This is a genomic window from Algibacter sp. L1A34, from assembly GCF_009796805.1.
Classification (GTDB): Bacteria; Bacteroidota; Bacteroidia; order Flavobacteriales; family Flavobacteriaceae; genus Algibacter.
In genome coordinates this window covers 4,143,430-4,201,100 of sequence record NZ_CP047029.1, presented here as the reverse complement: position 1 = coordinate 4,201,100, position 57,671 = coordinate 4,143,430, and the positions used below count along the sequence as shown (strand labels likewise).

Below are 57,671 nucleotides of genomic sequence, written 5' to 3'. Positions count from 1 at the left end.
AGGTATCATATTTAGTATTTGCATCTTATCAACAACGGGGTTTTTATCTGTTTTATTTGTAGCCGCTTTAGGTGTTGCTAATGCTCTAGTTTGGCCGGCGGTATGGCCATTAACATTGGAAGGTTTAGGGAAATTTACAAAAACAGGTTCTGCGCTATTAATTATGGCCATTTCAGGTGGCGCCATTATTCCTCCGTTATACGGAAGAATTGTGGATGCAAATAAACTGGAATTAATCACTAGCGGTGTTAATGAGGTTGAAGCTTTAGCAACAGCAGCAACGCATAGCTATTGGATATTAATACCGTGTTACGCTTTAATCTTGTTTTTTGCCATGTGGGGACACAAATATAAAAGTTGGTCAAAAAAATAAGTTCTACAAAAAACAATATATAATTAAGAAAACATAAAATAAATACCATGTTACAAAGTAGTATAGATAAATCAACAGATTTTGAAAAAAGGTTTGAAAGTGCGGGTTCTATAGTTTTTGAAAATTCAGACACAGCGTCTAAAGCTGTAGCGAAAGAAATTGCAGATCTCATACGTGTTAAACAAGCCCAAAAGCAACCATGTATTTTAGGTTTAGCTACAGGCTCGTCACCCAAAGGATTGTATGCCGAATTAGTGAGTTTACATAAAGAAGAAGGATTAAGCTTTAAAAACGTTATATCGTTCAATTTAGATGAATACTACCCGATGGAACCCGACTCTATAAACAGTTACGTGCGGTTTATGAAGGAGTTACTCTTTAATCATGTGGATATTTTACCTGAAAATTATCATATACCAGATGGGACTTTGTCAAAAGATGATATTGCTGCTTATTGTAGTCAATATGAAGCAAAAATAGAAGCTTTAGGCGGTATTGACTTACAAATATTGGGTATTGGAGGTAATGGACATATCGGATTTAACGAATCGGGGTCATTACAAAATTCAAAAACACGCCTAGTTGCTTTAGACCATATAACTAGAGTAGCGGCCAGTGGTGATTTTTCAGGATTAAACAATACACCAAGAACTGCTATTACCTTAGGCGTGAAAAAGATAATGGAAGCCAAGAGAGTGGTACTTATGGCTTGGGGAGAAGGCAAATCGAATATTGCAAAACAATCTATAGAAGGACCTGTAACCAATTTAGTGCCTGCTTCATTTTTACAAGAGCATAACAATGCGACTTTCGTTTTAGATAAAGAAGCCGCATCTAAGCTTACACGTATTAATACGCCTTGGCTTGTAGAAAAAATTACATGGACCGATAAGCTGATACGTAAAGCGGTATTAGGTTTAGCGCTTCATTTAAAGAAACCTATTTTAATGCTTACCGATGCCGATTATATTGAAAACGGTATGAGTGATTTATTGGCAGACTCAGGACCTGCTTACGATATAAACATTAAAATTTTCAATAAACTACAAAATACCATTACGGGTTGGCCTGGAGGTAAACCCAATGCAGATGATAGTAAACGCCCAGAACGCGCCGAACCAGCAAAAAAACGGGTGCTTATATTTAGTCCGCATCCCGATGATGATATCATTAGTATGGGAGGTACTTTTAAGCGTTTACACGAACAAGGTCACGAAGTGCATATTGGATACCAAACATCTGGAAATATAGCTGTGGCCGATGATGAAGCCTTACGTTTCGCAAGTTTTGTATGCGATTATAATGATAAATTCGGCATAAAAAGTCCAGAGGCCGAAAACATCTACAAAAAAGCGGTAGCCTTTCTTAAAAACAAAAAAGCAAGTGAAATAGATATTCCTGAGGTACGATACATTAAAGGCTTAATTAGAAAAGGAGAAGCCGAATCTACATCGTATTTTATTGGTCTTAACGATGCTCAAATTCATTTTATGGAATTACCATTTTATGAAACGGGTACTATAGAAAAAAATCCTTTAGGTGAAGAAGATATTCAAATAACCATGGATTTAATTGAAAAAATTAAGCCGCATCAAATATTTGCAGCGGGAGATTTAGCCGATCCACATGGCACGCACAAAGTATGTTTAGATGCTATTTTTAAAGCCGTAAAACAACTAAAACCTAAGAAGTTTATGAACGACTGTTGGGTTTGGTTATACCGTGGAGCATGGCAAGAATGGGGTATTGATGAAATTGAAATGGCGATACCTATGAGTCCAGATCAAGTTCTTGAAAAACGTAAAGGAATCTTTAAACATCAATCTCAAAAAGATGGAGTGGTGTTTCAAGGAACCGATAGTAGAGAGTTTTGGCAACGTGCAGAAGATAGAAACAGAGAAACTGCCGATTTATACCATCAATTAGGTTTATCGCACTACGCAGCTATGGAAGCTTTTGTGAGATGGGAATTCTAGTATAATTATATCTGTTTTGAATATCTATAACTAGAAACAACCTTTTAATAATTAAAAAATTAAGTATTGAATAATATATAACCACCATAAAAATCAATAAATATGAAGAGAACATTATTTTTAACTTGTCTAATAGTATTAACATTTGCTTTTGAAGCAAGTGCACTTCGATCCATGTACGTTAATGGTTTTGCATCTATTTTGGGAGATGAAACCGCCGAGAACAATTTATTGTCTTACGCACAAACTAATGGAATAGAAAAATTATTATTGTATGATCTTCATATTGTAAATAGTAGCCATAACTTATCAAATGTTTCATCAAATCAGATTTTAGCAGACTTTATATCTAAGGCTAAAACAAATTATGGCGTGCTTTCGGTTGGTGCTGTAGCAGAAAACGCTTGGTTTTTTACCAATGTAATAAACACTTATAATAATAGTAGAACCAATGCTACTGATAAATTTGATGTTTATAATTTAGAATTTGAATATTGGGGAGATAGTGCAGTTGGTCCAGGAGGATATTACTGTAGTACGTATTTGGGATCAACGGAATACCCTTGTTCTAACGATGGTGCCTTTAAGTTTGTACTTTCAATTTTAGATGATATGAGAAGCTTGGCGCATAATAACTCTCATCCTATTACTACAGAAGCTTATTTAGGGTGGCCAACAACAGCTCAAGCAGAAGAATTAGGTGATCATTTAGATGAATTACTTTTACATGCCTATGTTGCTAATCCTAATACGAGTTTTAGTTATGCGAAAGACAGACTGATTGATTTTGCTAATGGTACACCAGGTTTAGATGTGTCGATTATTTTTTCATCAGAGCCAAATTTTATGCAAAATTGGCTGCTTAGTAACTCTATGAGTGCTGCGGAAGATATTTTTACAACAGATTGGATGAATGCATCGTCGGCATGGACTAATAACATAAATTTAACCGGATTCACTTATTTTGCTTATAGTTTTAATGAAAATGTAACGCTGTCAACAGGTGTACAAGATGTTGCAGATAATGTGATGGTTTATCCTAATCCTGTTAAAAACACGCTTTATATTGAAAATCTTAACAATGTAAAAAGTATAATGGTTTACAATAATATGGGGCAATTGGTTATGGAAACTAAGGCTGAAGAAATTGATTTTACTCAGTTTAATAAGGGACTGTATTTTTTGAAAATGGATACAGGTAAAGGAGTAGAAACAAAAAAAATATTAAAAAATTAGATTAAAGTAAGTTGCTAACTAAGAGCTGTTTAATTTTGAGTTTAGTCATTGGTTTTTCTACTTAATGCTCTTTAAATGTTATGTAAATTATTTTATAAAGCCGGTAAAATTTTTATCGGCTTTTTTTTTGTTTTCAGGAAGCTATTTAATTTCGAGTACTAGATTCGCGTACAATCAATTCTGTTTTCAGGGTGATAATTTCAGATGTTATAGAGTCATCTTTTTCCTCAATTTGACGAATTAATAATTTTGTTGCGGCTTCTCCCATTTGAAAAGCGCGGTCATTAATGGTTGTTAAATGAGGTTCTATAATTTTAGAAATAGGATAATTACTAAAGCCCACAATAGCAACATCTTCAGGGATCTTTATTTCAGCTTTTCTAAATACTTGAATGACACTTACGGCTGTATAATCGTTAGCACAAAAAATGCCGTCTGGTTTTAGGTCGCTTTTCAAGTATTTTTCGGCACATTTTACACCTTCGTCATAGCTCAGGTTATTCGTAAATAATATTAAAGACTCTTCTATAGGAACATGATGTTTTTTAAGAGCAGCTTTGAATCCTTCTAAACGAGCTTTAAAAATAGTGGTGGTTTGGCTGCCAGAAATGTGTCCAATACGTTTACATCCACTTTTTATGAGATGTTCAGTAGCTAAATACGCCGATTCAAAATCGTTTATAATTATTTTGTTCGCATCAAAATCAGTTGGTACGCGGTCATAAAATACAAGCGGAATACCAAGTTTATTTATTTTTTTAAAATGATCGCAAGTTTTGGTTTCTATACCTAAACATACAATAACGCCATCGACCATTTTGTTTTGAAGAATTTTTACAATTTCCTTTTCTCTTTTAAGGGAATCTTTAGATTGAAATATGGTAACATTATAACCATTATTGTATGCGAATTCTTCAATGCCACTAATCACTAACGAATGAAAATGAATATCAATTCGAGGCACTATAACGCCAATGGTTTGCGTTTTTTTCTTTCTAAAACTCGAAGCAATAGAGTTAGGTATAAAGCCTAATTCTTCAGCCCGTTTTTGGACCTTCTTTTTTGTAGAATCACTAATGGCAGGATTGTTAGCTAAAGCTCTAGATATGGTAGAGGGCGATAGGTTTAATTCTTTAGCTAAATCTTTTAAGGTTATTCTAGTGTTCTTCATATTAAATACAACAAACGTTTGCTGTTAAAGTTGTTCTGTATTTTACTGTTAAAATAAAAACTTACATTATGTTGAGGTTTTTATTGAAAAGTAATACAAATTAAATGAATTTAATTTATAAATATCTTTAATAGCTAAAAATAATTATGCAAACGTTTGCATAAATTGAAAAATATGCTAAATTTGTTATTCATTCTTAATGCGAACAAAATTATACGTTGTTTTTCCAAAGAAAAAGCAAAGAGAAATAATTTTATCGCTAAAACTCAAGCCTAAATTCATTATGAAAACGTTTAAAATACTTAATATTTTTCTTCTTTTTTTTATCGCTTTAAGCCATGCTCAAGTTAACATTATACCGCGACCTATGGAGGTATCTATTGGAGATGGTTTTTACGAATTGAATAATAAAACGGCTATTGTCTCCGATGAAATATCTAGAAATCAAGCGGATTATTTAGCTGCTATTTTGGATGATGCTTTTGGGACTAAAACAAAGATTAAGCAAAAAGGAAGAGGTATTGTATTAAAAATAAATCCTGAAATGAAAACTTCTTTAGGAAATGAAGGGTACTATCTTAAATCTTCTAAAAAGCAGGTTTTAATTGAGGCATCATCAAATACAGGTTTGTTTTATGGCATTCAATCTTTGAGGCAATTATTACCTAGTGATTTTGAGTTTTCTAAGCAATTGCACAAAAAAGTATTAATTCCGCAAGTAGAAATTACAGATAAACCACGTTTTGGATGGCGTTCTTTTATGCTCGATGAGTCTCGACATTTTAAAGGTTCGCAAGTGGTTAAAAATTTATTAGACCAAATGGCGTTGCTTAAAATGAACGTGTTTCATTGGCATCTCACAGATGATCAAGGTTGGAGAATTAAGATTAAAAAATATCCTAATTTAACTAAAGTAGGCGGTTACAGAGAAGACACGCAATCTCTTAGAAAAAGTGATGAACGCTATGGATATCCGCATCAAGGTTTTTATACACAAGAAGAGATAAAAGATATTATTGCTTATGCTGAAGAAAGGCAAATTTTAATAGTTCCCGAGATAGAAATGCCAGGTCATGCCATGGCTGCGATTGCATCTTACCCTTGGTTAGGGATTTTGGGCGCGAATACTAAGGTTCCTGAGTTTTTTGGTAAGTTGGATGATTCTTTCAATATAGCCGATCCAAAAGTGTATCAATTTCTTACAGATGTTCTTGAAGAGGTATTTGAGCTTTTTCCTGGTAATGTTGTCCATATTGGTGGAGATGAGGTGATGTTTGATGTTTGGAAAAATTCAGAGATGATACAAAATAAAATAAAAGAAGAAGGTTTGTCTTCTCCTGCAGATCTTCAAATATTTTTCACCAACCAAATGTCAAGTTTTATGGAAAGTAAAAACCACAGAATGATGGGGTGGAATGAAATACTAGGCGCTAATGTACACGAATGGCAAGAAGATGCAGATGTGGAAGTGGAACAGAAATTAGCTAAATCTGCTATTGTGCACTTTTGGAAGGGAAATGTAGACCTTATTAATGAAGCGGTTACTAATGGTTACGATATTGTGAATTCATTACATTCCATGACTTATTTAGATTATAATTATAAGAATTTACCGCTTTCTAAAGCTTATTCTTTCGATCCTATTCCGGAAGGTGTAGATGAAAAATATCATGATAAAATTTTAGGTTCGGGTTGCCAAATGTGGAGTGAATGGATTCCTACGGTACAGCAAATGAACAACCATGTATTTCCTAGAATTGCTGCTTATGCAGAAGTAGGTTGGACTTCTAAAGTTAATAAAGATTATGAAATTTTTACAAAATCTCTCGAAGATTACAAAAAACGTTGGGAGATTTTAGGTATTGAATATTATAGTGATTTTAAATAATTCAAAAAAAATTACATCTTAAATTTAATTATATGTGTTGTATAGCTAATAGATCTTATAAATTGAATTTTGAGTTATTAATAAATAATAAAGCCAATAAATATTGATATAATTTGTATCTTAATAACATAAAAAACAAATCAATTTCATTTTTAAATAGTTCTTTTAATTTTAGTGTGCAATTCGGTGTACATTAATTGATAAATGATAATAACAGTAATGGATATGGGTGGTTAAGAGATTCTAATTAATCCTGCCACCCCGACTTAATAAAAACCTTGTAAATTTAATTTACAAGGTTTTTTGCGTTTCACGAAGTGCTAATAAGAGTTGAGGATGCTTTTATTTTTTATAATTAGATACAATTGTATTTAATTATAAAAAAAGATAAGATTTTTAGAATACTCCCAATTATTAAAATTCTACCAAACCACATTATTTACTTTAAGAAGGAAGTTACAAGTTTAACAAAGTAAGGTGTATGCTTTTAATTTATAATGGATATATTATTGAGTAATCAACAAAATTAATTCTAATGCCGATTCAAAATCACAATCTTTCAATCTGATAGCTGAGATAATAAAATAATTACATCAAAACACCGATAAAAAGCTTTTATATCGGATAAAATGTTTATTTTAGCAATATTAACCTATGGTTTATTTACTTTATGTCTTATATTTTAGATGTAATTTAAGTGAATGCTAAATAAAATATAGTCCCAAATGATATCAAATAAAAGCGTTGTACTCGCACTCTTTTCGCATCCTTTTCTGCCATTAATTCAGGTTGAATAAAATATTTCTATAATAGTTAGCAAAGCCTCACTAATTGGTGAATTAAATAGTTATTCTGTTTGATGGGGTTTAATGGATAGTTTAGTTAAAAAGAGCCAAATATTTTTTTATTACTATCAATCCATCACTTTAGCCTTTGACTGTTATGTAAATGAATAAATTTTATAACTTGATAAAAGTCATAAAACATTGAAAATAAATCAACTAATTTCGCAGAAATATTGATTTAAAGTTAAATTGAAACCTACTAAATGATTAACTTAAATTACCCCAAAAATAAAATCTTCTTGGCTAAGGGGCTGTTTTTTGTTTTCATATTTCTCTGTTGGGGTAATTCAGTTTTTTCACAAAATATACCTGTGCCCGAAAGAATACAAGCAGCACTCTTAACTAAAGTGTTAAAATACGATTCACAAATTCCACAAAATATAAAAATTAAAATACTAGTTGTATTTGATGATAATTCAGAATTAAATAAGGATGAATTTATTACAGGGCTAGGTAATTCAATGATGGTTAAGGCTATTCGTGAAAATGAATTAGAACAAAATATTTCGAATTATAGTGTTGTTTATTTTATGCCTGGAATTCAAGATTATTCAGAAATATGCAAGAACAATAGGGTGTTATCGGTAACTGGTATATCTCAATATGTTGAGCAAGGTAAAATTTCACTCGGATTTGGAATACAGAATAATAAGCCAAAAATATTGGTTAATTTAACTTCTTTAGATAAAGAGGGGCAGTCATTCTCCTCTGATATTTTAAGGATAGCAAAAATTTTTAATTAACTGGTTATGAATATAAAAAGAAAAATATTCGTTTTTATTTGGTTACTAAATGCTACTTTATGTGTAGAGGTTTATGCGCAGCAGACGGATAAAATTTATAGTGAAATGACCTTAGAGGAATTATTGGATATTGATGTGGTTGTTACAGCATCTAAAAAACCAGAAGATCTATTCGAAACGCCTTTATCTACTACAATTATTAGTAAGGAAGAAATAGAAAACTCAGGCGTTACTAGTATTCCAGAGGCACTACGTTTATCACAGGGGTTAATTGTTAGAGAAATGACACCAGGTAATTATGATATTCATATTAGAGGGTATGATGATATTACAAAAAATGTATATGTAACGCTTCCTTATAATACTACTATACTTGTTATGATTGATAATCGAGTTGTATATAGTTATTTTAGTGGTGGAACATTTTGGGAAACTTTGCCTGTTGATTTAAATGATGTTGAAAGAATTGAAGTTGTTAGAGGTTCGGCTTCCGCACTATATGGAGCAAATGCCGTTACAGGAGTCATTAATATTATTACATCGCATGCAAATAAAAAAGGAAAAAATGTATCTGTTAGATCTAGTATTGGTACTAATGAAGCTAGAAATACTAGTATAAATATTGGTTATAATTGGGATGATAAAACAAAACTTTCATTTTCTGGTAACTTTACAGAGCGATATCGTTTTGATGATACATACTATGATTTTAATAAAAAAGGATATACGGAAATAGAGGATCTTACTATGTTTGTTTCACCAATGAAAGGTGAAAATAGTAACGAGGTTTGGACGTATAATGAATATAAAAATGCTCTTGGTGCCGATTATGATACAGACTTGAGTTTAAGAAAATTAGGTGCAAATATCTTTTTATCACATAATTTCACAGAACAATCAAATATAGACATTGCTGTGGGAGTTCAAAAATCTCAAAGCCAAAAAACGGGAGGACTAAATCTATCAACACCATTGTCTCAAACAGAATCGGAAAGCTATTATGTAAATGCAAGAATAAATCATAATAATTTAAGTGGACAATTCAATATTAATTCAGGGCATGATAATAACAACTACAAATTCAACTCTTATAAGTTCACCAATATAGAAGGTAATCTAGAATATTTTAAACAGTTTAAATCTTTTAGTATTCGTCCAGGAATTAGTTATAAATACTTATCATATAATAGCCCGCTTACATATAGTGAACCATTCAGTTTTAACACACTTAATTATAAATATAAGGATGAAGCTAGAGTTACTTCTTCTTATTCTGCCTTTTTGTTAACAGAATGGAAACCGACTTCAAAGCTTAGATTAATAGGAGCTATTCGTCATGATAAATTTGAGTTTAATAAAAATAGTTTTACTAATTATGAAGCTGCTTTAACTTATCGTATAAATAAAAACAATTTAATTCGAGGCGTGTATTCAAAAGCAAGCAAATCGCCTTTCTTTTTCGATTCCTATTTAAATAGTAACATTTTTGTAATATACGAGCAGCCCACAGGTGTTTCAGGCACTACTTTAACTGTTCCTATAAGCTTAGATATAAGAGGTCAAGAAGATTTGAAGTACCCAACTATTATAAATCATGAAATTGGTTGGAGAACTAAAATAAATTCAAATTTGAAATTAGATGTTGAATTGTTTTACTCAAAAGTAAATAATTTTGTGAATGCTAATATTTATCGTAGTACTAATATAGGGCAGCAATTAAATGCCTTTGGGGAACCACAGTCTGTAATTTCTGCAAGTGCAAATGGGGATGCTTTATTTGAAAATTACGATTTAAAAGCAAACCAGTTTGGTGCTGGGTTTACTTTAGATTATAGTTTTTCTGATAAGTTTGGAGCTAAAATATATGGAACTTACCAAAACACTAGTGTTTCAGGAAAAAAAGATGTTAGTATTGAAACTACTAATATTAGCTTTGATGATATTACTTCAGATAATGTGCTTAATACTAAAATTAGCACATTAACTAATCCTGTGCAATGGACTAACGAGACAACACCCTCATTTTTTGGAGGCTTTTTGTTGAATTATAAGCCAAATAAAAAATGGAATTTTAGTACAGATGCTTATGTATATACTAATCAGAAATTCACAAACTATAATTATTACAAAATAATAGACGAAGCCAGTATTGATGAAGCTTTGATAGAAATAGACATTAAAACAAATATAATTTTAAACACAAAAGCATCTTTTAAATTAAATAAAAACACATCATTAGATTTAACAATAAAAAATATTTTAGGAAATCATCTTGAGTATGGTTTTACTGATCAGATACAGAGACAATTGCTAATTGGCTTAAAATGGGAATTATAACATATAGTTATTTAAAATTTAATGAAAAATAGGCTAAGCATATTCATTTTAAACCTACTGCTTGTTTTGCTTAGTGGCCACTTATTCGCTCAGGATACAAGTGTTTATGAAAACATGTCTTTAGATGAAATTTTAAATATTGATGTTGTAATTACGGCATCTAAACAACCTGAAGATCTTTTTGAAACCCCTTTATCTGTTACAATTATTAGTAGAGAAGATATCGATAACGCCGGGGCTACAAGTATTATGGAAGCCTTACGTTTATCTCAGGGGCTAATTGTAAGAGAAATAACTCCGGGGAATTTTGATGTACAAATTCGTGGTTTTGATGATATTACAAAAAATGCATATGTTTCTCTACCATACAATACTACCATACTTGTAATGATTGATAATAGAATTGTTTACGATTATTATTCTGGAGGTACACTATGGGAAACGTTGCCAATAGATATTAATGATATTGAGCGAATTGAAATTGTAAGAGGTCCTGCTTCAGCCTTATATGGACCCAATGCGGCTACTGGAGTTATTAATATAATAACCTCTCATTCAAAAGTAAAAGGATTGAATATTTTTGCTTCTGGTAAAATTGGAAATGCCAACACTAAAATTGCTAATGCAAATATTGGTTATAACTGGAACAATCAAACAAGCTTAACATTAACAGGTAATTTTACTGTAAGAGACAGGTTTGATAATATGTATTATAATTGGTGGGATGAGGAATATACTCAATTAGAAGACATGCACATGATGATGGAAATTGAAAAAGATCCAAATACACATGAAATTTGGACTTATCAGGATTTTAGCGAAGCTGTATCTAGTGAATATAATACCGAGCAAAGTTTACAAAAAAGAGCAGCTAATCTTTTCTTTTCACACGAATTTAATGAAAACACAAACGTTAATCTTTCATTTGGTGGGCAAAAATCTGAAAGCCAGAAAATTGGATTTCTAAATTTTGCAACACCACTATCACAATACGAATCTCAAAGTTTCTATATCGATAATAATTTTAAAATTAATAATTTTTACGGGCAATGGAATATCTCTCAAGGGGAGGTTCTAGGAAATTCCTTTAATACTTTCGAATTTGATAATTTAGATGCGAATTTGGAATATTTATTCAGATATAAAAACTTAAGTTTAAGGCCAGGCTTGAGTTATAAAAGAAGTAGTTATAATAGTCCAGTTACGTATGATGAGGTATTTGATCTTTCAAAACTTAATTATGAAATTAAAGACGAGCCTAGAAAGTTTATTAGTTATTCCGGTTCTATGCTTGCCGATTGGAAGCTATCATCTAAATTAAGGATGATTGCCGGGTTTCGTGTTGATAAATTTAATATCAATAAACACCATTTTGTGAATTTTGAACTTGCTAGTACTTATCGTTTAAATAAAAACAATTTGTTACGAGCTGTGATTTCTCGCGCAAACCGTTCTCCTTCTTTTTATGATACATTTATAAATACAAAGATGAATTTTTATTACGGACTGGAAACAGAAACAAATGTTAATCCAGTATATGTTCCAGTAGAACAGTATATTAAAGCCGATAGAGATCAAAAATACCCAACTAATTCTAGTTTGGAATTAAGTTGGAGAAGTAAATTAAGTTCTAAATTAAATATAGATATAGAGGTGTTTTTCCAGAAATCAGACAATCTTTTGGCATCTATTGAGTATCGTGAAATAAATTCAGAAGTTCAGTTAAATAATGAAAATGAAGTAGAGACAGTTCTTTCTGTTTCTGGGTCTGCACTTATGAGTTTTGAAAATTATGATTACGGATCCTCTCAACTTGGTGCGAGTTTTATGCTAAATTATAGCCCTAATTCCAAATTAGATTGTAAGCTATATGGCACATTGCAAAAAACATTTTTAAATGATAATACTGAGTTTGAAATTAACACAACCGATACTAAACTTTCACTTAATCCAGAAACTAATATTTTAAGTACTACTGCATATTCTAACCTTAATATGACTTTATTGAGCGATGAGCTTACACCATCATTGTATGGTGGGTTTTTATTGAATTACAAACCAAATAACAAGTTGAACCTAAATATAAACGGTTATGTGTATTCAAAACAAGTATTTGAAGCAATGCCTATTGATAATGTTATTTCGGATTATACAGGTATTTATCATAGAAAAACAGCAAAAATTAAGGCTAATTCAATTATTAATGCAAAAGTTAGTTATAATATTTTGAAAAAAACAGAAGTAAATATATCTATTAAAAATATGCTAGGCAAACATCGTGAATATGGTTTTGCAGATACTATTGGAACCAGTTTTTTAGTTGGTTTTCAATGGGAATATTAAATAAAAAAATGAAAATAACTTTAATCCCCAATCTATTATGAAAATTAAATACTTTTTAATTACTATTATTTGTGCCTCAATAAGTTTAACTTCTTGTAGCGAAGAAGAGTCATCGAAACTCTCATCCGAAAGTGAAATGCTTACAGCTAAATCATGGGTGGTTCAAAGTAAAATTGTTGAACCTTCTATCAATTTGGGAGGAATAGAAATATCAGATATTACAGTACTGGATTCTGATGAAGTGAAAAGCTATTCTTTTAAGTTTGATAGTGACGGTACATTAGTTGTAACAGATTTATCAGAAGAAATTATTATTGAAACAACTTGGGTTTTTAATTCAGATAAAACTCAATTAACTTTTGGAGATCCTTTAATTTACAATTATCCTATTGTTGGAGATATTGGTTTATCAACAATTAAAATTACATCATTAACATCATCAAAAATGATAGGTACTATTCCTGCATTTTATGATGATATAAACTATGTTGTGACAATTACATTTATTTAAAAGAATTTGTTAAATAGAAGTAAATTAAAGAAATATTAAAATAATTTTTTCACCTATGTTATTTAAAAACCTTTCAATTAGATTTAAAATGATAATGATTATTCAAATCGTATCATTGTTTTCACTTTTGGTTGGTTTTGCTTACGTAACATTGAGTAATATTGCCGATTACAAGGAGGATATGAGAAATAACACCATAGTTAATGCCACACTTATTGGTGATTATTGTGCTGTTCCTTTGGCTTTTGATATGTCGGATAGTGCGGTGGAAACATTAGAAAAATTACAAAATATACCATCTGTAGATATTGGAATTGTTTATAATGATAAAAATGAAATTTTTGCAGAATTTTATAAGAATGAGGATAAAAAAATAGTTTCAAACTCTGATAACTCAATTTCAATGGGTGAATTTGAGGATGATTATTTAAATGTTTCTAGACCTATTTTTTACGATAATAAATTGGCTGGTAAAATTTATTTAAGAGTCTCTACAGAGGAGTTAACAATAAAAATAAGTGACTATTTATTGAAAATGGGAATATTACTTCTCGCTCTGCTTATTATTAATTATATACTTGCTACCTGGTTACAAAAAGTACTTTCAGAACCTATTTTAAAATTAACTAAAGCTACTAAAGAAATTTCTAAAGAGGGTAATTACAATTTACGAGTTCAAAAACAAGGAAATGATGAAATTGGAATTTTAGTTGATGAATATAATAAAATGTTATCGCAAATACATGAACGGGAAGAGACGCTAAAACAAAGAACAAATGAATTAACCGAAACATTAGGTGATCTAAAACAAACACAGCAAAAACTTGTTAATTCGGAAAAATTGGCTGCACTAGGGCAATTAATTGCAGGTGTTGCACATGAAATAAATACACCGCTCGGTGCTATTCGTTCGTCAATAGGGAATATTAAAAACACTCTAAACTTTATGTTAAAAGAGTATCCTATATTTATTAACCGATTACCTGATAAATTAAAATTAGAATTTTTATCGCTCATGGAAGATTCTCTTAAAAATAGACACAGGTTAACCTCAAGAGAGGAAAGGAGCTTTAAGAAAAAAATAGCAGTTACGCTGGAAAATAACAATATTGAAAACGCATATTTTTTTGCAGATACTTTTGTAGATATGATGGTTGTAGAGAATATTGAAAAATATATGGATCTTTTAAAAAATAAAGATTCTAATGAAATTATAGAAGTTGCATATAAAATTACGGGTCTGCAAAGAAGTACAGAAAATATAGAGTTTGCAGCCGATAGAGCTTCAAAAGTAGTATTTGCTCTCAAAAATTCATCACGAATTAATAATTACGAGGAACAAGTTTTGGCAGATATTACAGAAGGAATTGAAAGTGTTTTAACCTTATATAACAACCAGATTAAGCAAGGAATTGAAGTCTCTAAAAAATATGATGAAATACCAAAAATTCTTTGCTATTATGATGAGTTAAATCAAGTATGGACCAACATACTTCATAATGCTATTTATGCTATGGATCTTAATGGTAAGCTAGCTATTAAAACTTATACAGAAAATAGTTGGGTGGTAGTTTCAATTACAGATAGTGGAAAAGGTATTCCTCAAGAAGAAATTGATAAAATATTTGATCCATTTTTTAGCACAAAACCAACTGGAGAAGGTACAGGGATAGGCTTAGATATTTCAAAACGAATTATAGAAAAGCATAAAGGTAAAATTGAAGTAGAAAGTGAGCCAGGTAAAACAACGTTTAGTATTTATCTGCCCATAAATAGTAATAAGGAAGAATCAACAATAATACAAGAATAAGACTATGGAGAAAATTGTAATATTATGTGTCGATGATGAAAAAATAATATTGAATAGTATTAAAGCTCAATTAAGGGAGAATTATGGTAATTTATTTGTGTATGAAACTGCCGAGAGTGCAAATGAGGCCTTCGATATTATTGACGAGCTAATGATGGAGGATATTAAGGTTAAATTAATAATAATTAGTGATTGGTTAATGCCAGTTATTAAAGGGGATGAATTTTTAATTAGAGTTCATAATAAATATCCCAATTCGTTAAAAATAATGTTAACAGGTCAGGCTGATTTTAAATCAATCGAAAAAACAAAAAGAGAAGCTAATTTATATAAATGCATCAGAAAACCATGGATGCAATCTGAATTATTTTCTTGTATAGATTCTGGGAGGTTATTAATTTAAAAATGATGAGTATGAAAATGGGAGTGATATTTTGCGTTGATGATGAAAAAATAGTTTTAAATAGCTTAAAAACTGAACTAAAAAATGCTTTTGGTAATACATATATTATTGAAACTGCAGAGTCGGGCATTGAAGCTTTAGAGGCTATTAATAATTTACTAGATTTAAATTATGAAATTCCAGTAGTAATAGCAGATTATGCAATGCCAGTTATGAAGGGTGATGAGTTTTTAAAGAAACTTCATGAAAAAACACCTAATACATTAAACATTTTGTTAACCGGCCAAGCCACGATTGAAGGTGTTGCAAACTCAATAAATTATGCAGGTCTTTATAGATATATATCTAAACCTTGGCATACTAACGATCTTGTTTTAACAGTTAAAGAAGCTCTTAAGAGTTATCAACAAGAAAATAAACTTAAAATTCAAAATGAAGAGCTACAGGTGTTAAGTACTTCACTTGAGCATAAAGTTAAGTTGAGAACGCAGGAACTAAATAATAAAAACAACTTGCTTTTAGAAAAGCAACAAGAAATTACGATTCAGAATCAAGAATTAGAAAAATATAGAAATCACCTTGAAAACCTTGTTGAAGACAGAACTGTAGAATTAACTCTTGCAAAAGATAAAGCAGAAGAAAGCGACCGATTAAAATCTCAGTTTTTAGCAACCATGTCTCATGAGTTAAGAACACCTCTTAATTCTATTATTGGGCTTTCGGGTTTAGTAGATCGAGATTCATCTACAGAAGAAATTCATGAGTATATACAAATTATTCATAATAGCGGAGAGCATTTACTTAAACTTATTGAAGATCTTTTTAATATTTCGGTTATTGAATCTGGTAAAGTACAAGTGTTTATGAAGGCTATTGATTTAAGTGTTTTTCTAAATGAAATTCATGAATCGATGAAAATTCATCAAGAAAAACAAGGAAAGCATCACATAGATTTTAATTTAATAATTCCATCAGATTATAAAAATTTAACGATACATACCGATAAATTAAAACTAACAAACATTATAGTAAACCTTTTAAAAAATGCCATTAAATTTTCAGAAAGCGGTACTATTAATTATGGCTTTAATATTTGTAAAAAAGAAGAAATAACACATATTACTTTTTTTGTTTCAGATACAGGAATTGGTATAGATAAAAGTCATCAAGATTTAATTTTTAAAGGCTTTACTCAAGTTAATGGGGCCTTTGATAGACAATATGATGGTGCTGGAATAGGACTTACCATTGCAAAAAAGCTTGTTAATCTTTTAGATGGCAATATATGGGTAGATTCAAAATTAGGAGAAGGTAGCTCGTTCTTTTTCTCCATTCCACTTAAAAATATTAAAAACGACATTATTATCGATAGCTGTAAGGATGTTAATGAAATTTAAAGAATATTAACAGTTAACTTTTAGTCTTTCTAAAAGAAGGCCGCATTACTTTCAATTTGTATTTGTCTCAAATAATACAAATTATATATTTTTAGTATTAGAAATAAAGCGTTTTTATTTTTGGTGTCTTAATAAATTGGAAATAGTTTTTTAGTTAAATAAATGGATGTAATTTTCCAATTTTAAATTGAACTAGAACTCTTATAAATTCAGTATCCCGAATAACTTCTTTTTGTTGTGTTCTCTTTCAATCTTTTTTGAGAATCATGTATCATTATGGAATTATTACTTCACCTTATACCTTGGTTTTAGCAATAATTAATAAAACAAAACATTTCGCTTCATGACCTAAATCAGTTTAATATTGCTATTAATTGCAGTAATTTGTTTTATAGTTGAATGTTTTTTTATTATAAGAATAGGTTTGGAGTGCCTTGCCATAGCATTGGTTAGTTTATTATTTGAGAGGTTCTTGAAGTATTATATTAAGCTGTCAATACTCAAGATGTTTAAGTTAAACAGCTTTTTGAAGAGGGAAGACTCCTATGATATAAGTTCTTTAAACTCATATTGTGTAATCCGTTTCATACCTATTCATTAAAAAACATTCCCAAATATGTAACAGTTATGAGTGCAACTAATTGGTTTAAAAAGGCTGTAATATATCAAGTCTTTATCGATAGATTCAATGGTTTTGAGGAAACAAGAAATTCGCCTAAATTTCTTGGAGGGAATATTAATGGTGTTACACAGAAACTAGACTATTTTTTGAGCTTAGGTGTAAATGTTATTTGGCTATCTCCGTTTTACGAATCACTAAGTTATCATGGTTATAATGTTACGGACTTTAAAAAAGTGAATTCGCATTTTGGTACTGAGGAAGATTTAAAAACACTAATTAGTGAAGCGCACAAAAGAGGACTTTATATTATTGCCGATTTTATTCCAAACCATTGCTCAAACAAACATCCTTTTTTTGAGGATGCCTGTAAAAATGAGAATAGTAAATATCATGATTGGTTTATTTTTGAAAAATGGCCTGCTACGTATCGTTGTTTCTTAGATTTTCCAGAATTACCTAAATTAAACTTGAACAATGCAGAGGTTAGGAATTATATGATTGATATTGCTGATTACTGGATGTCTTTAGGACTGGATGGTTTTAGATTAGACCATGCCATAGGTCCTTCACATAAGTTTTGGAAGGTATTCAGAAAAAAAATGAAAGCACATTATCCGCAAAGTGTTTTCGTTGGTGAGGTTTGGTGCGATAGTTTAGACAAAAAGCTTATAAAAACTACAGGACTAAAGAATAAAATGCAGAAAAGAAAGTTTGGTGTTTTTCAAGAAGAGGTTCAATTAGAGTATTATGGAGAGTTAGATGGAGTATTGGATTTTACATTAAATACTTTAATTGTTAAAGCTGCAGAAAAAGGAAAAAATTTGTTGCTAGATAGTAAACTAAAAGACAAAATAAAAAAACATTTTCAGCAAGTACCATCTGGCTATTTTATGGTGACATTTTTGGATAATCATGATGTGGATAGATTTCTGTTGCATTGTAAAGGAGATGTTCAGGTTATGTTACAAGCTTTTGAATTACTACTTTCCTTAGATCAACCGGTAGTTATTTATTATGGTACCGAAAATTGTAAATATAACAAGGAACCTATTAATGGTTCCATACCGCAATCTGATTTGGCTGTTAGAGCACCAATGGATTGGAATACTATTAATCCCCAATTCATCGAAGGGTTTAAGGATTTGATTATAAAATATAGAAACAAGGAAAACGTAAAAAATTGAAAACACATAGAGATATAACAAAAGGGTGGCCTTATCCAATTGGATCATCTGTTAAAGCTAACGGAGTTAATTTTAGTCTTTTTTCCAAGAATAGTACAGCTGTAGAATTACTGCTGTTTAATGGTATAGAGGATGTTAAACCTAGTGAAACTATAATTCTTGATAAAAAACTAAATCGAACAGAATTATATTGGCATATTTTTGTGCCAGGACTTAAGGCAGGTCAAATATATGCTTATCGCGTTCATGGTCCGTTTAACCCTGATGAAGGATATCGTTTTGATGCTCAAAAAGTGTTGTTAGATCCTTATGGTAAACTTGTGGTAACCCCTAAGGCTTATCGGCGAGATTTGGCAAGTAAGCCAGGTGATAATGTAAGTAGTGCCATGAAAAGTGTTGTGGTAGACACTAGTACTTACGATTGGGAAGAGGATCGTTGTCTTCGCCATACTTTTATAAAGACTATTATATATGAATTACATGTAAAGGGATTTACTCAAAACCCTAATTCGGGAATAAAGGATGATAAAAGAGGAACTTATGCCGGATTGATAGAAAAAATACCTTATTTAATAGATTTGGGTATCACAGCTGTAGAATTACTACCTGTATTTCAGTTTGATAAACAAGATGCGCCGGAGGGAAAAACCAATTATTGGGGCTATAGTCCTGTATCTTTTTTTGCACCACATAGCGATTATAGTTCTAGTAAAGATCTATTTGGTCCTTTAGATGAATTCCGTGATATGGTAAAAGCATTGCATAATGCTGATATAGAGGTTATACTCGATGTGGTTTATAATCATACAGGTGAAGGTAATGAAAATGGACCAACATTAAGCTTTAAAGGTATTGGCAATAATGCTTATTATATATTAAATCCCAATGGAACCTATGGGGATTATTCTGGCTGCGGAAACACTATTAATGCCAACTATTCTGCCGTTCGAAGAATGATAATGGATAGTCTTCGTTTTTGGGTTTCTGAAATGCATGTTGATGGATTTCGATTTGATCTTGCTTCTGTATTATCTCGAGATCAGTCAGGGAAACCTCAACAGAATCCGCCTATACTTTGGGATATACAATCTGATCCAATTCTTGCCGGAACCAAACTTATAGCAGAGGCCTGGGATGCAGCAGGGCTTTATCAAGTAGGTAGTTTTATTGGTGATAAATGGAAAGAGTGGAATGGTAAGTTTCGGGATGATGTGCGCCGTTTTATTAGAGGCGATAAAGATTCAATATCTAATTTTGCATCACGAATTTTGGCAAGTCCAGACCTTTATGGTCATAAAAACCAACCAGCGGATACAAGTATCAATTTTATTACCTGCCATGATGGTTTTACCTTAAATGATTTGGTAAGTTATAATCAAAAACATAATGAGGATAACGGACAAGAAAACCGCGATGGAAGCAACAATAGTCTCAGTTATAATTATGGGGTTGAAGGGCCAACGACCGATCCAATTATAGAACAAATACGGGAGCAACAGATAAAGAATTTTTTAGCTGTTACACTTCTTTCTTATGGGACACCAATGATTTTGATGGGCGATGAAGTAAAACGAACAAAATTAGGCAACAACAATGCCTTCTGCTTGGATAATGAGATAAATTGGTTTGATTGGGACCTTTTGGAAAAGAACGCATCCTTACACCGCTTTGTTAAAGGGTTGAATGCCTTTAGACTAGATACAAGTTTGATGGATGCAGATTATACTTTGCCATTAATGGAGTTTCTGCAAACTAAACAAGAAATTGATTGGAGTGGTGTTAAATTAGGGCAGCCAGACTGGAGCTCCACATCGCATAGTTTAGCTGGTGTTGTAAAATCTAGTAAAAAAAATTACGTGCTGTTTCTTGCATGCAATGCCTATAACAAGGATATGACTTTTGAAATTCCAGATTCGGAGGATTTTAATAAGAAAAATTGGTTTCGTATTATTGACACCTCCTTGCCATCACCAGAAGATATTGTAACGCTAGAAAAAGCAACAATAGTAAAAGAACGTTCTTATATCGTTAAAGCTAGATCGGTTGTTCTTCTTATTGCAATTTCTATTTAATTGTACTCTAGATTTTAATTTAAGTGAATTTAAAAAATCAATACAAGATAAATTCAGAACAAGTTTAATCGGTTTTTATTAACAATATTATAGGCTTTAGTTCTCTTTAGGTTAGGGGAGTATTTTGTAAATTAGCAGAAGCATTTTTCTGAAAATTTAGCGTAATGAGTACTAAACTAATTTTATTAGCTTTTATAGTATGGTAGATGAATTAAAAGACAGGGAACTTTTTAGAGGTATTTTTGAATCTTCAGTAGAAGGTATCTTGGTTGTAAATAATCACGGGTATATCATTAAGGCTAATCCTTCGGTTGAAAAAATGTTTGGTTACGCACCGGGAGAATTAGTTAAGCGAAAAGTAGAAGGTCTTATTCCTGATAAATTCATACAAGCATATAAGGCACTTATAGTAAAGGATACCACAGAAACTACGAGTCGATTTTTAGGTGAAGGAAAGGATATTTACGGACTAAAAAAGGATGGTACACAAATTTTATTAGAAATAAGTCTGAGTCACACTGAAATAAACGGGAGTGAATTAGTCACTGCTTTTATAAGAGATATAACAGAAGAAAAAGCTATTGAGAATATTCTATATATCCGAAACCAAATATTAGCATCTACAGCAAGAGGCATTATTATTTGCGATGCTCGGCAACCAAATTATCCTATTGTTTATGGTAACGATTCTTTTTCAAAGATTACGGGGTATAAGAACTCCGATTTTATGGGCAAGAACTGCCGTTTTTTGATAGGAGAAGATAGAGAGCAAAACGATATTGAAATTATCTTGGCTGCTATAAAAAAAGGAAAAGAATGTCACGTAGTATTGCGTAATTATCGCAAAGATGGTTCCTTGTTTTGGAACGAGGTTTCTATTTCTCCAATATTTAATAATAAAAAAGAGCTTACGCATTATGTTGGTGTCCAAAACGATGTTACAGAGCAAAAAATGGAAGAATTTTTTAAAATAGGGCAGTCTCATGTTATGGACATGATTATTCAACATGAACCATTAAAAAACATTACAAATAGAATTATTGAAATCATAGAAACAGCCATTCCAAATTGCATAGGTTCTATTTTATTATTAAACAAAGAAACTAAAACATTACAAAAATTAACCGTTACAAATCTTCCTAAAGGGTTTACTAATGCCATTGAGGGGCTTCCTATTGGTGTAGAAAAAGAATTTTGTAGTACTGCTGCTTATTTTAAAAAAGAAGTTATTGTTACAGATATTTTTACAGATCCTTTTTGGGAAAACCATAGAGAACTAGCTTTAGCTAATAATCTAAAAGCATGTTGGTCGTTTCCTATATTTTCTTCAAATCAAGAGTTGTTAGGAACCTTTGCTATTTATTTTAATACACCAAGAAAACCACTTGCAGCAGAAAGAGAAATAATACTAAATATGGCCCAAGTTACTAGTGTAGCCATAGAGCAATATAATACAAGTGAAGCTTTACATCAAAGTAAAGAAGAATTAGCTGCTTATGCTGGAGTACTAGAAAACAGGGTATCCGAGCGTACTTTCGAGCTTAAAGATATAGTACAGAAGTTAGTAGAATCTAATTTAAGCCTTGAGGATCAAATTCAGTTTACAAAATTAGCCGAAAATAGGGCTATTGCCAGTCATGAATTATTAGGGAATATTTCTAGAAATTTTCCTAGAGGCTTTGTGGCAGTTGTTAATTTACAAGTTGAAGTGGTATTTATAGAAGGAGAAGAATTAGATGAATTAGGATTTAGAAGTTTAGCCGCTACTAAAGTTGCTATTAGAGACGTTAAAGGGATTTTAGAAGAGGTGAAGCATGATATTATCGAAAACATTCAAAAGACCTTTAAAGGACAGCATTGTTCTTTTGAAGTAGATATTCAAGACCGGTCTTACTTAATTAATACCACACCATTATTCGATAAAGATAAAAATATTGTTCAGGTTTTATTGGTGCATAATAATATCTCTGATCAAAAAAACATAGAGATCGAAATCCGAAATACATTAGAGAAAGAAAAAGAACTCAATGAACTTAGATCGCGCTTTATTTCTATGGCTTCTCACGAATTCAGAACGCCTTTAAGTGTCATTCTTTCTGCTACCAACCTCATTGAACGCCAAAATATAACCGCAAAAGGGGATAAATTAATAAAATATGTCGACAAAATAAAAGCCAGCGTTAATAATTTGGTTTATATTCTTAACGACCTCCTTTCATTAAGTAAGCTAGAAGAAGGAAAGGAAATAGCACAACCTACGTTATTTGATTTTATCGATTTTTCAAAATCTTTAGTTGAAGAAATTGAAGGCATTAAAAAGCAAGGGCAAATTATCGATTTCAAAAGTTATTCAACGTATTTAGAAGTTAATCTTGATCCTAAATTAGTAAGGCATTTTTTGCATAATTTACTGTTAAATGCCATTAAATATTCCGAAGAAAACAAGGTTATAAAATTTGAAGTTCAAGGTGATAAGGATAGGCTTATAATTGTAGTTGCCGATCAAGGTATTGGTATTCCTATCGAAGATCAACACAGTTTATTTCAAAGATTTTTTAGAGCAAGTAACGCCACAACTTATCAAGGAACCGGATTAGGCTTAAATATAGTAAGGCAGTATATCGAATTAATGGGTGGAAATATTAGTTTTGTAAGTGCATTAAACAAAGGCACCACTTTTACAGTAGAATTACCTTTAAATTTAATTAAAAATGAAAAAAATACTACTAATTGAAGATAATGAAGATGTTAGGGAGATGACTGCCGAAATTCTTGAAATTGAGAATTATGAAGTAGCCACTGCCGAAAATGGTAAAGTAGGGGTTGAAAAGGCACGGCAATTTATGCCAGATCTTATTTTATGTGATATCATGATGCCTATTTTGGATGGTTATGGTGTTTTTGAGCAGTTAAGTCAAGATCATAAATTGGCCTATATTCCATTTATATTTTTAACGGCAAAATCTGAAAAATCAGATTTGCGTAAAGGCATGACGATGGGTGCAGATGATTATCTAACCAAACCCTTCGATGCAGACGAGTTGCTTTTAGCTATTGAAGCACGTTTAAATAAGAATACATTTATGCGGAAGGAGTTTGCTAGAGATGTACAAGGTATCAATCAATTTATTAAAGAAGCTTCAGTATATCAAAATCTAAACGATCTTTCCGAAGATAGAAATATTATTAATTTTAGAGCGAAAGAAGCTGTTTTTTCAGAAGGATCTGCAGCACATAATCTTTTTTTTATACAAAGCGGAGAAGTTAAAACATACAAGTATAATGAAAGCGGAAAAGAATATGTTACCGGTATGTTTAATACAGGCGACTTTATAGGGCAACTTTGTGTTTTAGGAAGTTCGGGGTTATATACAGAAACAGCCATAGCGCTTAATGATTGTGAAATTTGTTGTATTCCTAAAAGCGATTTTACGCAACTTTTATTTAATAACAAGGAGGTATCGCATAAGTTTATTAGTATGATTTCTAATAATGTATTGCATATGCAAGACCAATTAATGGGTATGGCTTTCGATTCTGTTCGTAAAAGAGCAGCTACGGCACTTTTAGAGCTTTACGGTAAAGGACTTATAAAAGATAGTGTTAATGATGGACTTAGCGTTTCTAGAGAAGATTTTGCAGGTTTAATAGGTACGGCAACGGAAACTACAATACGAGTGCTTTCAGATTTTAAGAATGAAGGTTTAATCCAATTGGGTGAAGCCCGTAGAATTGTTCTTTTAGATAAAAAACAATTACAACAAGTTGCTAAATTTGGCTAGTAGATGGCCGTTAATATGTGCTACCGTTTATGGCGTAATTTACTAAGCCATTCCAATCCTTTGTTGAGAGCAAAATCTATAGCGAATTGTTTGAGCCCAAAACCAGTAGTATCCATTATTTTTTTAGGATTTAGGTGGTTTTTTGTGGTTGTTAAATCTAGCTTTAAAGTTTCTTTTACAATATCTCTTTGAAGTCGTAAAACTTTCAAATCGTGCTCTATTTCTACAAGTGTGCTATATTTTTTATTCATAACTATCGAAATAATGTTTTGAGAACTTCTTAATCAACGGTCTATTGAGTCTGCTTCTAAATATGTAACACACTATGGCAACTACAAGGTAAAAAGCTCCCACAATTAAAAAGCCAGAATATAAATTACCTATAGCCTCACTAATAAGCATAGATACACCAAGTGATATCATAAAAATGGCAAGAAATACTATAGCGCCAATTAATAAAGAATGTGTTATAGTGGTAATCGAACCTATTAGTATTTTAAAAACTTTAAGTTTATAATACGCCTTGTTTGTCTCAATATAAGACCTCATATCGCTATCTAGGTCAACGAGGTCTTTTTTTAATGTTTCAAATGCCATAATGCATTATTTGTGTAGTTGAGCGTTTCTTTTCTTAAGATCTTCCAATTTGCGTTCCAAAGTAGCTATAATATCATCTGCTTTATAGCTCATATTGCTAATGGTTTCATCTAGTTTTTGGTCGAATTCTTCTTTCTTTTCGTTGGCTGTTTTAGTCAGCTCATCTTTAGCGTGTGTAACGCGCTCCGCTATATCGTGTTTAGCCTCTAAAGCGCGTTCTTTTATTTTATGTCGTGTTTCAACTCCTTTGTTTGGAGCATACAATATTCCAAAACCCGCACCAATTGCGGCTCCTGTTAATAATGCCAAAAGGACATTTCCATTATCGTTTGCCATGATTTCAAATTTTTAATTAATATTAAATTAATATTACAAATTTAGTTCGGTTTATTTTTTATTATCATGACCTAGGTCAGGGGTGTAGAAAATATCTGCTTGTAAATTAGCCATAGAGAATAGGTCCTCTTAAAACGATATTATTTTTAAAATTTTTATTAAAATGAATGCCTCTAAAACAGAACAAAAGCAAGTTTTTATAAAACCGTATACTCAAATTCCAGAGTTAGAAAAAGCTATAAAAACCATTCGTGAAATGGATTTTGATAAGATGGTTATATCGGTTATTGGTAATCTTGGAGAAGATAACATAGCCGAAAGGGAAAAGTGGATGTTTCAAGAAAAAAAACTCAAAGCCTTTTTTAAGGAATTATTGGGTATGCATACTGAATTTGATACTTTTTATAACCCTGAACTCGGTCGTTTATTTGTAGCCGGTTTCTTGGTTTCTACATTTTCAAACTTAATAGGTAAAAAAGCGATAGGTGGACTGTTTGGCGGACCCTTTGGGATATTAAGAGGACTTGGTATAAGTGAAGCAGAAGCTAGTTTAGATATTGAAAAACTAAAAAATGGTGATAGTTTTCTGGTAGCAAGGGGAGATCGCTTAAATATTGAAATATTGAAAAATAAAATTAAAAATATAGTATAATGAAGTACTGCGGTTAATTAGAATATGCTTTTTTAGACTGATCTAGGTCATTGTATTCTATTTAATATCTCTGTACTTTCAAGATGTATTTTAACTTAAAACATATCATATGGACACTCTAAAATATTATGAAAGTAAAAAGGATTTTAATGTATTCGTAGCGAGTACGTTTTCTGATTTAAGCAAGTTTAAACAGCAGGGTGATAAGACTTTGTTTAACAATTTATTATTAAAAACCTTATATCAAGTTAACCGATATATTACAAAAACATTGGCTACTGCTTTATCCAAAGGAAACCTTCCTAAGGGAAAGTATAAACCAGATGATTTTATTGATCAACTATTTATTGAGGTTTATGATCATTTTGATGAGGTGAAAGACAAAGAAAGTCTACATCCTTGGTTGTTTAAAACAGCAGATAAACTTCTGGAGGACAGTATTGTGGAAGAAGAATTTGATGATTATTTTTTTAAGAATATTGATGATTATTCTCGTCCAGCATGGGATGCAATGCAAGAAAAATATAGTATCGATGGTGGCGGAGATTTTGTTATGATTGATGAGTTAGACGATATTTCATACGCTAAGAACGATTATGTGTTAAATCATGTTTTTGTAGAAGAAGATAAAAAAGAATTTATGGAACAACTTGATAAGGATTTGGGTAAAGAAAATATTATAAAACATACATCTATGGTTTTAAGTAATCTACCACAATCTATGCGAACTGTTTTTGAATTGGCTACTGAGTATCAATTTTCAATGCGAGAAATAGCTATAATCCGTAGTCAAAGTATTGAAGAAGTAAAAGAACTTTTAGAAGATGCGCGTAAAAGTTTAGAAACTAGTTTCTTTAAGAGATATAACTTGAAAGAATAAATTTATTTAAATATTATTGTTATGAAAACGAAATTATTAAATCCAAAAACAGAATTATTATTAGGTGCAGGGTTAGATGTTCTTCATTTTGAAAGTCAAGAATGGTTAAGCAACATTGCTTTTTATAAAGACGAGATTAAGTTTTTTTCCAATTTGTTTGAAAAAAGAAAAGTAAAAGAAGTTGCTCATACGGCTTATGGCCAAATATTAGGGAATCTGGATTCCGTACATTCAGAATTGTTCGATTATTTAGCAAATGATATTATTGATCATGAAAAGTTGTTGTCTCGTTTAGAAAAAGGAGAAAAAGGTATATCAGATGCTGATTATAGAGAAAAACACCTTCTACTTAAACAACGATTAGAACGCTTTACAAGTAATTTCCAGGAGTTTAAAAAGACGGTTTTCGATTATATGTTAAATTTATAAACGTAGATTTTTTGTTCATTCAGAGCATGTAAAGACCATTTATGAAGGGCTTACAAAAGATAAGAATACATTAAATTATTCTGAAATAAAATAAAACAATCCGAAAGTAATTGCTCGAGCCTAAAACGCAGGTTTGCCACTTCCGGATAGTTTTTGTAAAGTTTTTATTTATGATTATTCTTCATTTAATATTTTGTGTTTTTCTATATAATAGTGTTTAATTATAATTAACTTTTAAAACACATTAAGTATTGAGGTAGATGTTGTTAACTCTGTTGTTTTACCTTTTAATCAAATATAATAAGTTGTTGTATGGTTTCATTTAAAAAAAAGGCACATCATAATTAATTATAAACTTTCAATGTTCTGTATCCATAAAATGCAATAAAGCAAAAGCATATAAAAGGAAGAATAAAAGAAAAATTAACTCCGGAAAAAGGCCCAATACTTTCCATGTCTATCATAAGCCCTTGTAAAATTGGCATTAATGCGCCACCAACAATGGCCATAACTAAACCGGCAGCACCTAAGGCAGAGTCTTCTTCACTTAAACCATTTAGTGCAATACCGTAAATAGTAGGAAACATCAACGACATAAAAGCCGAGGTGGCAACTAATAAATATAAGCCCAAAATACCTTCAATTAAAATAACACCCGAAATGGTTGTCATTGCGCAAAGAGCAAAAATCATCAGTAATTTTTTAGAGTTTACATATTTCATTAAAAAGGTACTTACAAATCGGCTTAATAGAAATATCGACATCGCTATTATGTTGTAGTTTTGAGCTTCAGCTTTAGCTATACCTAAATTATCGGCATATTGAATAATGAAGGTCCAACACATAATTTGTGCCGCCACATAAAATAATTGAGCTAAAACTCCTTCTTTATATTTTCCGTTTTTAAACAATCTTTTAAATGAAGCCCCTGCGGAAGAATATTGGCCTTTATTCATTCGTTTTGGCATTTTTGTAAAAGCAATTAAAAGAAGCATAGCAATAACAACAAAACCAAGAATGACATAAGGATCTCGAATAATAGCTAAATCGTGCGTTCTTACAATGGCTTTTTTTGCTTCCCCTAAAGTGTTGAAAATTAATTCACCAGCTTCGTTTCTTTTATCAGAATCTAAAGCTACTAGGATAAATTTTGATGCTACAAACATGCCACATAAAGACCCGATAGGGTTAAAGGCTTGCGCTAAATTTAAACGCTGTGTTGCAGTACGCTCATCACCCATAGATAATATATATGGATTTGCGGTGGTCTCTAAAAAGGCCAATCCGAAGGTTAAAATATAAAGTGACCCTAAAAAGAAACCAAAGACTTCAAATTGTGCCGCAGGAAAAAATAATAAAGCCCCTGTAGCATAAAGTGTTAACCCTAAAAGAATCCCTTTTTTGTAGCTGTATTTTCTAACAAATAAAGCCGCAGGTATCGCCATAGTAGCATAACCACCATAAAAGGCAAGTTGTACTAAAGCGGCTTTAGCGGTAGATATTTCCATAACCGTTCCAAAGGCAGCCACCATAGGGTTTGTAATATCATTAGCAAAACCCCATAATGCAAATAAAGATGTTATAATGATGAATGGAATTAGCACCTCTTTGGATACTATGGGAATACTTGTTTGGTTGTTCATTGGTTTTTTGTTTAGTTTCTATAAAAAGAAGGCACTATTCTTATTTACAGCTATATTTAATAGTTGTAAAATGAATAGTGCCTTAGTTCTGTTTGTCTTTAAATACTATCTGTATTGCGCATAAACTACTTTAGTTTGTAGATATTCTTCCATACCATGTTTACCATCTGCTCCACCTAATCCAGATTTTTTCCAACCTGCATGAAAACCTTGAATAGCTTCAAAATGCTCTCTGTTAATATAAGTTTCACCAAATTCTAATTCTTCGCAGGCATGCATTACTTTATTGAAATTCTCTGAGTAGATAGAAGATGTTAAACCAAATTCACAATCGTTTGATAGTGCAATAGCTTCATCTAAAGTACTAAATTTCATTACAGGTAAAACAGGTCCAAAAACTTCTTCCTGTATAATTTGCATCTTTTGTGTTACATTAGTTAATAAAGTTGGCTGATAAAAATACCCTTTATTAAATTGACTTGATCTAGTGCCTCCAACAACAACTTCAGCACCTTCTTTTTTAGCATAGTCTACCATTTCAGATATTTTATCTAATTGGTCTTTAGAAACTAAACTACTCATATCTGGATTGTTGGCTGAAAAGGCATCTTCAACTTTAATGTCAGAAAATCTTTTAGTGATTTTTTCCATGAATTGGTCATAAATAGAATCTTCTACATAAACGCGTTCTGCACAATTACAAACCTGTCCACTAAATATGATTCTCGAATCTACTACTGCTTTTACAGCTAAATCTAAATTCGCATCTGCACATACAATTGCTGGTGCTTTTCCTCCTAATTCTAAAGATACTTTTGTAATATTTAGAGATGCAGCTTCCATAACTTTTTGTCCAGCACCAACACTTCCTGTTAAGCTAATAATACCAGTAATTGGACTTTTTGATAGAGCATTTCCAACAATACTACCTTTACCACAAACAAAGTTTAATACACCAGTAGGAATGTTTATTTTCTCAATTAATTCGGCAAATGCCATAACCGTATTTGGCGCCACAGAACTAGGGTTGATAATACATGTATTACCAGTTATTAAAGATGGTGCTATTTTACGAGCCATTACAAAGAATGGGAAATTCCATGGTAGAATTCCAACAGCTACACCTATAGGTGCTTTATGTAAAAAAATATGTTCTTTTTTTCTGTCACTTTGAATAATTTCACCTTCTATCCGTCTTGCCCAACCTGCATTATAGTCAAAATAATCGGCAGTAACATCGATTTCAACTTGCGCTAAACCCATTACTTTAGCTTGTTCAGCAGCTAAAGTTTTAGCTAAAAACACGCGATTCTCACGAATAACATCGGCCATTTTATGCAAATATCCAGCTCTTTCGATTGCTGTTAATGATTTCCAAGCATGTTGAGATGCTTGCGCAGCTTCTAGAGCTAATTCTGCATCTTTAACACTTCCGATAGGCATTAAAGATAAAACCTCTTCAGTACAGGGGTTTAAAATTTCAATGACATCTGTTGAAGTCGATTTTATGAATTTTCCGTTTATAAATTGTTTAAATTCTTTCATGGCTTATTTACGTTTAGTTATATGTATTATTGGTTATTTTTATAAACAAACAAACACTGCGTGCTATTTGGAAGGATGTGCTTAGCAAACTTATGATATAATGGTGTTTAAATATTTATCCATAATAATCAATAATATGTATAATTTAAACATAGTGACTATTTTTGGTTTTTATTTTAACCGTTATAGATTATTAAATCGATGTATTTTATGCTACTAATTGTAGAAAAATTAAGAGTAGATATTAAGCTTAATTTATTAGAGTACTCGTTTATTCCTTCTTCTTTAAAAAGTGGCTATTTTTAATAGGGATGGATTTTTTTAAAAGTGAAAATGGAGATGTATTTGCCATTTCGTCCTTGATGTTGTTTTTAAAATACGATAATAAAAAACGACCTATATTATAAAGAGTGGGCTATGTGTATTTTCCAGATTTGTAAGAGGCAGGTGTTAATCCTGTGACAGATTTAAATACTCGGGAAAAATGGTATCTGTCTGAAAATCCTAAATTAAACGCAACGTCTTCGATAGATTTGTTGGTATGTTCAAACAATTCACAAGACTTTGCTATTTTTCGATTTTGAATAAAATTATGAAGTGTTATATTCATTTCTTCTTTAAACAATCTAGCAAACGAATTTGGTGCCATGTTTACAAGAGAAGACATCTCTGTATTCCTTAATTTTTTATGAAGATTGACTTCTGTAAAACGGATTACTTTTAAAACACGCTCGTCTATATTTATTGCTTTCCATAATTCGGGACCTATATTGGTAAGTGCTTCTTTAATAAAAGCTTGTAATTTTAAATTAAATGTAAGTTTGAAATCTTTATTTTCTATTTTTAATCGTTCCGTTAAATAGCTCAATCTATCCTTTAAATAATCGGTTAGTTCAATTTTTAAAATACCAGGATATATATTGTCAAATGGGATACCTAAATTAAAATGAATGAAGAAATGAATGAGATACTTATCTTCAAAGTCCTCTTCTTTATGGTTTGTATTTAAATGTTTACCAGAAACATGAATACCTTCATTATAAATATGATTTTTTGTGTAGCGCGAAGAAAATGATGTAAATGGAGGTATAATGTATATATGATTAGGGTCCATTTTTATAACAGTATCTTGATCAATTAATTGACCTCCTGAGTTTTTATTCCAATATAGTCGCCAAAACGGGAAAACCATTTCGTGGCAATCCCATAAATCTAATAACCAATATCTGCAACATAACATCTTTATTTTTAGGTCTATAAAGTTTTGTTTGTTTAATGATGGATCTCCTAGTTCTATGTTTTTTACAAACTTCATAAAAGTGGAATGTTTGAATTAGATACAAAAATACAGATTTTGAATATTTATATCATTGAAGTGTACAAGTATATTTGTGGAATAAATTATTATTCAAATTTTATGAAAACGTTAAAGCTCCCAATACAGGTAGAAACAGAATTAAAAAAAGTGTCAGAAGTAGCGGGCTATTTATGGCAGCGTGAATGGGCAGAACGAAATGCCGGAAATATATCGATGAATTTAACGTCTTTTTTTACAAAAGAAGAAGTTAAGGGGATTGGTACAGAAGTGGCTTTCGATTTTCCTAAAGAATCCGCAGGGTTTGTTATTTACATAACTGGAACAGGATGTTATTTACGAGATTTAGTAGATAAACTTGAAGAAGTGTCTTGTATTCTTTATATAAATGAAAATGCTACAGGGTATTCAATTATTTGGGGAGGAAAACGTGATAATTTTGGTCCTACCTGTGAATTAATCTCTCATGCGAGTATCCATTTATTCAATTCACAATACCATCCAGAAAACTTAGCTGTGGTACATACCCACCCGCTAGAATTAATTTGTATGAGTCATCATGAATTGTTTGATAATGAAGAAGAATTAAACAGACAAATTTGGATGATGTGCCCAGAGGTGAAAGTATTTGTACCTAAAGGCATTCACTGTACGCCATATGCTTTATCAAGCACAGCAGCTTTAGCAGAAGTAACTATGGAAGCGTTTAAAACAAGAAACGTATCCCTATGGGAAAAACATGGTGCAACGTCTACCGCTCCCGATGTCATGAAAGCTTGGGACTTTTTAGATGTAGCAAACAAAGGCGCTAAAATGTTAATGATGTGTTGGGCTGCAGGATTTAAACCAGCAGGCTTATCGAACGCTCAATTAACAGAATTAGAACAATTTACATAATTTAAAGCATTATATATCATGAGTAGATTAATAGGTAGACTACCAAAGGTAGGCATTCGCCCAGTTATCGATGGGCGTGAATTAGGAGTTAGAGAATCTTTAGAGGTTCAATGTATGGATATGGCCAAAGCGGCTGCAAAATTAATACAAGATACATTGCGTTTCCCAAGTGGAGAACAAATAGAATGTGTTATTGCAGATACAACAATTGGCGGTGTTGCAGATGCTGCAGCTTGTGCAGATAAGTTTAAAAGAGAAGGCGTAGAGGTTTCATTAACAGTAACTCCATGTTGGTGTTATGGAACAGAAGTTATGGATACAGATCCGTTAACACCTAAAGCCGTTTGGGGATTTAACGGAACAGAAAGACCTGGAGCGGTGTATTTAGCTGCTGCTTTAGCAGGGTATTCTCAAAAAGGATTACCTGCTTTTGGAATCTATGGTAAAGAAGTTCAAGATGGAGGCGATCAAAGTATTCCTCAAGATGTTTCAGAAAAAATTATACGTTTTGTAAAAGGGGCTTTAGCAGTCGCTCAAATGAAAGGTAAATCGTATTTATCTATAGGTTATAGTTCTATGGGAATTGCTGGTTCTATGGTTGATGTAAACTTTTTACAAGACTACTTAGGAGTTAGAGCAGAGTTTGTAGAGTCTATTGAGATTTTAAGACGTATTGATAATAATATTTTTGATCAAGAAGAGTATCAAAAAGCTTTAGCTTGGACCAAAGAAAATTGTGAAGAAGGCGAAGATAGAAATAGTCCAGAATCACAAAAAACACGTGAACAAAAAGATGAAGAGTGGAAAAAAGTTGTAAAAATGACTTTGATCTGTAAAGATTTAATGAATGGAAATCCTAAGTTGAAAGCTTTGGGATTTGGTGAAGAATCTAAAGGAAGAAATGCCATTATGGGCGGATTTCAAGGACAACGCCAATGGACAGATTATCAGCCTAATGCCGATTTTACAGAGTCTATTTTAAACTCATCTTTCGATTGGAATGGTATTCGTCAAGCCTATACCTTTGCTACGGAAAACGATTGTTTAAATGCTATTTCTATGTTATTTGGTCACTTATTGACTAATAAAGCGCAGTTGTTTTCAGATGTAAGAACCTATTGGAGTCCAGAATCTGTAAAACGTGTAACTGGTAAAAAATTAACTGGAATTGCAGAACACGGTATCATTCACTTAATTAACTCTGGTTCTACAACTTTAGATGCTACGGCTCAACAAAAAGATGCTGATGGAAATCCTACCATGAAACCTTTCTGGGATATTACCGAGGATGATGTTAAGAGATGTTTAGATAATACAAAATGGCCACCGGCTACAACCGAATATTTTAGAGGTGGCGGATTCTCTTCTCAGTTTTTAACCAAAGGAACTATGCCTTTAACTATGTGTAGAATAAACTTAATTAAAGGGATTGGACCTGTTTTACAAATTGCTGAAGGGTGGAGTGTAGAATTACCAGATGATGTTCATAAAGTTTTAGATGAAAGAACAGATCCAACATGGCCAACAACATGGTTTGTACCAAGAACAACAGGTAAAGGCTTTTTTAAAGATGTTTATACTGTAATGGCTAAATGGGGTGCTAATCACGGTGCAATTTCTCATGGCCATATTGGTGCCGATTTAATTTCATTAGCGGCTATGTTGCGCATTCCTGTGAACATGCATAATGTAGAGGAAAATGATGTTTTTAGACCAAGTGCATGGTCGGCTTTTGGTGAAAACCTAGAGGGAGGCGATTATAGAGCTTGTAAAAACTACGGGCCACTTTACGGTTTTAAAGAATAATAATAGCAATATAAAAAAAGGAGAGGTATATTTTTTTAGTTTAAAATACCTGATCTGATTTGTAGAATGATGAGTGGCTTATCCTTTTAACGACGTAAAATCTATAAAAAGGAAGGTCGCTCATTTTTTAATATTCTAACTCATAGAATATTTTATTTTTTTGTCCATTTATATTCTTAATGGACAAATATCATAATACCAAAAGCACAAATAAAACTTATACGCATGAAAAAAGTTATAGCAGTTATAGATATAGGGAAAACCAATAAAAAAATATTTTTATTTGATGAAACGTTTAAAGTGGTGTCTCAAAATGCCATTCAGTTTAAAGAAATTAAAGATGATGATGGGTTTTGTTGTGACGATATAGAATCGATTGAAAATTGGATTCAAAACGAGATAAAAAAAATTCAAGATCAAGGTATCTATAAAATTAAAGCTATAAATTTTTCAACACATGGCGCTTCATTGGTATATTTAAATAAAGAAGGAAAACGCATTGCTCCATTGTATAATTATTTAAAACCATTGGATATCAATGATTATAATGGTTTTTATGAATCGCAAGGAGGTGTCGAAGAGTTTTCTAGGAAAACAGCATCACCAGCTTATGGCATGTTAAATACAGGAATCCAAATGTTATCGCTTAAGAGGAACAAACCGGATATATGGAAACAAGTCGATGCTATTTTGCATTACCCACAATATCTAAGTTATTTATTTACAAAGAAAATAACGGCCGATTTTACCTCTGTAGGTGCACATACAGCTACTTGGGATTTTGATACCATGCAATACCATAAATGGTTAAAAGATGAAAATATTACACTACCAGAACCTTGTAAAGGTAATAAAGCTGTAATATCCGAAATAAATGGAGAAAGCATTGCTGTTGGTACAGGGTTGCACGATAGTTCATCATCTATTATCCCTATTTTGGAAAAAGAAAAAGATTTTGTTTTACTTTCTACGGGAACTTGGATTATTGCTATGAATCCGTTTAGCAAAGAAACTTTAACACAGGATCAATTAAAACATAATTGTTTGTGTTTTATGACACCTGAAAAGCAGCAAGTAAAATCGTCCATGCAGTTTTTAGGGCGTATTCACGAGGTATATTTAAAAGCGTTGAGTGATTATTTTAAAGTAGATATCAATACGCATATGGATTTAGTATTAAATACCACGCTTTGTAAAGAATTAATGGATCAAGATGCCCGCATATTTTTAGCGGAAGGTATTGATACCGATTTTGAAGCGCACCCTGAATTACTGAAAAACTTTTTTTCTTATGAAACGGCTTACTATCAGTTAATTTTTGAAATTTCAAAAAAAGTAATTTCTGGTATTAATTTAATATCGGATAAAAACTCTAAAATTTCAAATGTATTTATTTCTGGAGGATTTAATAGAAATGAAGTGTTTATTAAGTTTTTAAAATGTATAAGACCAAATATAACTGTTAAAATTTCAGACTGTAAAAATGAAAGTGCTTTAGGTGCGGCTTTGTTGATGAAAGATTATTTGTAATTATATTTCACATGGTTAAGAACGAATATGATTTGTAAAACACCAATGAGCCAACCCCATATTCTCTAGCAATTTATTCAATACTTTTTCTTGTATAGAACTATTTTAACCAGTTCGGTTTTCTAAGAAGCTTACAGTTATTTAATCAGGAGGGTTTTAATTAATTATAACTATTTTTAATGATGGTTATAAAAGTAATGGAGCACTAAAAATAAAAGTAGTATTGAAATAGATAAGGCGTTTTACTTAATAAGGGGTAAGGTATTCTATAAATTATTTATATTCGTTTATAAAAAAAAGCTCAACATCAAAATTTGATGTTGAGCTTTTTAATTAAAAAAACTAATTATTAAATAAATTTTACCAACCTGGATTTTGTGGTAATAAATTAGGGTTAAGTATTAATTCGTTACTTGGTATAGGCAATAAATATGCTTTACTTTCATCAAAATTATAAGGGTCTGAACTAAGAAATGGAGCAATATAACCTTCAGAATCTATCGTTACATTTGATTCTGGTGTATCTGAATTTACAATACCATCGTAAAAATATGCTCCTCTAGGAGTGGTTCCATTAACTAATTCATGAGCTCTCCAACGTAATAAATCATCAAGTCTAAAACCTTCTGCCATTAGTTCAACAGTACGTTCTCTACGAACTTCATACAAAATATCTGTAAGGGTATATCCATAATTTGGCCAATCAGGATCCATAGTTATTGATCCTAACGTTATACCAGGCATACCTACACGAGTACGTAACTTATTAATAGACTTTTCCAAATGAGCTTGAGTAATGGTACCTAATTCTGCTTTAGCTTCAGCAAAAATTAATAAAGCTTCAGCATAACGCATTATAACCTTGGACGTGTTTTTAGTAAAATCACTAGTAACAGGATCTATATCAATATTTCTATATTTTTGTGATTCATACCCCGTAAGTCCTGCATTAGCAGTAGTGAAATCAGGAGCTATATAAGCAACAGTTGAGCTACCATCTCTTTTAATTAAATCTCCAGGCACCATTATTAAAGCGGCTAATCTTGGATCTCTGTCTACTTCAATTGTAGCTAAAGACTTATCTCCTTCATCGTATAAATCGCTTACTGAAATAGGGTCACCATCAATACATAAATAGCTACGTATTGCTTCTCTAGTATAAGCACAACGGTTCGGCCAAGAAAGTTGTAAACTATTATTAAAACCTAAATCGTCATTAAAATCTCTCCAAAGCATTACTTCGCTATTACCGCTCAGTCCAACTTGGTTAAACAAAGAAGAATAATCATCTTCAAGTGTAAATACACCACTATCGATAAGTTCTTCAGAAGTATCTGCAGCGATTTCTAAATAAGCAGAACCGTTAGAGCCTTCTACGCCAAAAGCTGTTCCATTATGATACCTTTCCCATGTCCCTTCATAAAGCGCAATCCTTGCTTTTAGTAATAAAGCAGCTTCTTTACTTACACGAGGACTTGTTGAGATATCTGGAAAAGATTGTAATAAAGAAATAGCAGTGGTTAAATCCGAAAGAATAAAATCGGCTACTTCATTTCTTGGTTCTCTAGCAGCGAATAAAAATTCTTCATCCTTATCATCAAAATATTTATCAAATATTGGTAAATCACCGTAATCAACTAAAAGATTAAAATAGTAATACGCTCTAAAAAAATAAGTTTCTCCTATGTATTGGTCAATTTCTGTTTGATCACCTTCTGCTTGATCAACATGATCTAAAAGCCAATTAACTTCTCTTACCTCGTCCCAACTCCAAACTGAATTTGAAGACTCTGTAGCTACACCTGTTTGACCACTAAGTCTAGAGTTTATATTTTCAGCAATACCCATATCAGAATCAAGATCGGGTAGTACAGAGAAACCTACATTAGTATTTGACCAACCTGGTAAATCATTATAAAAAGCATTAACTGATGCTCTTAAATCACCAGGTGTGCTATAAAAATCAACCTCCGAGACAACATCCAAAGGTGTTTTTTCTAAAAAGTCTTCGCAAGACGACAAAGTCACTGCTGTACTTAAAATAAATAATTTTATTATATTTTTCATATTTCTACAATTTTGTAATTAGAATGATACGTTTAATCCCATGGATACAATTTTCTGTAACGGGTAAGATATGGCACTACCTGTTACACCAGCTGTAATATTTTCTGGATCAAAGAAGAGCATATCGTTAACTGTAAATAGGTTTTCTCCGGTAACATAAAGTCTAAAATTGGTTATACCGTGCTTGCTAGTTACATCTTTAGGTATTGTATATCCTAATTGTAAACTTTTTAATCTAGCATAAGCTCCATTTTGTATATAACGGTCAACTACTTGACTATAATTTTTGTTATTTCTACCTGGGTTGGCAGAGTATGGTGCTGGGAAATAAGCATCTAAATTTGGACCTAATGGATTTGTGGTATCTTCAGGTCTAAAATAATCTAAATGTTCTTCCCAAACATTAGCATGAAATGCGCCTTGAGCAGGACCTCTAAACCTTTGGTGATTAGATACTACGACATCTCTTTTTCCAACACCTTGTATAAAAGCATTAAAATCTAAATTTTTATAGACAAAACCAAGATTTACTGCATATTGATAACGTGGTGTAGTATTACCAAGTACACTCCAATCTCCAGTATCTCCAACTTCCCATGCGCCTCTGTTTATAGATCCGTCGCCATCAAGATCTTTATATTTTGTATCACCAGCTGAATAAGACCAACCAGTAACCGCACTTTGGTCTATAGGATGATTTGCTGCTTCTTCATCTGTTAAAAACCAGCCATCCCATGTAAGACCGTAAATTGTACCTAAATCCTGTCCTGGGTAGTAGGTTTGAGTTAAAGATTGCTCCGCTGTTCCATCAGGAACAGGGTAATCTACTATGCTTCTTGTATAGTCTGAAAGTACCGCTCTAATATTATAACTAAAATCTTTACCTATATTTTGTCTCCATTTAGCCTCTACTTCCCATCCTTGAACTCTTGAAATTCCTGCGTTTGCTACAGGAGCATTTGTTCCTAACTGTGCAGGTAAATTAAGACCACCTGTAGCCATGCCTTCGATATCTGTACGATACCAAGAAAAACCTATATCCAGTTTGTTGTTAAATGCGCTAAGATCAAAACCAATATCGGTAGTTTTTACTTTTTCCCAAGTTAAGTTTTCACTACCTAAACCTGGCGTAAAAGCGTAAGTTTCGCGTTGACCATCAAATAAATAGCTTGTTCCGCCAGTATTTAATTCTATATTAGATAAATACAAATAATTACTAACATTTTGATTTCCTAACGTACCATAAGACCCTCTTAATTTGAAGGTGTTAATAGCATCTATTGGCCAGAAATTCTCTTTAGCTACATTATATCCAGCCGAATAACTTGGAAAACCAGCCCATCTATCCTCTGGAGCAAATCTAGAAGATCCATCTCTTCGGTAGCTAAATTCAAATAAATATTTTTCTTTGTAATTATATCTAAATCTACTAAACACACTTTGTGTTGCCCAATGCGTTATGGCTTCACTTACAAGTTGATCATCATCTAAAGATGCATTTATAGAAACTACATTATCAGAAATTAAATAATCAGTCTGTGCACCTAAACTATGGAAATTATTCACCTCACTTTGGTATCCTACTGTAGCATTAAGGTTATGGTTCCCAATAGATTTATCATAAGTAGTAAAAATGTTAGGAGAAAAATATTCGGTTGTTGCAAAAGCTGGAGAATAAGATGTGTTTTGCTGTGCTACTCTATCAATAAATCCGGCAGGTCTTATTTGTTGACTTGATAAAATACTCTCTTCTTCATAGTTATTACTTCTTTTATAATTAAGATTAACGTTTAATTTCAAGTCTTTAATAGGCTCAATAATAAATCTTGGTAATAAAACAAGTTGATTTTGTTCTGTTTTAAAACGCTGAGTAGCCCAAAACGGAAAATATGAGTGTCCAAGCCATTCCTCTCCATAAATAGGATCTACTAAAGGAAAGGTTGGTTTTATTTTAGATAATAAGTCTAAAACTCCAGATAAGTCATTATCTGTACCTCCTTGCGTTGGGTAATCTGAGTAGCTTTTTAAAACTTTAGTTAATAATTCTACTTTTAACCATTTATTAACTTGTGAAGAAATTTTTGCATCAAGATTGTATCGTTGAAAAGATTCATCTCCTACTTTCAAAAGACCACCTTCGTCATAAGCCCCAGCAGAAAAATAATAGTTTAATTTTTGATCTCCACCTGATATACTTAAGTTATGTTTAGTTCTTTCAGCCCAATCTTTATATAAAACTTCAGTCCAATCGGTAGCACCTGTAGCATCAATTCCAATACTGGTATAGTTCCAGTTTGTACCCGCAGCATTAACACCTATTGATGGCGCACTTCCAGGGTTTGCCATGTTGGCCAAAATATTAGCTAAATCTGTTTCATCATGATATGGGTTTTGACCATTATTTATCCTAGAATCATTAACAGCATAAGCAAAATTAATGGGGCTAGCTAATTCGGGAATTTTTGTTGGTTGGGTTAAAGCGTAGTTAGTACTGTAAGTTACTCTAATTTTCCCTTTCATATTACTACCGCTTTTTGTGGTAATTAATATGGCTCCACCTGCAGCTTGTGATCCATAAATAGAGGCTGCTGCAGCATCTTTAAGTACAGAAACAGTTTCGATACTTTCAGGGTCAATATCATTTAAATTCATTTCAATACCATCAACAAGTACTAATGGCGAAGATTCTTGAACATTACCACCGCTACCTGCACTAGTTAAAAATCCACGTATATTAATATTGGTATCAGCACCAGGCGCACCACCAGAAGATGAGTTACTAATTACTAATCCTGGTACGGAACCTTGCAATGAACGAGCTACATTTGCTGAAGGTCTGTTTTCAAAAGTTTCTGCACCAACTTGAGATACTGCTGCGGTTAAATTTACTTTTTTCTGTGTACCATACCCAACAACAACAACTTCGTCTAATTGAGAGATATCTTCATCTAAAACAATTTTAAGTGTTGTTTTGCCTCCAACAGAAACTTCTTTTGTAACAAATCCCACAAATGAAAATACTAACACTGCATTTGCATTGGATGGTGTTATCGAGAAACCTCCATCAAAATCAGATTGAGCTCCATTAGCTGTGCCTTTTTCTACAATATTAACACCGGGTATTGGTTGACCGTTAATATCGGTAATTGTTCCTTTTACTTGTTGTTGTAAATAGTTAGTAGTTTTTTTAAATTCTACACTCGTGATAGGCTCCAAACCATAACTGGCAGAAACGCACGAAAAAACTAAAACGCTCAAGAAAAAACTTAAGTGCTCTTTTTTTCGATAGAAAGAGAAATTGTGTAATTTAATTTTCATAGAAATGTGAGTTAATTAATAGTTAAAAATTTTTGTGGTTAGTAATAGCTTTTCATCTTTAAACATCTTCTAAAAAAAACAAACGAAAGCAAAAAAAATCTTAAACGAATTCGGTTTTGTAGCGTTTATTTTCATAAAACAATGTTAAAAACATAATAAACCTATATATTCTAAACGTAATGAAGATAAGAATTTCGACAAACAACACCTACCATTCGACAGATAAGTATTAAAATCATGTTAATTTTTTATTAACTAAAAAAGAACCCTTTTTATACAGACAATAAGAAATTGATTAAATTATGGTATCGGGGTGTATAAAATTTTAATATTCAAGGTGTTTAAACCAAATAAAAAACCTCCAACGATTTTAAATCATTGGAGGTTTTATTATGAATAAATACTCTGAATTTTAGTACCCAGGATTCTGTGTTAGATTAACATTATCATCTAAAAAGTTAATAAAAATTGGTAATAAATAGTAATTATCATCCCAAACTCTTTGATAAATTTCAAGATCTGATGAATCGTATTTTGGACCTATTAAATCGCCCGGTAAGTCTACATCATCAGGAATTCCATAAACAGTACCAATAACTTGGTTACCTAATTTATATCTCCAAATATCAAACCAACGTTGTGGGCCTTCACCAGCAAATTCATAGCGTCTTTCTAATAGAATAGCATCGATCATGGAGTTACCAGTGGTTCCTCTTGTTACAGTTGGTAATCCAATATCTGCATATTTTGGCATTCCAACACGTTCACGTACTTGGTCTAAATATGTTATAGCTTCTCCATCTCTTCCTTGTCCTGCTAAAGCTTCAGCATACATCAGTAAAACTTCAGAATATCTAATTATTTTAAGATCAGCATCTCCTTCTATATTGTTAAGCATAGTATAATCTGTATACTTTTTAAAACCATATCCCGTTGGGTTATTGTTAGAGCCTTGAACTCTATCTCTTGTATCTCCATAAGATGGGTGAGGTAAAAAGATATCATTATTTACACCATCAGTTCCAAGATATTCATCTAAAGGTAACCTAACAGAAGCCTCAAGTCTAGGGTCTCTATTCACCCAAGGGTTAGCAGGGTCGTATGTTGAATCATCTTTAGGAAATAAACCATTGATAGTTTGAACTTCTTCTATAAAATTTGAAGTAAACCCTGGTCTTCTTTGATTATTTCCACTACCATTAATCCCTTTATATAAATCTCTAGGAGAAACCTGCAACGCATATCTACTTACATTAATACCTGTTACGTAAATTGTTGCAAGTATAGTTTCTGGAGATATTAAATCGCTATTTGGAGTAAACTGCTCTTTAAAACCATCAATACCATCTACCAAAGCGTAAACACCACTGTTAATTATTTCTGAACAAGCTGCCTCTGCTCCTTCATATAAAGCATTTTGGTCCGAATGCCAACCTAAAGCATTTAAATATGCTCTCGATTTTAATGCTAATGCAGCACCTTTAGTTATACGACCAACATCGTCACCTGAGTATGTTTCTGGTAAATGATTGTCAATTTCATCTAATTCACTAATAATAAAATCAAACACTTCTTGTCTTGGTGTTCTAGCAGGGTTATCAGCAGGTGTTAATGTTGTTGTTACTAATGGAACATCTCCGTAAGCTAATACCATAGTTTCATATATCCATGCTCTAAAAAACCTTGCTTCTGCAGCAAATCTTTCTCTATTAGATTCTGTTTGAAACGTAGCACCAGGTAATGACTCTAAGAAAAAATTAATATTTGCAATATCTTGATATCTATAAAAAGTTCTTAAAGATCTTCTACTATCACTCCAATTAAAATCTGAACCTTGGTTATCTGCAGTATTTGCAATATTTCTATGTATTGCATCATCTGTCCAAAAATAAGGAACAATATAGGCCTGGTTTGCATCTATCGAAAATAACGGATCTTCAACATCTAAATTAGGCAATGAAAAGTAAAGGTTATTTAATGCTAAATTTAAATCTTCTTCCGACTGGTAAACAGTAGATAAATCAAGATCATCTAGATCATCTACTTTTAGAAAGTCTTCATTACAAGATGTAATGAAAACAAGCAACACAAGTAGAGATGCTAATTTGTATGTTTTTATATATTTCATATTAAATAATATATTTAAAAATAAATGTTTTTGATATATTTTTATTCTATTCATAGTTTTAAAATTTAATATTTAAACCTAATGCCGTAGTAAATGGTAATGGGTAATCCACATTATTCACACCTAATTCAGGATCCCAACCATGCTCATATACAGGACTGTTAGTCCATATCACTCCAACGTTCTCCATAGACAAGTATAAATTCATACTTTTAATAAATGAAATACGATTAAGTATGTTTTCACCAAAATCATAATTAAGCGTTACGTTTTGTAGCTTAATAAATTCTGCATCCACAATAAAGTGATCTACAGCACTATTATAATTTTCATTACTTGTACTAACAGGTCTTGGTAAAAGTGCATCTGTATTTCCTTCAGACCAGTAATCTAATTGGTATGTCCATGGAATACCTCCACCTAAAAACGGATCTACTACATTTGCTGAATTCCAATACTGATTATTATCAAATGAACCATAAAATCGAGCTGATAATGTTAAGTTTTCGTAAGATACTCCTAAGTTAAAACCAACATTCCAGTTTCTATCACTATTATCATCTATTGTAACACGATCTTCACTATCAATAACACCATCTCCAGTGTCCATTACACCATCTCCATCACTATCTATAGTTAACTGATCGATATATTTAAATCCACCTAAGTAAGTTCCAACACCATTAGCACCACTAACGTTACTCTGGTCTATAAGCGTTCCATCGCTTGTAACATAAGTATCAATTTCTTCTTGACTGTCAAAAAAGCCATCTACTTGATACCCAAATCTATTATTTACACTTAAACCTACTTGCAGGTTATTACTTTCCGAACCACCTTCAATACGAGTAATTTCATTATCATAATTAGAGATATTAGCTCCAACAGAATATTTGAATTTCCCAATAGTATTTTTATGTTTTATATTAAAGTCCCAACCAGAACTTCTAACATCATATGGGTTACCTTGCGCATCTCCAAAACCATATTCGTATGCCGTTGAAGAAATATTATCCAAGATATCTTTACGATTATTCACAAAGTACTCAGCTCCAATGTCTAGTTTTCTATTGAATAATGAAGCGTCAATTCCAATGTTTAATATTGTTGATGTTTCCCAAATTAAATCAGGGTTTACAAAGTTATCTACTCCAAGTCTTGCATTTGAAACTCCTCCTAAAGGATATCCAGAAGCATCATAAGTTACTAATTGCTGAGTTACAGAACCTAACGTACCATCTGAACCTGCAGAACCGTATGACCCTCTAAATTTTAATAGATTTACAAAATTAACGTTATCAAAGAATTTCTCTCTAGAAGCAACCCAACCTACAGCAACAGATGGAAAAAAGCCCCATTTATTTTCGTCTGTAAAATAAGAAGACCCATCTCTTCTAAAAGATGCTTCAATTAAATATTTATCGGCAAAACTGTAGTTAAACCTACCTATATAAGACAAAGTTCTTGCATTACCACCTCTAGTCTCAGTGTTTCCAAGACCATCATAAGTGTTAGAATCGTTTACAAGCTCACCTTGATTTAACGATATAATATTATCAAAAAGAAATCCTGTTCTACTTGCCGCTAAAAGTTCTGATTCTCCACTCTCACTTTGTATTGCTAAAAATGCTTTTGCAGAATGTTTTCCTTTCTCAAACTCGTATGTTAAAGAGGTTAAAGAACGAAAATTATGAGATTTAGTAGATTGTACCTCTAATACTCTTTCATCTGTTGAAACTGAAAAATAATCTCTATTTGCAGAATCTGGGTTTGTGTAAGAGTCAGGATCCGTAGCATCAAGACCTACTGATGCAAATGGATTAGACCATGCTCTTGCATACTCATTAGTTTTTATGTAAGATACACGTTCCTCCAAAGATAATCCTTTAACAGGTGTTATTTTAGCGTATAACTGTACATTTATTCTATCTAAATCAGATTCACTAAAGCTTCCTGAAGATGCACTTGCTACTGGGTTAGACCCATCTGCAGTTCCATTACTTACCCATAAATCATCTTCCGTTTTTACAGGATAAAAAGGCAAACCTCTTACATTAGTTCCTCCTACAACCTCTACAGATTTATCTATTCTATTACTAATTAATGTGTTAGTACCAACGTTTAACCAACTATTAATATCTGTATCTATTTTTAAACGTAAATTCAATCTCTCAAATTTATCTTCTCCAAGCGCTAACCCCTCTTGCGTAAGGTAACTTCCTGTCATTAAATACCCTGTGTTTTCAGATCCACCAGATAAGGTTAAACTATGAGATTGTTGCACAGCACTACTTTCAAAAACTTCTTCTATCCAATTAGTTTCAGGGTAAAAGCCGCTATTAGCCAAACTTACAGAATTCTCATCCCAAGTCCCCGGAGCAATATCATTTTGAAACGCCATATATTGGCTAGAATTTAATGTTTGTTGTAATCTCGGAGTTGTTTGTATAGAACTCGTCATATTATAACTTACAGTTGTCTTTTTATTTCTAGATGCTTTTTTAGTGGTTACCAATAATACTCCATTTGCACCACGGGCACCATAAACAGCTACAGCAGAAGCATCTTTTAAAACAGATACACTTTCAATGTCCTGAGGATTAATATCAGATAAAGAACCTTCAAAATTATCAATTATAACCAATACATCATTAGCATCGCCAATAGTACTAGTTCCCCTAATTTGAATACTAGGTATAGCTCCTGGAGAACCACTAGTATTATTCATAACTAAACCAGGAACAGATCCTACTAAAGCAGAATATCCATTAGTTACAGGTCTTTTCTCTAGATTTAGTTCTTTATTAGTAACTTGAACTACAGAACTTACTACTTTACTAGAATTCTGTGTACCATAACCAACAACTACAACTTCATCCAGTTGTGCAATATCTTCAGCCAAAACAACTGTAATATCTGTTTGGCTACCAATAGGAACTTCCTTTGTGACAAAACCAACAAATGAAAACACCAAAACGGCATTCTCGTTTGATGGACTAATAAAAAAGCCACCATCAAAATCAGACTGAACTCCGTTTGTTGTACCTTTTTCAACAACATTAACACCCGGAATAGGTTGCCCGTTAACGTCTGTAATAAGTCCTTTTACTTGTTGTTGTAAATAGTTTGTAGTTTTTTTAGATTCTACACTCATAATAGGTTCCAAACCGTAACTAGCAGAAACACACGAAAAAACCAATACGCTCAAGAAAAAACTTAAGTGCTCTTTTTTTCGATAGAAAGAGAAATTTTTTAATTTAATTTTCATAGAAATTCGAATTAATTAACAATATTTTTTTTTAGATATTCTTAATTTTATTTTCAAGCAAAAATATTAATCAACACTCAATATTGTTTAAACAATATAGAATACTTTTAATACTAATACTTTTAAAATTTACATTAAGAATGTAATAAATTTATAAGTTCTTTAAAGTTAACAGGTAACTATTTCGACCAATGACCTCTAGCTCTCGACAAATAATCAAAACACAACCTAAAAGCCCATTATCACTAGGATAATCCTTAACATAAAACGTGTTTCTTATCTTACAAAAAGCAGTATTTACCTCCAAATACGCACCTAAGCACAGCATAAATTCTTGCTCTTAAAACCTACAAATACAACCTAGTACGCTATCATATACCTGATTACTGAATAATATTCCTTTAGTCTTTTATGAAACCTAAAAGACGTGAGACGAAAACGACTTTTATCTATAACCCTAAGTTATTGGTCGAAATTTCAACTCATAAAACATAAATAAGTATATTTTTATAACATACTTATATGTGTAGATAAAATCAGTTTGTTTTTTTACACCGCTAAAAAGTAAACTATTAACAACACTAACTTCTAACATCAACCAAAACATGAGTACCCTTTTTAGAAAGATAAAAAGCACATTAACCCCATACTTATTATGTTTCTTACTAGCGCTTACATCATGCGATAAAAAAGAACTAAAAATAGGTGAAACTGAAATTATCCCGTTACCAGCAGAATTAATAGAAGGCAACGGACATTTCATTATTAGCGAGAAAACAACAATTTCCGTTAATAATGAAGAGCAAAAAACTATTGTAATTAATTTTTTTAAAAAATTTGAAACAGCATCCGGATGGATCCCAGAAATAAGTATAAATAATGATCAAGCAGATATTATTTTTTATACTGAAAAGTCTCTCAACCCTGAAGCTTACGAATTAGTCATTAATACAGGGGGCATACATGTAAAATCGGCCTCAGGGGCCGGTTTTTTCTATGCTATGGAAACCATTGGGCAATTACTACCTGCAACATTATATTCCAAAGAAAAACAAGCAAATACCATTTGGGGTATTCCAGCTGTTACTATTAAAGACGAACCGGCTTTTAAATGGCGTGGCTATATGCTAGATGTATCTCGTCATTTTTTCACAAAAGAAGAAGTAAAAGATGCTATCGATTTTATGGCAGAAGTGAAACTAAATCGCTTCCATTGGCATTTAGCAGATGATAATGGCTGGCGTATAGAGATTAAAAAATATCCAAAATTAACAGAAGTAGGAGCGTGGCGTGTAGACTATAATGCTAAAGATGAAAATACATCCAATTGGTGGGGGAGACCTAGACAAAAAGAAGGTGAGAAAGCAACCTATGGAGGCTTTTACACTCAAGAAGATATTAAAGAAATTATAGCTTATGCTAAAGAGCGCTATATCGAAATTATTCCAGAAATAGATATGCCGGGACATTCATTGGCAGCTATAGCGTCGTATCCAGAAATATCATGTTCCGAAGGCCCTTTTTATGTGGGTACAGGCGGAGTTGTTAGGAACAATACGTATTGCCCTGGTAAAGAAGTTACTTTTGAGTTTGTTGAAAATGTTTTAGGAGAAGTTATGGATTTATTTCCTTTTGATTATATGCATATTGGCGGTGATGAGTGTAATAAAGAAGCTTGGGAAGTAGACCCAGATTGCCAATTGCGTATGAAAGAAGAAAATCTTGCCAATGTTCATGAATTGCAAAGTTATTTTGTTAAAAGAGTAGAGAAAATAGTAAATGCACATGATAAAAATATGATTGGTTGGGACGAAATATTAGAAGGTGGTTTAGCTCCAAATGCAACCGTAATGTCGTGGCGCGGTGAAAAAGGCGGTATTGCTGCGGCAAGACTTGGTAATGATGTTATTATGACGCCTTCAAGATATTGTTATTTAGATTTAAAACAAGGCGACGACGATTTAGAGCCTAATTTGGGCTACGCATACTCCTTTTTAAAAGATACATATAACTATAAAATAGTATCCGATAGTTTAACAGCCGAACAAGGAAAACACGTTTTAGGTATACAAGGGAATCTGTGGACAGAGTCTATAACCAATTGGAGCCAATTAACTTATATGACTTTTCCTAGGTTATATGCAGTTGCAGAAAATGGATGGACAGATCAAAAAGCAAAAAATTGGGATGATTTTACAGGCCGCTTACTAAATCAATTAGAACGATTAGAAGAAAAAGGAGAGCGTTATGCTACAAGTGCTTATAATGTTAGAATAGATCATAAAGGTCAAAAAGAAGGTTCTATCAATGTTTCACTTAAAACCGAAGTTAATGGGTTGGATATTTACTATACTTTGGATGGTACGGAGCCATCATTAACTTCAACTAAATACAAATCGCCATTTTTACTAAAAAATACATCGACAGTAAAAGCAACTTCATATAAAAAAGAGGAGCAAACGGGTAATGTTTCAACAAAATATTTTCCTATTCATAAAGCGGTTGGAGCAAAAGTAGTTTATAATTCACCAAAACTTAATGATGAAGAATCACTATATCGTTTAGTCGATTTAAATTATGCAAAACTGAATAGAGGCGATCGTAATTGGCAAAATATTAATGGAGATTTAGATGTGGATTTATTTTTTAACGAACCAATATCAATACAATCGTTAGAAGTTACAAGTCTTAGATTTACTAATTCGAGTGTTTATGTTCCAGAATACATTGAAATTTATGGTTCTGAAGATGGTAATACATTTACTAAGTTAGGAGAAATTAAACAACTAGAAAAAAGCCACACTCAAGGAAGAAACAAGGTGGTTTCTTTAATTAATTTTAAGGAAACAACGGTAAAAGCAATAAAGGTAAAAGCAAAAAGTGTTAATCCAATTCCAGAAGGACATCGCAGGGTTGGAGGTGCATCAAAAATTTTAATTGACGAACTTATAATATTTTAAAACATTAATAATAAAGAATATATAAAATGAAACATTTATTTATAGTAGTACTCTATTTACTCGTTAATTCATGCTCAAATAAATATGAGGCTATTGTGAATTCTGAAAGTGATTATCTTATAGTTCCAAAACCAACATCATTAGAGATTTCTAATGGTAAATTTTTGTTAGATTCAAACACAAAGGTTATAGGTGAAGCAGCTCTGGAAAACGAAGGTGATTATCTTTCAAGTTTATTAAGTAGCATGTTAGATAAGCCTATACCTTTTACAGATGAAGGAAAAGCGGATGGTAATATTTTATTGAAACTAGATGCAACTATACCTAATAGTGAAGGTTATGTTTTAACAATCAATTACAATCAAATAACAATAACGGGAAGCACAAGTAAAGGGGTGTTTTATGGCATACAAACTCTAAGCCAGTTAATTCCTTTAGCTAGCAACCCGGAAGCTAGTCTAAATACAGAATTTTTAATTCCTGCTGCAACAATAGCAGATAGCCCAAAGTTTGTTTATAGAGGTATGCACTTAGATGTTGCTCGACATTTTTTTCCTGTTTCATTCGTGAAAAAATATATAGATATACTTGCTATGCATAAAATGAATACGTTTCATTGGCATTTAACAGAAGATCAAGGATGGCGTATAGAAATAAAAAAATATCCAAAACTAACATCTATTGGTAGTATTAGAAAAGAAACTATTGTTGGTCATGGTAATACATGGAGAAATCCCGATGTTAAATATGATGGAAGACCTTATGGTGGTTTTTATACACAAGAAGATGTAAAAGACGTTGTCGCTTATGCGGAAAAAAGACACATAACCATAATTCCAGAAATAGAACTGCCAGGACACTCTTTAGCGGCTATAACAGCATATCCAGAATTAGGTAACACAGGCGAACAATATGAGGTAGGAACACGATGGGGTGTTTTTCCAGAAATTTATGCACCAAGCGAGAAAACCTTTAAATTTTTAGAGGATGTTTTAACAGAAGTTATTGCGTTATTTCCAAGTAAATTAATTCATATAGGAGGAGATGAAGCTCCAAAAACACAATGGGAATCTAGCAAATTGGCTCAAGATATTATAAAAGTAGAAGGCTTAAAAGATGAACACGAGTTACAAAGTTATTTTATAAGAAGAATAGAGAAATTCTTAAACTCTAAAGGACGAAATATTATTGGTTGGGATGAAATTCTAGAAGGAGGTTTAGCTCCAAATGCAACCGTAATGTCTTGGAGAGGCGAAAAAGGCGGTATTCAAGCAGCAAAAATGCACCATAATGTAGTTATGACGCCAACAGGTTTTTGTTATTTCGATTTTTATCAAACTAAAGATAGAAAAAACGAACCACTTGCTATAGGAGGTTATACATCTGTAGAAAAAGTATATAGTTATAATCCTTTGCCACAAGAATTAACTAAAGAAGAGCAAAAATACATTTTAGGAGCGCAAGCCAATGTGTGGAGTGAATATATTACAACACCCAAACAGGTAGAATATATGGTTTTACCAAGATTAACAGCATTGTCTGAGGTGGTTTGGTCTACTTACGAAACAAAGGATTGGAGCGATTTTCAAATGCGTTTAATTCATTTAACAAAAAGGTATGATGCTTTAGGTTTAAATTATGCTAAGCACAGTTTAGAGTTAAAGACCGAAAAATAAACGGTTTTATAAAAAAAGTTGTAACTCATTTGTTTTTTTATCTATAACCAGAAGTTACTGGTCGAAATTATGCGCTATTAGGTATTTAAAAATTTAATTTTAATCGCTAAGTATAAAATTAGAAGTTATATGCAAACAGAACTTATTAAATACAAAGAAGCCGGTAAATTTGAAGAAACACGTTTTGAAAAAATTCATAACGTTATTTTTGAATCATCACAAGAAGCTTCAATTATCGTTGCTCAAGAAATAGCAACTTTAATTAAAAACAAAAGTGCTATCAACAAACCTTGCGTTTTAGGCCTTGCAACAGGATCTTCACCTATAAAAGTTTATGAAGAGCTTGTAAGAATGCATAAAGAAGAAGGGCTTAGTTTTGCAAACGTAGTTTCGTTTAATTTGGATGAATATTATCCAATGGATAAAAATAATATCCAGAGTTACTACTACTTCATGCATGAGCACTTATTTAATCATGTTGATATTCGTCCTGAAAATGTTAATGTTCCTAACGGTTCAGTTAGCCCAGATGATTTACATCAATATTGTATTGATTATGAAAACAAAATAAAAGAACTTGGAGGTTTAGATTTTCAATTATTAGGAATAGGGCGTACAGGACATGTTGGATTTAACGAACCTGGATCGCATTTTAATTCTAGAACTAGAAGTATCATTTTAGATCATATTACAAGAGCAGATGCTGCACCTTCATTCCGAGGAATAGATAATGTTCCAAGGAAAGCTATTACAATGGGTGTTGGTACAGTAAGAAGTGCTAAACGAATTGTTTTATTAGGATGGGGTTTAAATAAAGCAAGTATTCTTAAGGATACAATTGAAGGCGAAATTACAGGTCAAGTTCCGGCAACATATTTACAAGATCACGATAATACTACATTTGTTTTAGATCAAGGTGCATCGGCAGAGCTTACGCGAGTAAAAACTCCATGGTTGGTAGCTACTTGCCAATGGACTGAAGAACTTGAGCTAAAAGCTGTGGTTTGGTTAAGTCAATTAGTAGATAAGCCTTTCCTAAAATTAACCGATAAGGATTATAATGATAACGGCATGTCCGACTTGATCGTTGAAGAAGGTTCTGCATACGATTTAAACATAAAGATGTTTAATAAAATGCAAAAAACAATTACAGGATGGCCAGGAGGAAAACCTAATGCAGACGATTCTAACCGTCCAGAAAGAGCAACGCCGGAGAGAAAACGCATAATTATTTTTAGTCCGCACCCAGATGATGATGTTATTTCTATGGGAGGCACGTTCGATAGATTAGTGCAACAAGGTCATGATGTGCATGTTGCTTATCAAACCTCGGGTAATATAGCGGTTTCAGATGATGAGGCTTTAAAGTTTGCTGAAATTGTTAAATCATATAATGAAGATAGTAAAGAACCTAATGCCATTATAGATGATCTAAATAATAAAACGGGTAACGAAATAGATTCATTAGAAGTAAGAAAACTAAAAGGGCGAATTCGAAGAAGTGAATCTTTGGGAGCAACACGATATTTAGGATTAAAAGATAGTAATGTTCATTTTTTAGACCTTCCGTTTTACGAAACAGGAACTATAAAGAAAAATAATTTATCATACGAGGATATAAGTATTGTTTCCGATTTAATCGAAAAAATAAAACCACATCAAATTTATGCCGCTGGAGATTTAGCAGATCCGCATGGTACTCATAAAGTTTGTCTTGATGCTATTTTTAAAGCTTTAGATGATTTAAAAGGGCAAGACTATATGAACGATTGTTGGGTTTGGTTATACCGTGGTGCTTGGCACGAATGGGAATCTTACGAGATTGAAATGGCAGTGCCTATGAGTCCGGATCAAGTACTTAGAAAAAGACATGCTATATTTTGTCATCAATCACAAAAAGATGGTGTTATGTTTCAAGGAGACGATAACAGAGAGTTTTGGGTAAGAGCTGAAGATAGAAATAGATTAACAGCAAAAAAATATAATGATCTTGGCTTAGCTGATTATGCAGCTATTGAGGCTTTTAAACGCTATCATTTTTAGGATTTATTAATAGCAAGTAAATTTTGGTCTTATATAGAAGAGTTTAATATTTTTTGTTTAACCTCTTCAATATAAGACCTTCCTATTACATACCTAAGTCCTTCTATTTCTACACTATTGCCTTCTACAGCATCTATTTTATCCATAGCAATGGTATAAGATCTATGTATTCTAATAAAATCGTTAGACGGTAATAAGTTTGTGAAATCCGATAGTGTACTGTGTATAATATATTTCCCCGTAAGGGTATTTATTTTTAAATAATCTTTTAACGATTCTACGGTTAAAATTTCATCTAAAAAAATCTTTTTCATTTTCTTTTTATCAATTTTAACAAAAAGGTAAGGCCTATCGCTAGAGGTATCTGTTATAACTTTATTATTTTCTAATCTTTTGTTTACTTTGTTTAAGGCTTTCATAAACCTTGGGAATTCAATAGGTTTTATTAAATAATCTAGAACATCTAACTCGTAAGTTTCAACAGCAAATTCATCATAAGCAGTTGTAATTATTATAAGCGGAGGGTTTTCTAGGCTTTTAATAAAATTAAGACCATCAAGCACGGGCATATTGATATCCAAAAATATCACATCGACCGTATTACTTTTTAAAAAATTTAAACCGTCTATGGCATTACCAAAAGTATTTATTAGCTCGAAATCCTCAATCTGCTCTAAATAATTTTTAATGATATTTATAGCCAATGGTTCGTCGTCAATTATTAAGCACTTTACCTTCATTTATTCAAAATATTTTATGATACTTTTATTTTAAGTTTAACTACAAACATGTTATCATCATTTTTGATTTCTAGTTTATAATCATTTTTTTTATAACCTAAAGCTAATCTCTTTTTTACGTTTTCTAAACCAATTCCACTAGATTGGCTAAAGGAATCTTGGTGCTTGGTAATAACCGGCATAGGGTTAGAAATTGTAAAGTACAGAAAATCTTCTTTAATTGATAAATCAATCGTGATTTTAACTTCTCCAATATTTTTATGTACACCGTGTTTAAAAGCATTTTCTATAAATGTCAACATTAGAATTGGTGATATTTCCTTATCTTCAATATCACCAGAAATAGACATATCTATCTCTAAATCATCATTATGGCGAACGCGTTCTAAGTCTAAATAATTTTGAATACAAATGATTTCATTTTCCAAAGATTGCCTTTTACCCTTTGTTTCATAAAGTAAATAGCGCATTAATTCAGCTAGCTTTAATATTATTTTAGGAGTCTTTTTTGAGTTTTCTACAGCTAAAGAATAAATATTATTAAGTGTGTTGAAGAAAAAATGAGGAGAGATTTGTGTTTTTAAGAATAATAATTCTGTTTCTAATTGTGCTTTTTCTAAATCTGCAACTCTTTTATGTTCCTCTAAAAAATCTAAAGTTATTTTAATGGCTGTAACGAATGTAATAACATAGAATTCGCCAAACATCATGTCTATTGTGTAGTTTAGAGTTAAGTTGTTTATAACTTCGGGTCCTTCTGGCCAAACATTCTGGCTCACCAGGAAATAAGTTAAATTAAACTTTACAAATACCATTACAAAAATGGCTGTTAGCATAAGTATAAAATAAGAAACATATCTTTTTTTTAATGCAAACATTGGCATAAGTACATAGATATTTAAATAACATAATATCATGTGGATTGGGAATCCTAGCGTGTTTGTTTTTAAAGAATATAGATATGGGAGTTTTATGGCTCCCTCGAAAGAAACATCGTTGAAGTAACTACCCCAGCGTAAAGTGTTTAGTGAAAAATACACTAGCCAGAAAAGAATATGATGCTTTAGCGATACTTTGTAAAGATGATTTGAGATAAATTGCACTTGGAATTTAAAATTTGAAGGTATTTTTTGATGTTTACCTTAGTTAATACGTTATCCGTCTAAATTACTTTCAATATTCGCTAAATTTATGAAAATTTAATGTATTAAACCGTTTAAATCATTTTATGAAAAACATTACACTATTCTTTTTGTCAATTGTTTTTATTACAAGTTGCAATAAAAAAACAGAAAAAAAGACTTCTATTAATGATTTTGCTATCAAACATGTAAATCCTTTTATAGGTGCTGGAGGTCATGGACATACTTACCCTGGTGCAACCGTTCCTTTTGGAATGTTACAAGTAAGTCCTGTAAATGGTATAAGTAGTTGGGATTGGTGTTCTGGTTATCATTATTCAGATTCTATTGCTATAGGATTTAGTCATTTAAGCTTAAGCGGAACAGGTATTGGCGATTTAGCAGATATTTTATTTATGCCTATAAATAAAGAAGTCGATATATCTAAAACACCTAAAAGCCGTGACTCTTTGAGTTATAAATCAACTTACAGTCATAAAAATGAAACTGCAACTCCAGGATATTATCAAGTTTTCTTGAAGATCACAATATAAATGTAGAGTTAACTACAGCGTTAAGAACCGCCTATCATAAATATACATTTAAAGAAGCCGACACACAATCTGTAGTAGTAGATTTAGGTTTTGGTATTAATTGGGATAAAGCAACGAGCTCATCTATAAATATTGATGACAATTATACTATAAGTGGGTATCGCTTTAGTACAGGTTGGGCAAAAAATCAAAAAGTGTTTTTTGTTGCTAAATTTTCTAAACCTATTGCAAAGTATAATTTAGTTACCGATAATAATACCGTGCAAAAAAGTATTACAGAAGGAGTGAAAACAGCAACACAATTGTTTTTCGAAGCAGGAGAAACTAATGAATTACTTGTAAAAGTTTCACTTTCATCGGTGAGTGTAGAAAATGCAAAAGGTAATTTAGATACTGAAGGTTTTAATTTTGAAGCCATAAAAGCAACTGCCGAAAATACTTGGGAAGAAGCCTTATCGAAAATAAAAGTAGAAACCTCAATTGATTCTTTAAAGACTATTTTTTATACCGCTATGTACCATGCGCAATTGGCTCCGGTTACATATAGCGATAAAAATGGACAATTTAGAAAAGAGAATGATAGTATTGAAACTGCCTTAGATTATACAGCGTATTCCACCCTCTCTCTCTGGGATACGTTTAGGGCAGAACATCCATTGTTAACATTAATTGCGCCAGATAAAGTTTCGGATATTACGAATACGATGTTGGCGTATTATGAAACAAAAAAGATTCTTCCAGTTTGGACGCTTTATGCTAACGAAACCAATACCATGACGGGTTACCATTCTATACCTGTAATTGTTGAAGCTTATTTAAAAGGTATTAAAGGTTTCGATGCTGAAAAGGCTTACGAGGCTATGAAAACAACAATGATGCAAGATGCAAGAGGTTTGAAGTTTTACAAAGAATTTGGATATATCCCTTATAATTTACTGGATGAATCTGTAACCATAACATTAGAGTATGCTTACGATGATTGGTGTGTTGCGCAAATGGCACAAGCATTAGGTAAAACTGAGGACTATAATTATTTTTTAGAACGTTCTAACGCTTATAAATATTTATTTGATTCTGAAACAGGTTTTATGAGAGGTAAAGCTGAAGATGGAAAATCTTGGCACACACCTTTCGATCCAAAATATTCTAACCATAGAGAACATACAGATTATACCGAAGGTAACGCATGGCAGCACAGTTGGTTTGTGCCTCATAATGTTGATAATTTTATAGAACTACACGGCAGCAACGATATTTTTACAGACCGATTAGAGCAATTATTTACAGAAAGTTCAGAAATTACTGGTAGTAACACATCTGCAGATATTTCAGGTTTAATAGGTCAATATGCGCATGGTAACGAACCTAGTCATCATATCGCTTACATGTTTAATCATGCTGATAAACCTTGGCGAACGCAATACTGGTCGCGCTATATTATGGATACGCAATACAATACAACACCAAATGGAT

The 57,671-nt window shown here is 31.9% G+C and carries 37 protein-coding genes and 1 pseudogene (2 of these 38 only partly in view); 25 read left to right on the top strand and 13 right to left on the bottom strand.

The window, feature by feature from the left end:
- The 3 genes from GQR97_RS17730 to GQR97_RS17720 all read left to right on the top strand — a co-directional run.
- Positions 1-373 carry the 3' portion of a sugar MFS transporter gene (locus GQR97_RS17730; RefSeq protein ID WP_158850851.1) on the top strand. Its footprint begins 956 nt before the window's first position, so only the last 373 of its 1,329 coding nucleotides appear in the window; its start codon lies beyond the left edge, outside the window; it ends in the stop codon at positions 371-373.
- Between the two features lie 47 nt (positions 374-420).
- Positions 421-2,349: a glucosamine-6-phosphate deaminase gene (gene nagB, locus GQR97_RS17725; protein WP_158850849.1), complete on the top strand. Its 1,929-nt coding sequence runs from the start codon at positions 421-423 to the stop codon at positions 2,347-2,349.
- Positions 2,350-2,451: 102 nt separating this feature from the next.
- Positions 2,452-3,585: a T9SS type A sorting domain-containing protein gene (locus tag GQR97_RS17720; protein ID WP_158850847.1), complete on the top strand. Its 1,134-nt coding sequence runs from the start codon at positions 2,452-2,454 to the stop codon at positions 3,583-3,585.
- Between the two features lie 145 nt (positions 3,586-3,730).
- Here the strand turns inward: GQR97_RS17720 and GQR97_RS17715 are convergent, their stop codons facing one another.
- Complete coding sequence (locus GQR97_RS17715; RefSeq protein ID WP_158850845.1) at positions 3,731-4,756, bottom strand: LacI family DNA-binding transcriptional regulator; 1,026 nt, start codon at positions 4,754-4,756, stop codon at positions 3,731-3,733.
- Between the two features lie 283 nt (positions 4,757-5,039).
- On the opposite strand from GQR97_RS17715, the gene GQR97_RS17710 reads away from it, so the two are divergent.
- The 12 genes from GQR97_RS17710 (at position 5,040) to GQR97_RS17655 (ending at position 24,693) form a co-directional block, all read left to right on the top strand.
- Positions 5,040-6,644 (top strand): beta-N-acetylhexosaminidase, encoded by a 1,605-nt coding sequence (locus GQR97_RS17710; protein ID WP_158850843.1) that lies wholly within the window; start codon positions 5,040-5,042, stop codon positions 6,642-6,644.
- Between the two features lie 1,048 nt (positions 6,645-7,692).
- Positions 7,693-8,232, top strand: coding sequence for a YfiR/HmsC family protein (locus GQR97_RS17705; protein ID WP_158850841.1), 540 nt, complete (start codon positions 7,693-7,695; stop codon positions 8,230-8,232).
- A 6-nt stretch (positions 8,233-8,238) separates the two neighbouring features.
- Positions 8,239-10,569 (top strand): TonB-dependent receptor plug domain-containing protein, encoded by a 2,331-nt coding sequence (locus GQR97_RS17700; protein WP_158850831.1) that lies wholly within the window; start codon positions 8,239-8,241, stop codon positions 10,567-10,569.
- Between the two features lie 21 nt (positions 10,570-10,590).
- Positions 10,591-12,912 (top strand): TonB-dependent receptor plug domain-containing protein, encoded by a 2,322-nt coding sequence (locus tag GQR97_RS17695; protein WP_158850829.1) that lies wholly within the window; start codon positions 10,591-10,593, stop codon positions 12,910-12,912.
- Positions 12,913-12,949: 37 nt separating this feature from the next.
- Positions 12,950-13,423: a hypothetical protein gene (locus GQR97_RS17690; RefSeq protein WP_158850827.1), complete on the top strand. Its 474-nt coding sequence runs from the start codon at positions 12,950-12,952 to the stop codon at positions 13,421-13,423.
- A gap of 94 nt (positions 13,424-13,517) precedes the next feature.
- Positions 13,518-15,233 carry an ATP-binding protein gene (locus GQR97_RS17685; RefSeq protein ID WP_158850825.1) on the top strand — a complete coding sequence of 572 codons (1,716 nt, stop codon included), beginning with the start codon at positions 13,518-13,520 and terminating at the stop codon, positions 15,231-15,233.
- A gap of 4 nt (positions 15,234-15,237) precedes the next feature.
- A complete protein-coding gene (locus GQR97_RS17680; protein ID WP_158850823.1) occupies positions 15,238-15,636 on the top strand; it encodes a response regulator in 399 nt (132 codons plus the stop codon).
- A gap of 2 nt (positions 15,637-15,638) precedes the next feature.
- Positions 15,639-17,033 carry a hybrid sensor histidine kinase/response regulator gene (locus tag GQR97_RS17675; RefSeq protein ID WP_158850821.1) on the top strand — a complete coding sequence of 465 codons (1,395 nt, stop codon included), beginning with the start codon at positions 15,639-15,641 and terminating at the stop codon, positions 17,031-17,033.
- A gap of 627 nt (positions 17,034-17,660) precedes the next feature.
- Complete coding sequence (locus GQR97_RS17670) at positions 17,661-18,839, top strand: alpha-amylase family glycosyl hydrolase (RefSeq protein ID WP_158850819.1); 1,179 nt, start codon at positions 17,661-17,663, stop codon at positions 18,837-18,839.
- Positions 18,836-20,911, top strand: a complete 2,076-nt coding sequence (glgX, locus tag GQR97_RS17665) for a glycogen debranching protein GlgX (RefSeq protein WP_158850817.1) — start codon at positions 18,836-18,838, stop codon at positions 20,909-20,911. The genes GQR97_RS17670 and glgX overlap by 4 nt, the downstream gene beginning before the upstream one ends.
- 199 nt (positions 20,912-21,110) lie before the next feature.
- A complete protein-coding gene (locus GQR97_RS17660) occupies positions 21,111-23,645 on the top strand; it encodes a PAS domain S-box protein (protein ID WP_158850815.1) in 2,535 nt (844 codons plus the stop codon).
- Positions 23,623-24,693 (top strand): response regulator, encoded by a 1,071-nt coding sequence (locus tag GQR97_RS17655; protein WP_158850813.1) that lies wholly within the window; start codon positions 23,623-23,625, stop codon positions 24,691-24,693. Before GQR97_RS17660 ends, GQR97_RS17655 begins: the two co-directional genes overlap by 23 nt.
- 20 nt (positions 24,694-24,713) lie before the next feature.
- On the opposite strand, the gene GQR97_RS17650 is transcribed toward GQR97_RS17655, so the two are convergent.
- From GQR97_RS17650 to GQR97_RS17640, 3 genes are read right to left on the bottom strand one after another with little or no spacing between them, the layout of a single operon-like run.
- Positions 24,714-24,944, bottom strand: a complete 231-nt coding sequence (locus GQR97_RS17650) for a DUF6327 family protein (RefSeq protein ID WP_158850811.1) — start codon at positions 24,942-24,944, stop codon at positions 24,714-24,716.
- Positions 24,937-25,290, bottom strand: coding sequence for a phage holin family protein (locus tag GQR97_RS17645; protein WP_158850809.1), 354 nt, complete (start codon positions 25,288-25,290; stop codon positions 24,937-24,939). Before GQR97_RS17645 ends, GQR97_RS17650 begins: the two co-directional genes overlap by 8 nt.
- Positions 25,291-25,296: 6 nt before the next feature.
- Positions 25,297-25,626: a YtxH domain-containing protein gene (locus GQR97_RS17640; protein WP_158850807.1), complete on the bottom strand. Its 330-nt coding sequence runs from the start codon at positions 25,624-25,626 to the stop codon at positions 25,297-25,299.
- A gap of 163 nt (positions 25,627-25,789) precedes the next feature.
- On the opposite strand from GQR97_RS17640, the gene GQR97_RS17635 reads away from it, so the two are divergent.
- The 3 genes from GQR97_RS17635 to GQR97_RS17625 all read left to right on the top strand — a co-directional run bounded on the left by GQR97_RS17635 (position 25,790) and on the right by GQR97_RS17625 (position 27,587).
- A complete protein-coding gene (locus tag GQR97_RS17635) occupies positions 25,790-26,278 on the top strand; it encodes a hypothetical protein (RefSeq protein ID WP_158850805.1) in 489 nt (162 codons plus the stop codon).
- Positions 26,279-26,387: 109 nt separating this feature from the next.
- The gene (locus GQR97_RS17630) at positions 26,388-27,158 is read left to right on the top strand and encodes a sigma-70 family RNA polymerase sigma factor (RefSeq protein ID WP_158850803.1); all 771 of its coding nucleotides are present in this window, start codon (positions 26,388-26,390) and stop codon (positions 27,156-27,158) included.
- A gap of 21 nt (positions 27,159-27,179) precedes the next feature.
- Positions 27,180-27,587, top strand: a complete 408-nt coding sequence (locus GQR97_RS17625) for a hypothetical protein (protein WP_158850801.1) — start codon at positions 27,180-27,182, stop codon at positions 27,585-27,587.
- 344 nt (positions 27,588-27,931) lie between these two features.
- On the opposite strand, the gene fucP is transcribed toward GQR97_RS17625, so the two are convergent.
- The 3 genes from fucP to GQR97_RS17610 form a co-directional block, all read right to left on the bottom strand.
- Positions 27,932-29,230, bottom strand: coding sequence for an L-fucose:H+ symporter permease (gene fucP / locus GQR97_RS17620; protein ID WP_158850799.1), 1,299 nt, complete (start codon positions 29,228-29,230; stop codon positions 27,932-27,934).
- Between the two features lie 105 nt (positions 29,231-29,335).
- Positions 29,336-30,775, bottom strand: a complete 1,440-nt coding sequence (gene aldA / locus GQR97_RS17615) for an aldehyde dehydrogenase (RefSeq protein ID WP_158850797.1) — start codon at positions 30,773-30,775, stop codon at positions 29,336-29,338.
- A gap of 415 nt (positions 30,776-31,190) precedes the next feature.
- A complete protein-coding gene (locus GQR97_RS17610; protein WP_158850795.1) occupies positions 31,191-32,090 on the bottom strand; it encodes a helix-turn-helix domain-containing protein in 900 nt (299 codons plus the stop codon).
- A 102-nt stretch (positions 32,091-32,192) separates the two neighbouring features.
- Here GQR97_RS17610 and rhaD point away from each other — a divergent pair, with 102 nt between their 5' ends.
- The 3 genes from rhaD to GQR97_RS17595 all read left to right on the top strand — a co-directional run bounded on the left by rhaD (position 32,193) and on the right by GQR97_RS17595 (position 36,323).
- A complete protein-coding gene (gene rhaD / locus GQR97_RS17605; RefSeq protein ID WP_158850792.1) occupies positions 32,193-32,987 on the top strand; it encodes a rhamnulose-1-phosphate aldolase in 795 nt (264 codons plus the stop codon).
- 18 nt (positions 32,988-33,005) lie between these two features.
- Positions 33,006-34,793, top strand: coding sequence for an L-fucose isomerase (locus GQR97_RS17600; protein ID WP_158850790.1), 1,788 nt, complete (start codon positions 33,006-33,008; stop codon positions 34,791-34,793).
- A gap of 225 nt (positions 34,794-35,018) precedes the next feature.
- Positions 35,019-36,323 (top strand): FGGY family carbohydrate kinase, encoded by a 1,305-nt coding sequence (locus GQR97_RS17595; RefSeq protein WP_158850788.1) that lies wholly within the window; start codon positions 35,019-35,021, stop codon positions 36,321-36,323.
- Positions 36,324-36,683: 360 nt separating this feature from the next.
- On the opposite strand, the gene GQR97_RS17590 is transcribed toward GQR97_RS17595, so the two are convergent.
- The 4 genes from GQR97_RS17590 to GQR97_RS17575 all read right to left on the bottom strand — a co-directional run bounded on the left by GQR97_RS17590 (position 36,684) and on the right by GQR97_RS17575 (position 47,104).
- On the bottom strand, positions 36,684-38,390 hold the full coding sequence (locus tag GQR97_RS17590) for a RagB/SusD family nutrient uptake outer membrane protein (protein WP_158850786.1): 1,707 nt from the start codon (positions 38,388-38,390) through the stop codon (positions 36,684-36,686).
- A gap of 18 nt (positions 38,391-38,408) precedes the next feature.
- The gene (locus GQR97_RS17585) at positions 38,409-41,708 is read right to left on the bottom strand and encodes a SusC/RagA family TonB-linked outer membrane protein (protein WP_158850784.1); all 3,300 of its coding nucleotides are present in this window, start codon (positions 41,706-41,708) and stop codon (positions 38,409-38,411) included.
- Positions 41,709-42,120: 412 nt separating this feature from the next.
- Positions 42,121-43,836: a RagB/SusD family nutrient uptake outer membrane protein gene (locus tag GQR97_RS17580; RefSeq protein WP_158850782.1), complete on the bottom strand. Its 1,716-nt coding sequence runs from the start codon at positions 43,834-43,836 to the stop codon at positions 42,121-42,123.
- A gap of 58 nt (positions 43,837-43,894) precedes the next feature.
- On the bottom strand, positions 43,895-47,104 hold the full coding sequence (locus tag GQR97_RS17575; protein ID WP_158850780.1) for a SusC/RagA family TonB-linked outer membrane protein: 3,210 nt from the start codon (positions 47,102-47,104) through the stop codon (positions 43,895-43,897).
- Positions 47,105-47,709: 605 nt separating this feature from the next.
- On the opposite strand from GQR97_RS17575, the gene GQR97_RS17570 reads away from it, so the two are divergent.
- The 3 genes from GQR97_RS17570 to nagB (GQR97_RS17560) all read left to right on the top strand — a co-directional run bounded on the left by GQR97_RS17570 (position 47,710) and on the right by nagB (GQR97_RS17560) (position 53,783).
- Entirely contained in the window at positions 47,710-50,064 is a 2,355-nt protein-coding gene (locus GQR97_RS17570) for a beta-N-acetylhexosaminidase (protein ID WP_158850778.1), read from the top strand.
- 26 nt (positions 50,065-50,090) lie between these two features.
- Positions 50,091-51,740: a beta-N-acetylhexosaminidase gene (locus GQR97_RS17565; RefSeq protein WP_158850776.1), complete on the top strand. Its 1,650-nt coding sequence runs from the start codon at positions 50,091-50,093 to the stop codon at positions 51,738-51,740.
- Positions 51,741-51,869: 129 nt separating this feature from the next.
- Positions 51,870-53,783 carry a glucosamine-6-phosphate deaminase gene (gene nagB, locus GQR97_RS17560; protein ID WP_199269881.1) on the top strand — a complete coding sequence of 638 codons (1,914 nt, stop codon included), beginning with the start codon at positions 51,870-51,872 and terminating at the stop codon, positions 53,781-53,783.
- 29 nt (positions 53,784-53,812) lie between these two features.
- Here nagB (GQR97_RS17560) and GQR97_RS17555 read toward each other — a convergent pair whose 3' ends face one another.
- Together GQR97_RS17555 and GQR97_RS17550 are read right to left on the bottom strand one after the other, a co-directional pair.
- Positions 53,813-54,523: a LytR/AlgR family response regulator transcription factor gene (locus GQR97_RS17555; protein ID WP_158850774.1), complete on the bottom strand. Its 711-nt coding sequence runs from the start codon at positions 54,521-54,523 to the stop codon at positions 53,813-53,815.
- Positions 54,524-54,537: 14 nt separating this feature from the next.
- The gene (locus GQR97_RS17550) at positions 54,538-55,359 is read right to left on the bottom strand and encodes a sensor histidine kinase (protein WP_306799993.1); all 822 of its coding nucleotides are present in this window, start codon (positions 55,357-55,359) and stop codon (positions 54,538-54,540) included.
- Between the two features lie 392 nt (positions 55,360-55,751).
- Between GQR97_RS17550 and GQR97_RS17545 the strand changes: the two are divergent.
- Positions 55,752-57,671, top strand: a pseudogene (locus GQR97_RS17545) (GH92 family glycosyl hydrolase); it runs 335 nt beyond the window's last position.

Bases quoted from the DNA above. Each gene is read 5' to 3' on its own strand.
- GQR97_RS17685 (WP_158850825.1), top strand. From the start codon at position 13,518: ATGATTATTCAAATCGTATCATTGTTTTCACTTTTGGTTGGTTTTGCT.
- nagB (WP_158850849.1), top strand. From the start codon at position 421: ATGTTACAAAGTAGTATAGATAAATCAACAGATTTTGAAAAAAGGTTT.
- GQR97_RS17595 (WP_158850788.1), top strand. From the start codon at position 35,019: ATGAAAAAAGTTATAGCAGTTATAGATATAGGGAAAACCAATAAAAAA.
- GQR97_RS17680 (WP_158850823.1), top strand. From the start codon at position 15,238: ATGGAGAAAATTGTAATATTATGTGTCGATGATGAAAAAATAATATTG.
- GQR97_RS17635 (WP_158850805.1), top strand. From the start codon at position 25,790: ATGAATGCCTCTAAAACAGAACAAAAGCAAGTTTTTATAAAACCGTAT.
- GQR97_RS17650 (WP_158850811.1), bottom strand. From the start codon at position 24,944: ATGAATAAAAAATATAGCACACTTGTAGAAATAGAGCACGATTTGAAA.
- GQR97_RS17555 (WP_158850774.1), bottom strand. From the start codon at position 54,523: ATGAAGGTAAAGTGCTTAATAATTGACGACGAACCATTGGCTATAAAT.
- GQR97_RS17565 (WP_158850776.1), top strand. From the start codon at position 50,091: ATGAAACATTTATTTATAGTAGTACTCTATTTACTCGTTAATTCATGC.
- fucP (WP_158850799.1), bottom strand. From the start codon at position 29,230: ATGAACAACCAAACAAGTATTCCCATAGTATCCAAAGAGGTGCTAATT.
- GQR97_RS17640 (WP_158850807.1), bottom strand. From the start codon at position 25,626: ATGGCAAACGATAATGGAAATGTCCTTTTGGCATTATTAACAGGAGCC.
- GQR97_RS17585 (WP_158850784.1), bottom strand. From the start codon at position 41,708: ATGAAAATTAAATTACACAATTTCTCTTTCTATCGAAAAAAAGAGCAC.
- GQR97_RS17570 (WP_158850778.1), top strand. From the start codon at position 47,710: ATGAGTACCCTTTTTAGAAAGATAAAAAGCACATTAACCCCATACTTA.
- GQR97_RS17660 (WP_158850815.1), top strand. From the start codon at position 21,111: ATGGTAGATGAATTAAAAGACAGGGAACTTTTTAGAGGTATTTTTGAA.
- GQR97_RS17670 (WP_158850819.1), top strand. From the start codon at position 17,661: ATGAGTGCAACTAATTGGTTTAAAAAGGCTGTAATATATCAAGTCTTT.
- GQR97_RS17575 (WP_158850780.1), bottom strand. From the start codon at position 47,104: ATGAAAATTAAATTAAAAAATTTCTCTTTCTATCGAAAAAAAGAGCAC.
- GQR97_RS17720 (WP_158850847.1), top strand. From the start codon at position 2,452: ATGAAGAGAACATTATTTTTAACTTGTCTAATAGTATTAACATTTGCT.
- GQR97_RS17630 (WP_158850803.1), top strand. From the start codon at position 26,388: ATGGACACTCTAAAATATTATGAAAGTAAAAAGGATTTTAATGTATTC.
- GQR97_RS17610 (WP_158850795.1), bottom strand. From the start codon at position 32,090: ATGAAGTTTGTAAAAAACATAGAACTAGGAGATCCATCATTAAACAAA.
- GQR97_RS17705 (WP_158850841.1), top strand. From the start codon at position 7,693: ATGATTAACTTAAATTACCCCAAAAATAAAATCTTCTTGGCTAAGGGG.
- GQR97_RS17590 (WP_158850786.1), bottom strand. From the start codon at position 38,390: ATGAAAAATATAATAAAATTATTTATTTTAAGTACAGCAGTGACTTTG.
- aldA (WP_158850797.1), bottom strand. From the start codon at position 30,775: ATGAAAGAATTTAAACAATTTATAAACGGAAAATTCATAAAATCGACT.
- GQR97_RS17625 (WP_158850801.1), top strand. From the start codon at position 27,180: ATGAAAACGAAATTATTAAATCCAAAAACAGAATTATTATTAGGTGCA.
- GQR97_RS17645 (WP_158850809.1), bottom strand. From the start codon at position 25,290: ATGGCATTTGAAACATTAAAAAAAGACCTCGTTGACCTAGATAGCGAT.
- GQR97_RS17675 (WP_158850821.1), top strand. From the start codon at position 15,639: ATGATGAGTATGAAAATGGGAGTGATATTTTGCGTTGATGATGAAAAA.
- rhaD (WP_158850792.1), top strand. From the start codon at position 32,193: ATGAAAACGTTAAAGCTCCCAATACAGGTAGAAACAGAATTAAAAAAA.
- GQR97_RS17600 (WP_158850790.1), top strand. From the start codon at position 33,006: ATGAGTAGATTAATAGGTAGACTACCAAAGGTAGGCATTCGCCCAGTT.
- nagB (WP_199269881.1), top strand. From the start codon at position 51,870: ATGCAAACAGAACTTATTAAATACAAAGAAGCCGGTAAATTTGAAGAA.
- GQR97_RS17580 (WP_158850782.1), bottom strand. From the start codon at position 43,836: ATGAAATATATAAAAACATACAAATTAGCATCTCTACTTGTGTTGCTT.
- GQR97_RS17655 (WP_158850813.1), top strand. From the start codon at position 23,623: ATGAAAAAAATACTACTAATTGAAGATAATGAAGATGTTAGGGAGATG.
- GQR97_RS17700 (WP_158850831.1), top strand. From the start codon at position 8,239: ATGAATATAAAAAGAAAAATATTCGTTTTTATTTGGTTACTAAATGCT.
- GQR97_RS17550 (WP_306799993.1), bottom strand. From the start codon at position 55,359: ATGCTAACAGCCATTTTTGTAATGGTATTTGTAAAGTTTAATTTAACT.
- GQR97_RS17710 (WP_158850843.1), top strand. From the start codon at position 5,040: ATGAAAACGTTTAAAATACTTAATATTTTTCTTCTTTTTTTTATCGCT.
- GQR97_RS17690 (WP_158850827.1), top strand. From the start codon at position 12,950: ATGAAAATTAAATACTTTTTAATTACTATTATTTGTGCCTCAATAAGT.
- GQR97_RS17695 (WP_158850829.1), top strand. From the start codon at position 10,591: ATGAAAAATAGGCTAAGCATATTCATTTTAAACCTACTGCTTGTTTTG.
- GQR97_RS17715 (WP_158850845.1), bottom strand. From the start codon at position 4,756: ATGAAGAACACTAGAATAACCTTAAAAGATTTAGCTAAAGAATTAAAC.